Source organism: Mesorhizobium sp. M0195 (assembly GCF_040322115.1).
GTDB lineage: Bacteria > Pseudomonadota > Alphaproteobacteria > Rhizobiales > Rhizobiaceae > Mesorhizobium.
Map to the genome: position 1 here is coordinate 719,713 of NZ_JAMYSV010000001.1, position 56,371 is coordinate 776,083.

The following is a 56,371-nucleotide window of genomic DNA, read 5'->3' on the forward strand; positions in this document are numbered from 1 at the left end:
CCGTGCTGACCCTCGACGGTATCTCGACATCGCATCATTCCGGCATGGCGCTGCGCGATGTTTCGCTGTCGGTTCGTGGCGGCGAGATCCTTGGCATCGCCGGCGTCTCCGGCAATGGCCAGCGCGCGCTTGCCGAGGTCATCTCCGGCGTGCGTGCGCCCGATGCCGGGAAGATGACCATAGCCGGCAAAGCGGTTTCGCGGTTCTCGCCGAGCACAGTCCAGGCGCTCGGCCTCGGCCGCATCCCGGAAGACCGCATGACGACAGGGCTGGTCACCAATCTGCCGCTTGCCGATTCCATGGTGCTGCCGCGCATCGGCTCGGCGGCGTTCAGCCACAACGGCCTGCTCAAGCCGGATGCGATCCGCGCCTTCGCCGAGGCGCAGATCAAGACCTACGACATACGTTGCCCCGGCCCGATGACGCGCGCCGGGGCGCTTTCCGGCGGCAATCTGCAGAAGGCGCTTCTGGCGCGCGAACTCGCCTTCGATCCGAAAGTGCTCATCGTTTCGCAGCCGACTCGCGGCCTCGACATCGGCGCCGCGCGCTTCATCCACGAAAAATTCCTCGACATGCGCGCCAAGGGCTGCGGCATCATCGTCATTGGCGAGGACCTGGAAGAGTTGCTGATGCTCTCGGATCGTATCGCGGTGATGTATGAGGGCCGCATCGTCGGCACGCTCGACAGTGCCGACGCCAGCGTCGCCAGACTCGGGTTGATGATGACCGGAGCGGAGGCGTGATGTTCCGTCTCGAGGCCCGCACCTCAACGCCCGCCTGGTTCAATCTGGCTCTGCCGCTGCTCGCCATCGGGGCGACGCTGATCTTCTGCAGCGGCCTCATCGCACTGGCTGGCGCCGGCGTCGTCGAGGCTTATAGCGTGATGTTTTCGGCGTCGCTGGGCGACAGCTACGCCGTCACCGAAACGCTGGTGCGTGCCACCCCGATGATCTTCACAGGGCTTGCCGTGGCGGTCGCCTTCCGCGCCAAGTTCTGGAACATCGGCGCCGAAGGGCAATTGCTGGCCGGTGCGGTGGCGAGCTGTGCCGTCGGCGCCATCCCGATGCCGGGGCCGCTCGCCATGCTGCTGATGGCGCTGGCGGGTGGGGCCGCCGGCGCTGCCGTCGCGCTGATCCCCGCGACGCTACGGGTGAAATTCAGGGTCGATGACGTGGTCAGCTCGCTGCTGCTCAATTCGGTCATTTTCTACGCACTGATGGCGCTGATCGAGGGGCCATGGAAGGACAGTTTCAGCGGCTACCCGATCTCGCCCCCGATCGAGGATTCAGCGAATTTCCCGGTACTCATCGAAGGCACGCGGCTGCATCTCGGCGTCGTCGCGGCGCTGGTCGCGGCACCCCTGATCTGGTTCGTGGTCGCGCGTACAACGCTCGGCTTTCGCATCAGGGTCACCGGCGAGAACCCGGAAGCCGCGCGCTATGGCGGCATCAATGTCGAGCGGGTGCTGATTTCGACGGCGCTGCTGTCCGGCGCATTGGCCGGCCTTGCAGGCGTCGGCGAGGTCGGCGGCGTGCATTTCCAGGTGATGAGCGACATCTCGCCGGGCTATGGCTATTCCGGCATCGTCGTCGCCATGCTGGCGAGGCTCAATCCGCTCGGCGTGGTGCCGGCGGCGATCTTCCTTGCCGCCGTCATGACCGGCGCCGAGGCGATGTCGCGGGCGACCGGCGTTCCGGCCTTCCTCAGCGAAGTCATCCAGGGAACTGCGCTGCTCGCCATGCTGGTGGCGCTCCTGTTCACCGCCTATCGCATCCGCCGCGTCGGAGCCGCCAGATGAGCGTGGTGCTGGAGCAAATCTTCCAGGTCGGCTTCCTGGCCGCGATCATCCGCATCGCCACGCCGCTTGCCTTCGCAACGCTGGGCGAAATGTTTTCCGAGCGCGCCGGTGTGCTCAATCTCGGCATCGAAGGCATCATGCTTTTGTCGGCAATGACCGGCTTCACCGCGGCGAGCCTCAGCGGCAGCCTGTGGCTCGGCGTGCTTGCGGCGGTGCTGACCGGGGCGCTGATGGGTGCCGTGCATGCGCTGTTCACGGTAGCGCTCGGCCTCAGCCAGCATGTCTGCGGTATCGGCGTGACGCTGTTCTCGTCGGGCCTTGCCTATTTCCTCTACCGGCTGATCTTCGGCCAGCAATCGGTGCCACCGAACATCAAGGGGTTCGAGACGCTGCCGATCCCAATCCTGTCCGACGTACCGGTGCTTGGGCCGGCGGTGTTCAACCAGTTTTCGCTGGTCTACATGGCGATGCTGTCTATTCCCCTGGCCGCCTTCGTGCTCTACCGCACGCCATGGGGCCTGTCTGTTCGCATGGTCGGTGAAAACCCGCGGGCCGCCGATTCGGCCGGCGTCAGCGTCATCGCAACGCGCTTCCAGGCGGTGATCCTCGGCGGTGCCTTGACGGGGCTCGCAGGCGCCTTCCTGTCGATGGCGCAGTTCAACGCGTTCACCTTCGGCGTCGTTTCGGGACGCGGCTGGGTGGCGATCGCGCTCGTCGTCTTCGGCCGCTGGGACCCTTGGCGCACGGCAGGCGCCGCATTGCTGTTTGCCTTCGTCGACGCCTTGCAGTTGCGCATGCAGGCGAGCGGGCTTGGCCATATCCCCTACGAGGCGTTCCTGATGTTGCCGTTCATCTTCACCATCGTCGCCATGGCGGTGATGTCGCGCAATGCGGTGGCGCCCTCGGCGCTGCTCAAGCCGTTCCGGCGCGAAGAACGGTAACGGTGCTCCGCCTTTCACATCGCCGTGAAGCCGTTGTCGACGAACAGATGCGCGCCGTTGACGAAGCTGGCCTCGTCGCTGGCCAGGAACAGGGCTGCCTTCGCCACCTCTTCCGGCTCGCCGATCCGCCCCTGCTGCGCCGCCATTGCCGCGTCGGAGACATCGACGCCGAGTTTGTCGAGATCGGCGACCTCGCGCAGGCCATGCGGCGTCCTGATGAAGCCGGGGCAGACCGCATTGCAGCGGATGTTGCGGTCGCGGAACTCGACGGCGATGGCACGCGCGAACATATGGCAGGCGCCCTTGGTGGTATCGTAGAGCACCTCCATCGGCGTCGCCGCCACCGCCGAGATCGACGAGGTGCAGACGATGGAACCGCCGCCGGCGGCGATCATGCCGGGTAGCACGGCGCGCGTCATCAGGAACATCGAGCGCACATTGACGGCATGCAGCCATTCCCATTCCTGCAGCGTGGTCTCCAGGAAGGGTTTTATGACGATGGTGCCGGCGTGATTGAACAGAACCGTGACCCGGCCGAATTTTTCCATCACGCCCCTCACCGCCGCTTCGACCTGCGCCTCGTCCGAGACGTCGGCGACCCAGTGCTCGGCGACATGGCCGCGTTGCCTGATTGCTGCTGCGGTGGCAGCCGCCGCTTCGCCGTTGCGGTCGATGATCGCCACCTTGGCGCCCTCGGCTGCGAAAAGCTCCGAGGCCGCACCGCCCATGCCGGTCGCGCCGCCCGAAATGATGGCGACCTTGCCGGCCAGTCTTGTGCCCATGGTTTGCTCCCTGCTGCCTTGCCGTGACGTCGTGGCTTCCACTGAAGCAGCGATGCTATCCCTCATCCAATGGATGGCCAAGGAGCCACAGACACGTGGGCCTGCCATTTTCTGCCGTCACCCCGCCTGCCTCAAAAGGCAGCGCGGTAAGCAGCAAAAGTACTAATTTGTCCGCCGTTTGGAGAAAATTGTTCTAAGGATCGCGCGAAAATAGCACTCGACAAAGTCTACTGATTTTATAGATTAAGCGTCGAGACGGAGGTCGATATGTCCTATAGCCAGAACACTCAGACTGCCCGAAGAGGTCAAAGGCTGGGTTCCGACCAGGTATGGCGGCCGGCCTACGCCGGCGCTTTCGCCTATCTCGTCTTTGCCCTTGCGTTTGTATTCACCGGGGCAGTGGTCCTCGGGCTGATTCCCTGATTATTGAGGCCTTGATCGTCGAGGCTTCCTCGGGATAGCGGCCTGCCGTTTGCAGAAATTCCGGAGTTGATGAACCGAATGCCGGTGCGCTTCTGCGCGCCCTGATTCCAACGTGATGGAGGAGATGGCAATGCCGATCGAGTTCACGCATGTTCCCGGTAACATCCACGCTGCCGACGCCAGCTTTTTCTATGACTTTGTCGAGACCGCGACGAAGCTGTCACTGATCGAAGATGCCGGATTCCGGAAGATCGTCATCGACGACGAGGCCGGGCTGCTCACCAATATGGACCTTGCCGCCCAGACGCTGGACCGCACCTCGTCGCTGGAAGTCGTTCTGACCCATTGGGCAGGCGTGATCGAACCAATCGTGGCGGCACGGCAGCTCGCTGCCCTCGACGCGAGAAGCGGTGGCCGGCTGTCGCTCAGGATGCTCAGCGAGCCACTCGGCGACGACGATGCCGAGGCACGTCCAGCCGGCCATACGGTGGTCTGGCAACGCATCGACGAATATCTGGTGCTGCTGAAGCGGTTGTGGTCGAACGACAGACCGTTCGACCATGAAGGCGCTTTCTACAGCATCAAAGGCGGCTATGTGCCGCGCAAAGGGCCGCATGGCGCCGACGTAAACATCCGCATGGGCGCACGGTCCGGCACGGCGCTCAGGGTCGCGGGCAGGCATGCGGACGTGTTCGAGCTGGCGCCGGGCCCGCTTGCAGAAATCCGTCAGTCTATGGAGCGTGTACGCAGCGCCGCCGCCGAACACGGCCGGGCGGGCAAGCTGCGTTTCGCGCTTCCCGTCCAAATCCGTTCGGAAGACAAACCGGCCACTTCCTGCCAGAAGGCGGTCGAACTGGCCGGGCCGCCGGCGCAGGTCGCGCTGTCGCTGCTTTCCTACGCCGCTTTGGGAATCAAGGAGTTCATGATCGTCGGCGTCGACAGGCCACGCGAGATTGCGACGGCCGGCCGCGAAGCGATCGCACTGCTGCGCAACTCGCTGGCACGGCGCGAGGCCGATATCCCTCAGCCGGGGGCGTTTGCGTCACGCGCGACACAGGGCGCGAGAGCCGGCTGCTGAAGAGTCGCCGTCGTCACGCACCTCGCTGAGGGCGCTACCGCCATTCCGGGAAAGTCGCGTGAGCGGCCTTGGCCAAGGTCGGGATTTCCTCATCGGGAACGGAGCTGTAGGGCCAGAGCAATCGCGGCCCGAGCGGCGCCCAGCCGCCGGCCGCCGCCATCGCCTTGTCGAGTGCTGCATCGCCGACATCGTAACGGGTGCGAAACGGTAGAACATGTGCGGCGAGGAAGGCCCGTATGCGGGCCTCGACCTCGGCAGCTGCGACCCTGTCGGTGCGGATCATCTGCCACCACTGCACCGCGCCCTTCGGGTTGAGGCAGGCAACGTTGGAATAGCTGCCGTGAGCCCCTCCGGCATACCCTGTCGCCAGCGTGTGGCCGGGAACGAAGACCGAGAATCCGTCCAGTTTGCGGCGCATATCGGCATACCAGCCGGCGTCGCCGCCCGGCAGCTTGGCACCGACCAGCGATGGCACGGCCGCACGCAGCCTGGCGATGCCGTCGAGCGTCAGGCGGCGCTTAGCGTGCGGCGGGTTGTAGAGCACCAGCGGCGTTTCGGGCGCGGCCTCGCAGAGGCCGCCGACAAAACGCATGATCTCGTCGTCACTGGGCGGCCACCAGTCGGGCAAGGTGAATTGAGCCGCCGTCGGGCGAAGTGCGGAGACCCGCGTCAGCCGCTCCAGCGCGACGCGCGGATTGGACTGGCTGATGCCGATCTGGAAAGGAAGGCGCGCGCGGCCGGCTGTTTCGGCAACCAGCTCACAAAGCCGGTCGAATTCGGGCTCGGTCTGGCAATGGAATTCGCAGGCTGTGCCATTGGAATAGACGCCGTCGACACCCGATGCGCAGAGCCGGGCGATCGTCTTCTTCGTCGCCTGCCAGTCGATCGCTCCGCGATCATCAATGGCCAGCATCACTGCGCCCCAGACGCCGCGCGGCGCGTGTGCGGGCAAGCGGGCCAGGTGGTCGTTAAGATCAGCGTGCACCGGCGATCTCGTGTTCGCGGCGGGTTTCGTTCGACGCGAAGGCAGCCTCGATAATGGCGATCATCTTGCGCCCATAGGCGCCGTCGACCGGCACCGGCGTGTCGTCGGCAATGGCATCGCGCATCGCGCTCCATTCGCGCACCAGCGCGTTATGCATCCAGTTCGGTTCAAAGGAACCGGGCAGCTCGGTCCAGACCGTATCGCGGCCAAGCATCGTGCCGCGGTCCATGTCGATGCGCAGCGTTCCCTGCTCGCAGATAAGGTCCATGGCGTAGGTAGTAGCGCCGGTGCGGTACCCGACGCTCTGCACCTGGCCGATGCCGCCGCCGGCGAAGCGCAGTCCGAGCAAGGCGGTGTCGTCTGCTTCCTGGTCATGGAACTTGGCGCCGAGCATGCCGCTTACCGACACGACATCGTCATCCATCAGCCAGACGAGGCGGTCGAGCGCGTGGATGCCGGCAGTCAACAGCATGCCGCCGCCGCTCGCCTTGCGCAGATGCCAGTCGCGGCGATTGTGCTCCATCCAGAGCTTGATGATCCAGCTCGATCCGATGAGCGGCCGGCCGAGCACTCCTTCCTCCAGCACCTGCTTGGCCGCCATGCAGGGCAGGGCGAAATGCATGAGGTGGGCGACCATCAGCTTGACGCCGGTCTCGGCCACGGCGGCATTGATCGCATCGCAGGCGGCCGCCGTCGGCGCCATCGGCTTTTCGAGCAGGATGTGCTTGCCGGCCTCTGCCGCGCCGATGGCCATTTCGGCGTGGAGGTGATGCGGGCTGGCAATGAGGACCGCGTCGACCTCCTTGTCGTCCAGCAGCCGACGCCAGTCGGTGTAGCCGCTGCCGCCATATTCGGCGGTGAATTGCTGCAGTGCATCGGAATTTCCACGAGAGGCGGCGGCGAGGCGAATGCCTCCAACCTCGCGGATTGCCCGCGCATGGGCTGCGCCGAAATCGCCGGCGCCGATAATTCCTATTCCAATCATGGTCCTGCCTTTTCGTAAGCGGCGTCGATCAGCGACATCGCCGCAACGTAATCCTCGATGGACACCGACGGAGGCGCCTTTCTGGCCAGCCGGTCAAGCGTGTCGCGCATGCACAGACGGTAGCGCGTTGCCGGCAGTTCGACCGGCAGATCGACGATTGCCGCATCATCGAGCGTGGCGCAGATGGCGCGGTCGCCGCGGTCGATCAGGGTCGCATTGGCAGCGACGATGCGCCATTCGAAGTCGCCACCGGGGCGCATCGAGGCAAAAGTGTAGCCGGCCTCGACGATGAACAGCGCGCCGGCCTCGTCTTCCAGCACCAGCAGCGCATTATCCTCGACCGGGCCGGGATGGATGCGGTTCGCGATCGAAACGGTCTTCAGGCCAAGCCTGCCGGTTGCGAGGCTGAGTGCAGCATCCACGCCGTGTATGCCGAGATTCCGCAACGCACCTCCACCACCAACCGCCGGGTCGACGACCCAGGCGACACCGTCGGCGATGTAGCGCCCAGGCGGGCCATTGACCAGCCGGAACTGGCAATGCGCCACCACACCGGCACGGCCCTGGCGGTGCAGCCGCTCAAAGGCGGCAACGGCCGGCCCGAAACGATTGGGCAGGGGCACAGCGACAAAGGCCTGGTGCTGTCGGGCGAGGTCGCGCAGCGCCATCAGTTCCCTCGTATGGCTGGCCGCCGGCTTCTCCAGGATCAGCGGTATCCCTGCCCCGATGATCGCACGTACCCGCGCCGGCACCGTCGAAGGGTGCCCCATCAACAGGATCACGTCCGGCGGGCTGGAGAGTATCTCCGTGAAATCTTCAATAAACGGCAGGTCGTGGTGCGCGGCGAACGCATGCGCTTGGCCAGGATTCTCGTCCCAGATACCGGCGATCTCCGCACCGTAAAAGCGTGCGGCGTCGAGGTGCATTTCGGCGTGCCAGTGGCTCGAGCCGGCGAGGATTATCTTCATTCGGAGCAACATGTTCGCTATGGGCTTGCAGGATATCCTACAAGTAGCTATACGACAAGCAGCGGGCAGGGGTAGTCCAGCGGATGATGAAAGCAGTGGGATGGCGGAACTGAAGTCGATCGAACCGTTGAGCAGGCCGCCGCTCCTTCACGTCACCGTGCAGGAAAGCCTCAGGGCCTATATCGAAAGCAACCAGCTCAAGGCCGGCGATCCCTTGCCGCCGGAGACGTTCCTGGCGCAGCGGCTCGGCGTCGGCCGCAACTCTGTGCGGGAGGCCATCAAGGCGCTGGAATCGATCGGCATCCTGGAGACGCGACGCGGCATCGGCGTGTTCGTCAAGGAGTTCTCGTTCAAGCCGCTGCTGGACAACCTGGCCTACGGTTTGCAGGATTCGCTCCGCGACGTCGAAGAGCTGCGCGAAATCCGTCGCGTGCTGGAAACCGGCCTCATCGCCAAGACAATCGAGATGATCAGCGCCGATGACATCGAGGCGCTGCGCCAGTTGACCGAGCGCATGCGGCAACGTGCCGAGCGCCATGAGAGCTTCGCCGAAGAGGACCAGCAATTCCATCAGCTGCTGTTCCGCTGCCAGAACAATCGCATGCTGAGCGCGCTGATCGACATCTTCTGGATGGCGTTCAACAAGGCCTCGAATTTCGCCAATCTCGATAATCCGACGCCGCTGGCGACATGGCGCGACCATAACGAGATCGTCGAGGCCGTCGCCGCCAAGGATGTCGACCAGGCGCGTCGGCGGCTCGACGACCATTACCGGGGAATCCAGCAGGTTATCGCCAAGAACCGAACACCCTGAACATGCCAAGGGAGGAAACCATGCGCATCAGGACCACCGCATTCTCTATCGCAGGGCTGCTGCTCGCCAGCATTGCCCCAGTGACCAGCGTCCAGGCACAAAACGCCAAAACCATCGCCGGCGGCTTCGACGTCGGTCCCGGCGGCTTTCCCAAGAACTTCAACCCGCTGGTCGCGACCGGCGGCTACACCTGGCTCAGCACCTATTTTGAACCGCTGGTCATCTACAATGCCGGGCTGACCGAGATCGAAGGCGACCTCGCCAAGGACTACAAGATCAGCGACGACCAGCTGAGCTATACGTTCAACCTGGTCAACGAGACTTGGCACGACGGCAAGCCGTTCACCTCGAAGGACGTCAAGTTCACGCTCGAGCTTGCCAAGAACAAGGCCTCCGGCAGCCTGTTTGCAGCCCGTCTCGCCGATATCGCCTCGGTCGATGCGCCGGATGACCACACCGCAGTGGTGAAGCTATCGAAACCGAACGGATCGTTTCTATCGATCCTCTCGCAGCTGATGATCCTGCCGGAGCATGCCCTGGCCACCCTGTCGCCGGAATCGCTGGCGACCAGCACCTGGTGGTCGACCACTCCGGTCGGCACCGGCCCGTTCAAGTTCAAACGCTACGTGAGCGACCAATATGTCGAGCTGGCAGCCGACGACGACTATCGCAGCGGCAAGCCGAAGGTAGACGTGCTCATCAACCGCTATTTCGAGTCACCGGCGGCGGCCGTCGCCGCGCTCCGTGCCGGCGAAATCCAGTTCACCTATGTCGAGCCCGACGATGCGGCCTCCTTCAAAAGCGACAGCAATTTCAAAGTGATCGAAGGTGCCTCCTACGTGGTCAACTATATCGGCCTGAATCAGAAGGTCGACCTGTTCAGGGATATCCGTGTCCGCCAGGCGATCATGTACGCGATCGACCGCAACGCCATCATAAACAGCCTCTATGGCGGTGCCGCCAAGCCGGCCAATTGCGGCTATGTCGCGCCGCATCTCGTTCCCCAGGGTCTCGAACCATATGCCTACGATCCGGCCAAGGCCAAGGCGCTGCTGACCGAGGCGGGCTGGGACAAGATCAACGGCGACAAACCGATCACCCTGCTGACCTATTACGGCTCGCCGCAAGCGGCCAACGTGATGGCCGCCATTCAGTCGATGCTGGCCGAAGTCGGCATTAACGTGGTGCCGCGCGTCGTCGATACGCCGACCTATAACGGCATCGTCTACAAACAAGGCACGCCGGACTGGAATGGCTTTCCGATGGTCTATGCCGGCCTGCAGAACGGCCCCAATCCGGCCAGCCTCAACCCCGGCCTCAACAAGTCGCAGATCCCGCCGGCAGGCTTCAACACCATGCGCATCGAATTCGACGATCTGAGCACTGCGTTGGACACCGCCCTCGGCCAGACCGATCCGGCCAAGATCGATCAATCCTGGCAGGAGGTCTGCAAGGTGATGAACAAGGACCTGCCCTGGGCAACGCTGTGGGTGGCCAACCGCTATGGCGTGGCCTCCAACAAGCTGCGTGACTTCGTCTGGACGCCGGCGCCGGGCGGCGGCCCCTACGCAGCTCACCCGGAGCGCTGGGATATCCAGTAAGAACCCCGCAACGAAGCGAGCAGGCGGACCACTTTGGCGCCGCCTGCCACCGCCACGGATAGCCCATGTTGAGCTTCATTGCCCGCCGCAGCGCGACAGGATTGCTGATGCTGGTCGCGCTCAGCGTCCTCATCTTCATCCTGTTGCGGCTGGCGCCGGGCGATCCGATCGACGCCTATATCAACCCGTCGGTGCCGATGTCCGCCTCCGATCTCGAGGGGCTGCGCGAACGGCTTGGGCTCGACCGGCCGCTTCCCGTGCAATATCTGGCCTGGCTGCGCGCGGCGCTGGGCGGCGACTTCGGCTTTTCGATCCAGCGCAGCGGCGTCGCCGTGCTGCCGCTGGTCATGGAGCGCATCGGCCCGACCGCGCTGCTGATGGGCACGGGCCTGGCGATCGCCATCGTGCTCGGCATTTCCGCCGGCATTTTCAGTGCGGTGCGCCGTAACGAACCGTCCGACATCGCGCTGTCGGTGCTGTCGTTTATCGGTATCTCCAGCCCGGCTTTTCTGACGGCGCTGCTTGGCCTCTATTTTTTCTCGGTGCTGCTGCGCTGGGCGCCGTCCGGCGGCATGCAGACCGCGGGTGCGCCGTTCTCGATGACGGACGTGCTTGCGCACCTCATCCTGCCCGCTTGCCTGCTGTCCATCGGCCATGCCGCGCTGATCATGCGCTACATGCGCGCTTCGCTGCTGGAAGTGCTCAACCAGGATTACGTGCGGACGGCGCGTGCCAAGGGCGTGCGCGAGTTCTGGGTTATCATCAAGCATGCAACCCGCAACGCGCTCTTGCCGGTCATCACGCTGATCGGCTCGACCGTCGGCATCGCCATCGGCGGCGCCATCTTCCTGGAAAGCGTGTTCAATTGGCCGGGCATGGGACTGCTTCTGGTCAATGCCGTTGGCACTCGCGATTACCCGGTGATCATGGGCGCCACGCTGGTGATCGGCGTTTGCGTCATCCTGGTCAACCTGGTGACCGACGTCGTCTATGCCGTCGTCGACCCGCGCATTCAGGTGGCGTGATGGCAATCACTGCGCCGGACCCAACGGTCGACCCGACAGCCTTACCGCAGACCAAGGGGCCGCTCCGCCGCGCGTTCGACCGCTTTTTCGAAAACCGCGCGGCGCGTGCCGGGCTTTTGATCGTCATCCCGATCCTGCTGGCGGTTTCGACCTATCCTTTGTGGTGGCCGTTCGGCCCGAACGCCATCGACCTCAGGGCGATGAACAAGGCGCCGTCGGCCATTCATTGGCTGGGTAGCGACGGCGTCGGGCGTGACGTCATGGCCCGGTTGCTGCAAGGTGGGCGGATCTCATTGCTGGTGGCCGTCTGCTCGGTCGCCATATCGACCGTCATAGGCTTCCTGGTCGGCGCCGTCGCCAGCTTTGGCGGGCGCCTCGTCGACGGCACGGTGATGCGCTTGGTCGATCTGGCGATGACGCTGCCGCCGGTGATCTTCCTGCTGGTGCTGGCATCGATTGCCGGCACCGGCATCGCGCCGACCATACTGGTGATCTCGCTGCTCTCCTGGCCGGTGCTGTCGCGCATGGTGCGCGCCCGGCTGCTCGAACTGCGCGAGCGCGATTTCGTCGTTGCCGCCCGCGGCATGGGCGCGGGGCTGCCGCATCTGCTGTTCCGGCACGGCCTGCCCAATTGCATCGATATCCTGGTCGTCTATGCCACCTTGCAGATCGCCAACGCCATCCTGCTCGAGGCTGGCCTGTCCTTCCTCGGCCTCGGCATCGCGCCGCCCGAAGCCAGCTGGGGCAACATGCTCAATCTCGCCCGCTCCACCGTCGTGCTTGAAAATTATCCGTGGCAATGGATGTTCCCAGGCGCCGCGCTGGTGCTCACGGTGCTCGCCATCAACTTCATCGGCGACGGCCTGCGCGATGCATTCGATCCCCGCTCCGATCTCAACTGACCTCGAAGGTTCATCAAAATGCCCCTGTTTACCGGCGTCGTCCCACCTGTCGTCACCCCGCTCAATGCCGATTTCAGCGTCGATTTCCCGTCGTTCACGCGCACCATCGAGAATCTGCTCGACGGCGGCGTCCACGGGTTGTTCGTGCTGGGCTCGACCAGCGAGGTGGTCTTCCACGACGAGGCAGGCCGCAGGGCCATCCTCGAGCACGCGGTCAAGGTCAATAACGGCCGGGTTCCGATCTTCGCCGGTGTTATCGACCCGACGACCGACCGCGTCATCAACCACGCCCGCATCGCCAGATCGGCCGGTGCCGACGCCATCGTCGTCACCGCGCCGTTTTATACCCGCACCAGCCAGCCCGAGATCGGCGATCACTTCCGCTACATCAAAGATGCGCTCGACATTCCGGTCATCGCCTACGACATCCCGGTCTGCGTGCACGTCAAGCTGGAGCGCAAGACCACGGTCGGTCTCGCCAGGGAAGGAGCCATTGCGGGTATCAAGGATTCCAGCGGCGATGACGGCAATCTGCGTTACGTGCTCAAGGACATGGCCGACGATCCCAGTTTTTTCGGCATGACCGGTTCCGAGATCCTGGTCGACAGCGTGCTGGCGATGGGTGCGCATGGCGTCGTGCCGGGCCTCGCCAATGTCGACCCGCATGGTTATGTCAGGCTGTGGAAGCTGACGCAGGCGGGCCAGCTTGCCGAAGCCCGCCTGGAGCAGGAGCGGTTGTTGAAACTGTTCGAGATCGTCTGGATCTCGCTCGGCAGGACCAGCGCCGGCTCGGCCGGCGTCGGCGCCTTCAAGGCGGCGATGAAGAGCCTCGGCATCATCGCCTCGAACACCATGGCGCGGCCGCAGCGCAGCCTGAACGACGAGGAAACCGCAAAGATCGACATGATCCTTCGCGATGTGGGGCTGCTCCGCTGAGCGCCACGCCGATCCTGTCGATTTCCGGCCTGCGCGCGGTGTTCCGCATTGCGGGGCGCGACATCGCGGCGGTAAGGGATGTCGACCTGACGATCGGCTCCGGCGAGACCGTGGCGCTCGTTGGCGAATCCGGATCGGGCAAGTCCGTCACCAGCCTGTCGATCATCGGATTGCTGCCGACAAGGGTCGGACATATCGCCGAGGGGTCGATCGCGCTGCGGCGCAAGAACGGCACGCTCACCGAACTGACCAGCCTCGATGCCGAGTCGCTGCGCAAGATACGCGGCAACGAGATAGGCATGGTGTTCCAGGAGCCGATGACCAGCCTCAACCCGGTCTACACGATCGGCGAGCAGATCGCCGAACCGATCCGCATCCATCTCGGCAAATCGCACCGCGAGGCAGAAGCAGACGTGGTGCGGCTGCTGGAACAGGTCGGCATTCCCGATCCGAAGCGGCGGGCGCGGCAGTATCCGCACGAGCTGTCGGGCGGGATGCGCCAGCGCGCCACCATCGCCATGGCCCTGTCCTGCGATCCGGGCTTGCTGATCGCCGACGAGCCGACAACGGCATTGGACGTCACGATCCAGGCCCAGATCCTCGATCTTTTGGCCGAGCTGCAGGCGCAGCGCGGCATGGGTATCCTGTTCGTCACCCACAATCTCGGCGTCGTCGCCGAAATCGCCGACCGGGTAGCGGTGATGTATGCCGGGCGTATCGTCGAAACAGGTCCGGTGAGCGAAGTGTTCACCCGTCCGCGTCATCCCTATACCGCCGGGTTGATGCGTTCGGTGCCGCGGCTCGGCCAGGCCACGGCACTGAAGCTGGCGGGCACGCCGCTGCCGACCATTGCCGGGAATGTTCCGTCGCTCACGTTGCTGCCCAAAGGCTGTTCCTTCGCGCCGCGCTGCCCGATGGCTATCGCTGCCTGCCGTGCCGCGGTCCCGCCCTTGTTTGCGGCGACGCCGACCCGGCAAAGCCGCTGCCTGCGTTGGGAGGAGCTCTGATGGCCGACGTTCCCTTCCTTTCGGTCAAAAACCTGACCAAGCATTTTGCGCCGACAGCGTTCTCGCGTGGCCCGCTGGTCAGGGCGCTGGAGGACATTTCCTTCGATGTCAGGCGTGGCGAGGTGGTTGGCCTGGTCGGCGAGTCCGGCTCCGGCAAGACCACGATCGGCCGCTCGGTGCTGCGTCTGATCGAGCCGACATCCGGCCAAATCACCTATGACGGCACCGATATCACCAGGCTGGGTGCCGCCCAGCTGCGCCGCCAGCGTCGCAAGATGCAGTATATTTTCCAGGATCCCTTCGCCAGCCTGTCGCCGCGCATGACGATAGGGCAGATCCTCACCGAAGGCCTTGACATTCAAGCCATTGGCAAGAGGTCCGAGCGGCGGGCGAAGGCCGCGAAGGCACTTGCCGCGGTTGAGTTGCCGTTCGACGCCTATGACCGCTACGCCCATGAATTCTCGGGCGGCCAGCGCCAGCGCATCGGCATCGCCCGGGCGCTGACGCTCGAGCCGGAATTCATCGTCGCCGACGAGCCGGTCTCGGCACTCGACGTCTCGATCCAGGCGCAAATCATCAATTTGTTGCGCGACCTGCAGCTCCGGCTCGGCCTGACCATGCTGTTCATTTCGCACGATCTGGCCGTCGTCGAGTACATCTGCGACACGGTCATCGTGCTCTATCTCGGGCGCATCATGGAGGTTGCGCCGGCGGCCGAGCTTTATGCCCGACCGCAGCATCCCTACACGCGTGCGCTGCTGTCAGCCATTCCATCGCTCGATCCGCTGGCGAGGCAAGGCCGGCAGGTGCTCAAAGGCGATATTCCCAGTCCGGCGAACCCGCCGTCGGGCTGTGTTTTCCGAACCCGTTGCCCGTTCGCGTTGGAGGCTTGCGCCGCGGCCGTGCCGCCACTGAGGGCGACAGCCGACGGCCATCTGAAGGCCTGCATTCGCGACGACATCGCTTAGGAATAATTGCCCAGACAACGGTCAAACAGGTCCCCAATCCCAGGCGTTCATCGACATCCACCGCCCGGTTTCACGAAGCTGTTATTGTCGTTCCCGTCATTGAAACGTCAGCGATGCCGACCCATATGCACGCTGCGCCGGATGTTTCCTCCCATTCGTCCGGCGCGTTCCCCTCTGAAGGTTTTCGACCTTCACATCTGGCCGGGCTTTGCAGCCCGGCCTTTTTTCTACGGGGTTGGTGAGCGAGCCGAGATCATGGCGCAGGCGTGCCCAGCGTATCGATGCGTTTCGCCAGCGCCGCGGGATCGCCAAGCACACGGACCGTCTTCAGCCGAGCGGTGCCGCCGGCGACGATCGAGACGGCCGAAGCGGCCACGCCAAGCGCCTTGGCGACCAGCCTTTCCAGCGCTCGATTGGCGGCCCCGTTTTCCGGCACGGCGCGAACGCGAGCCTTCAGATGGCTTCGCCCATCCGCGGTCGTTTCGGCCCCCTCGAGCCTGTCCATCGCTGATTTCGGCGTCAGCCGGACGAACAGGTCGATACCGTCGGCGCGCGTCCGGAACGGCGCGCGCATGGGACGCCTGCACTCAGACGACCAGCGAAAGCACGGTGGTGAGCAGGAACTGCCGGATGAAGAACAGGATCAGCAGCAGGATGATCGGCGAGATGTCGATGCCGCCGAGATCGGGCATGAAGCGGCGGATCGGCCGCAGCGCCGGTTCGGTCAGCCGATAGAGCATGTTGCTGATGGTATCGACGAACTGGTTGCGGGAGTTGACGACGTTGAAGGTGTAGAGCCAGGAAAATATCGCCGAGGCGATGATGATCCACCAGTAAAGGTCAAGCGCCATGACAATGGTCTGAATGAGGGCGATCATGCCGGTCTCCGATTGTTGCCGACATGTAGCCACTGTAGCTGAAAGCGGCAAGAGCCGCGTTCCGACGCGTGGGCGAGGCGCACGAACGGCCGAACGGCATTTCGGCAGCAAGGGCAGCCTTGACAGGAAACCGCAGCGGCCGATAAAAGCCCAATCCGCTGGACGGGGCTGTAGCTCAGCTGGGAGAGCGCGTCGTTCGCAATGACGAGGTCAGGAGTTCGATCCTCCTCAGCTCCACCAGCGGATTTTTCGAACCCCCCCGTGAATGCTGAGGAAACCTTTCTCGGATTCCATGGGTTTTCAGATCAAGCAACCGAATGCATCGCGGGCCTCTGCCGGCTTGGCACTGTCGTCGCCGGGTGGATTCACATCGGCGACGTAAAGGCCCTCTACACCAATAGCGTATGCGGCCTATTGCCACTGCGCCTCCTCCTTGCCAGACTTGGCCCGTCTTCAAAACCGAGGGGAATTCACCATGACCGGCACGACAAGACGTGATTTTGTAGGTCTTACAGGAGTGGCAGCGACTGCCCTGGCCGGTGCTGTTGCAACACGAGCTACCGCTGCCGAAAGTGACGTATCGCCATCGTTCGATGAGGTTCTTCAAGAGTACAATCTAAACAACACAGAAAGGACTAGATCAAAGCTGGCGATCTATGTCGTCCTTTCTCATCTGCACGCCAGCCTCGAGAAGGAATTTAGTGACCTTGGGCTAGAGCTGCCTCTAGGAAAAAAGGCCTTGCCATCGAATCTGCCGGCCAATTTCGAAGACGCGCAGGTTGCACCCCTTCCGTGGCTCTTCAAGCCCTCGGAAGTTACCGACCACGAACGAAACGGCTATGCGACGATTGCAATGCGAATGAACGCAGTGATGGCAAGACACACCGCTGACGTGAGTGTCGGGGTTTCGCATATCATGTCGCACAAGGGATAACCGCGACCTTGCCGGCGAGCACGGCACGTCAGGCGAGCACAACGCCGGCCGGCGATTTGTTGTTGCGGGCGAACCGATTACCTGTTTTCGCGAGGCGACTGCGCTGCGAGAGTCCTCACAATGGATAAATCCTTCCGGGACGCGCCGCGCGAGATAGCAAAGCTCTCGGCACCCCGGCCAGTGGGAATTGTCAGCCGTCCGCGCGTAGTGGCGCTGCTTTCGCAGGCCCTCGACAGCGGTGCATGCTGGCTGGCTGCGCCTGGTGGATACGGCAAGACCACCGCGGTGATCGACTTTCTGGAACACGGCGGGCTGGAACAAGGCGGGCTGAAGCAGGGCGAATCGGCGTACAACTGGTATCGGGTCGACACCGAGGACCAGGACGTTGCGCGGCTTTTCCATTATCTGACGCTGTCGCTCGACGGCAGGCATGCCGGCATGCCGGTCTTTGGTCCGGAATATGCCGACAATTCCGACGATTTCGCGCGGCTGTTCTTCCGCACCTATTTCTCGCGGCTTGATCCGGGCACGATCCTGGTCCTCGACGATCTGCATCGTGCCGATGCACCAGGCTTTCGCCGGTCGCTGGCGATCCTGTTACGCGAACGCCCCAATACCGTCCGCTGCATCTGCACATCGCGGATGCTGCCCGAGGGCGATGTCGCCGACCTCGTGCTGTCCGGACAGTTGCCGGTCCTCAACCAAACGCTGCTGGAGTTTTCGCCTGCGGAGGCTCGCAACCTCGTCACCGCCCGCTCGCAATCGCCGTCCGAGGTCGGCGACATTTCGGAGGCGCGCGGCTGGGCGGTGGGCCTTCTCCTGCTGGCCAACGCCGGAATGTACTACCCGCTTTCGCAGACCGGCCTTGCCGGAGGCGCCGGCCTTCGGGAGATTGTCGGACGTTATTTCCTGCGCGACATCGCGCCGGAGGACCAGGATCTGCTGATCAGGCTCAACCTTCTGCCGGAGATCAGCACGGACCTTGCCGATGCGTTCCTGGGTTCGCCGCAGGCTGCCCGCCTGCTGGTGCGGCTGCAGCATCGCCAGCTGCTGATCACGCGCGACGGTCCGGGCGGCGCCGCCTTCCAGCTGCATGACTTGTTGCGCGAATACCTTGCCGGCCTACTGGACCGGCGCGTGACGGAAGCGGACCGTTCCAGGCTGCGCGAGCAGGCAGCAAAGGTCCTGCACGAGGCCGGCAAAACCGACGCGGCAATCGTGCTGGCGTTGCAGGCGGGCGCCTGGCCGCTGGCACGCCAGCTCATTCTGGAGTGCGCTAACGGCGTTCTCTCGCAAGGGCGCAGGGCCAGCTTCGTCGAATGGTGCAACGGGCTGCCCCCCGACGAGATGGACGGGTGGGTCCATTATTGGCTGGGCGTCGCCTTCGCGTCGGACGATGCGAAGGCCGAGCCGCACTTCTCCAAGGCATGGCAAGCATTCGAGAACACCGACATGCGCGGCCAATGCCTGACGGTCGCGCGGGCGGTCGTAGTCAAGACCGCCAGCTGGCGTACGCATGAGGGGCTGGCGGATTGGACGCGCCGAGCCTCACAGGTTCTTGCCAAGGGGTTGCCGGAATTGGATCCGGAGGAACTCATGATGGTCAGGCTCGGCATCCTGCGGGCCGTCGATTTCGCCGAACCTGGCGAATTCGACGCCCATGACGCGAAGCGCCTCGTGAATGATATCCAGCAGCGCCTGACACATCTGCCGATCGAGGATTCGGCCGAGTTGCGCCTGCTGGCAAGCGAAGCGCTCATCGACTACGCGACCTCGTCGGGGCAGCGCGACATTTTTGCCAATGCCGTGGACAGCGTTGCCGCCGATCTCGAACATCCGGATATCCCACCGCTGGTGCTCGGCATGTGGCTGGTGTCCTTTGGCTCGGCCAGCGGCCGTTACTTCCCCTATTCGCGGCGCGGTTTTGTCTATGCCTCGGCCGAGGATGCGTTGCGACGCGCAACGGCGATAGGCGAGCAGCACGCCTTACGGGGCGTCGAGTTCAGCGCCCTCTACCAGCTCCAATTGCTGATGAAGCTTCACAACAGGTTCTCGGAGTTCAATGCGCTGGTCTCCCGACTGGGCGAGATCGCGGACAGCAGGTTCACCACCCAGGTCGCGGTCGTCGCAGACTGCCATGCGGCGATGCACACGCGCAACGGCGACTTCGCCAAGGCCTATCTCGACTGCGATGTCTTCATGGATGCGATCGAGCGGGCGAACGAGCCGATGATCGAGCGCTGGCCGCATTACGTCACCAAATACCAGGTCCTGCTGGCCGACCGGCGTCCGGCGGAGGCGATTGCGCTACTTCAGGGGATCGCCGAAAGGCTGAGCGGCGGCCCTCGCCAGCGTGTCGAACTCAGCATTCTAGCCGCGCGGGCCCTGGAGCAGAAGTGGAACGGCGGCGCGTCCTATGGCACTCGTCTGGCTGAATTCATGGCGGCATTGCGCGAGGTCAATCCCTCGGCGATCTTGCTCAACCTGCCGGACTTGCTAGCCGAGCTGATCGCCGATGCGCTGGAGCGAAAGATCGATGTCGATCTCTGCCGCCGCGTCGTTCGGGCGCGATATCTGGTCCCGCCCGCTGGTCGCCCCGCCCAGTGGCCTTGGCCGCTCAGGATACACTTGATGGGAGGCTTCCGCCTCGAGATCGATGGCGCCGAGGTCGCGCCCGGTGCCAAACCTACCCGCGCTCTCGACATATTGCGCATTATCTGCCTGTCGAGGGATCAGGTCTGTTCGGTGGAAACCCTGCAGGATTGGCTCTGGCCCGACCTCGACGGCGACCAGGCCAAAGCGGCCTTGGAGCAGGCGCTGCATCGTCTGCGCAAATTGCTCGGGCAAGGCGAACTCGTAACGCTGAGAGAAGGCCGTTTGCGGCTCGCTGCCGACAAGGTCTGGATCGATCTGCAGGATTGGGAAGACCGGCTGAAACCCGTTCTGTCGGGCCAAAGAGACAGCGCAATCGAGGAGCAGGAGATGCTGCTGGAAGGCTTTGTCGGCCCGCTTTTCTCGAATGGCCCGACGCCCGCCTGGTCGAACGCCGCGGCCGACCGGGTGCGGGACGGGTTGGTGGAGCTTGCCGTGCGGATCGCCAAACACTGGCAGAGCCGAGGCAACGCAGATCGGGCACGCCAAGCGTGCCGGCGTGCGCTCGATTTCTACCCGGAATCGGCCAAACTCCATGGCACGCTCATCCAGGAGAGCCTCTCCAGAAACGACCACGCCGGCGCCATCGAGGATTACCGGCGCTATGAACGCGCGCTCGCTTCGACCGGCGATGACGAGCCCTCGCCTTTGCTGCGTTCGCTCGTGCGCCCGTTTCTCTAGACCGGTTCATCGTTTCACGGAAACGCCGAACCGCTCTATCTCTTTATTTTTTCGCAGTTCCGGACGGAAAACCGTTCCACACTTTTCCTGGAATTGCTCTGGCGCAGCTCGGAACTCTGTAAGCCGTCCGTAAGTCGCGGTCTGGGAACCTCGGCCCGTCGATCAAAACCGATCGCCGGAGGCCTGAAGCCCCCGATACCAACACTCACAGGAAGGAAAAGGTCATGCCGTATACTGCCAGAGCAACTTCGAGAGTGCGTGCCGGCACCATCCGCGCTGGAGCCACAAGACTTTCCGACCAGCTCAGGATCGGGCCTTGGTCGCTCCTCTCGCCCGAAGCTGTCATACAGCAAAAGTACAACTCCCTTGGAGGCGCCGGCTTCGCCGAGATCGACAGGAAGGAGACTGGAAAAGCCTGGTATCTCAAGAACGGCTCATGCATTTGTTACAACGATGCCATGCACGACGCCTTTGAGATCCACGGCGACATCTACAGGAAATGGATTGCGCTTGGCGGTCTCGCGTGGGGCATTCCCTGCACCGACGAAACCGGAACTCCCGACGGCGTCGGGCGATACAATCACTTCAACAACAATACCGCTTCGATCTACTGGACACCGAATACCGGTGCTCAAGCGATTTGGGGGGCAATTCGCAGCAAATGGGCAGCAATGGGCTGGGAGCGCTCGGTTCTCGGCTATCCGGTCACCGACGAAACCGGAACTCCCGACGGCGTCGGGCGCTACAACCATTTTGCCAATGCCGGCTCGATCTACTGGACACCGAACACCGGAGCCAACGTGGTGTACGGTGACATCCGCAAGAAGTGGGAAAGCCTGGGCTGGGAACAGTCATATCTGGGGTACCCAACCACCGACGAGACCGAATTTGCCGACGGTGGCCGTGCCAATCTGTTTGAAAACGGCGGCATATACTGGTGGCCCGACACCGGCGCGATCGACCTTCGAGATGTCGTCGTCCACTATACCGGCCTCCATTGCTTCGGCGAGACCGACTGGGATCAGGGGTCGAGTGCGGACGAGCCCTATGTCATCGTCAGCGTGACAACGCCGCAGATGGCCGACACCAAGCGCAGCCAGGTCTATGGCGACGTCGATGCGGGAGATACGAGACCCGACCTGATGGAGGTCTATCGAGGCAAGCCCTACGGCATCAATATCGGTACGGTGCTGATGGAAAACGATTTCGGCGATCCAAACAAGTACAAGGACGAAGTGCAGAAGGTCGTGATGGGCGTCCATACGGCGGGTACGCTGGCTTTGGGCCTCATTCCGGTGGCAGGACCTATCATTGCCGCAATAGCCGGCCCGGCCCTGGGATCCTTGATGCCATCGATCGGCGGCGCCATCAGCGATCTCTTCGATTGGGGCGATGACAGGATCGGGAGCGCGACAGTGACCATCTCCGCAAAGCAGATGGTGTTGCTCGCGGCACGTACGAACAATACCACCTTCAGCGGGATTGGGTTCAAAGTGGAAACGCCCCTGATTTCCGGCGAAGGGGCGTCCTACAAAGCCTATTTTGGCTTTGTGCCTGCCTAGTCTAGGCCAATCGCCCCGGCAAAAAAGCTTGCCGGGACAATCAACTTACCAGCCCCGCCTTCCGTTGGCGGGGCTGACGTTCGCGACTGAGAGATTTATTTCCGTAGCGGTCGTCACAAGGCGGTCCGGATGCGCCAGCGGCCGATCAGCATAGCGGGCAGTCACCTCAACGACACTGCCGCAGCCAGCGAGGCCGAGCCGGGACCGACAGAACCGGATCAGGCGGCGCGCAACCCGACGCCATGACGGCCGACATCAATCAGGATAGAAGAGAACCGTGACAAGAGCGGGCACGCATCACACCAGTCCGCGCTTGGCCATCATTGCTTCCGGTGAAGGCATCTTGCCGCGGAAGGCGGTGTAGAGTTCTTCGGGATCCTTCGAGCCGCCGGCGGCGTAGATGTTCTTGCGCAGCCGCTCGGCCAGCGCCGGATTGAACGGATCGCCCGTCTCCTCGAAGGCGGCGAAGGCGTCGGCATCGAGCACTTCCGACCACATGTAGGAATAATAGCCGGCCGAATAGCCGTCGCCGGCAAAGATGTGGCCGAAATGCGGGGTGCGGTGACGCATGGCGATGGTATCGGGCATGTTAAGCCCTTCCAGCGTTTCGGCTTCGAAACGAAGCGGCTGGTCCGGTGCATCCGGCCGGGCGTGGTAAGCCATGTCGACCAACGCCGAGGCAGTGAACTCGACCGTGGCGAAGCCCGCGCCGAAGGTGCGCGCCGCCAGCATCTTGTCGACCAGCGTCTTTGGCATCGGCTTGCCGGTCTTGACATGCAGCGCATGTTTTTCCAGCACCGCCGGTACCGTCAGCCAGTGTTCGTAAAGCTGCGAAGGCAGTTCGACGAAATCGCGGCTGACCGAGGTGCCAGCGACCGACGGCCAAGTGACGTCGGTCAGCATGCCGTGCAGAGCATGACCGAATTCGTGGAACAGCGTCTTGGCTTCGTCGACCGACAGCAAGGCGGCCTCGCCGGCCGGCGGCTTGGCAAAATTCATGATGTTGTAGATGACCGGCTTGGAGCCATCGCCAAGCCTGTAACCGGATTTCAGCGCGCTCATCCAGGCGCCGGAGCGCTTCGAGAGTCGCGCGAAATAGTCGGCGAGGAACAGGCCGCGCTCGCTGCCGTCGACATTCTTCACCACGAAAACACGTGCGTCGGGATGCCAGGTGGCAATGCCCTTCTTTTCTTCGAAAGAAATGCCGAACAATCGTGTTGCCACATCGAAACAGGCGTCGATGATGCGGTCTAGCTGCAGGTACGGCTTCAGCTCGGCCTCGTCGAAGGCGAATTTCTCTGCGCGCAGCTTCTCCTGATAGAAGCGCCAGTCCCAGGCAGCGAATTTTTCGTTGCTGCCGGCCTCGGCCGCCAGCCGCTGCAATTCGGCTTGGTCGCTTGCGGCCTTTTCCACCGCCTTTTCCCAGACCGGATCGAGCAGCGCGTGCACCGCCTCCGGCGTCTTGGCCATGGTATCGTCGAGCTTCAATGCGGCGTAGGAAGCATAGCCGAGCAGCTTCGCCTTCTCGGCGCGCAGGCGCAGCATGTCGCGCACCACTTCCGTGTTGTCGGTAGCGCCGCCATTCTGACCACGCATGATGAAGGCGCGGAACGCTGTCTCGCGCAGATCGCGGCGTTCTGAGAAGGTCGAGAACGGCTCGTAGATCGAACGCGACAGAGTGACGGCGTAGCGGCCCTTCTGGCCGCGCATCTCGGCGGCTTCCGCCATCGAGCTTTTCAGGAATTCCGGCAGGCCGGCAAGGTCGGCCTCGTCGAGGAACAACGCCCAGTCGCGCTCGTCGGCAAGCACGTTCTGGCCGAAATTGGTGCCGAGCGACGACAATTCCTCGTTGATCGAGGCCAGCCGCTTCTTGCCTTCGGCGTCGAGCCTGGCGCCGGAGCGAACGAAGTTTTTCCAGGTCTTTTCCAAGACCCGCATCGTTTCGGCATCGAGCTTCAAAGCATCGCGGCGCTGATAGAGATGGTCGATGCGGGCGAACAGGCGTTCGTTCATCGAGATTGCCGAGAAATGCCGCGACATCTTTGGCGAGATGTCGCGCTCCAGTGCCTGGATCGTCTCATTGGTGTGGGCGCCGGCTCGGCACCAGAAGATCGACGAGACATGGTCGAGCGCCTCGCCGGCAAGCTCGAGCGCGGCAAGCGTGTTTTCGATGGTCGGCGTCCCGGCGTTGCCGGCAATCGCCTCGATCTCGGCCTCATGCGCCTTCAGGGCCGCGTCGAAGACCGGAGAAAAATCGCCATCGCCGATGCGCGTGAAATCGGGCAGGCCGAGCGGCCCTTGCCATGCGGTCAGCGGATGGGCAGCGAGGTCGACGGTGGACGGCATGGGCAAACTTTCGCTGAGTGGCGGGAGAAAATGAATCGTCACCGATGTAAGGCGCCGGCCGGTTGCGCGCAACAGCGGGTCCCGTTCATGGTTCCGTCAGTAACCGTCGCAATTTTCGGCGATCGCGGCTTGCGAACTGGCGCTGATCTGGTCGTTGGCGACCGCGAAAGTCTCCTGCATCAGCATGTCGTTGCTGGGAAAATCATAGCAGGCGATCACAGTGGTGACGCCGCCCTCCGTCTTCTCGATCCGGTGGCGGATTTCGGCCCCGGCGACGGCGCCCTGCCACTCGGCGATCGAGGCGATGAATTCCTGCTTGCTTTGCACGACGCCGAGGTCGTCGAGCTTGATGCGGACGTTGTCGGCGAGCAGGTCCGACAATTCGGTGCGGTCGGCGACCAGCAGTGCCGAATACCAGCGGTCTATGATCGCGCTATCGTCGGCGCTGGCAACATTTGCTGAGCACAGTAGTGCCGCCGCCGCGAACGCGAACCGAGCTCGCATCATGCCCCTCGTCTCCTACTCCGTCTCCGGCCGCTCGAAATCGCCTGTGTCCTTGTTCATCACCCAAAGCTCGCCGGTCGAAATATCGAACCAGGCACCGTGCAGCGACAGCCGCCCCTTGCCTTCGAGGATCGAAACACAAGGGAAGGTGCGCAGATTGGCTATGGAATAGCGGATCGAGATGCGCTCCAGCGCCGTCTGGCGCTCGGTCGCGGTCATGAAGGTGCTGGACGATACGGTCTCGGCCGCAGGCGCGATCAGGCTCATCCACTTGCCGATGAAATCGCCCGGCGACAGGGGTGCGGCCGTGGTGTCGAGTGCCGCGCGGATGCCGCCGCAGCGGCCGTGGCCCATCACCACGATGTTCTTGACCTTGAGGCTCTGCACGGCAAATTCGAGCGCTGCCGATGTCGAGTGGAACTGATCGTCGGGCGCATAGGGCGGCACCAGATTGCCGACATTGCGCAGCACGAACAGCTCGCCGGGCCCGGCGTCGAAGATCGCTTCGGGCGCGGCCCGCGAATCGCAGCAGGCGACGATCATCGTTTCGGGTGCCTGGCCCTCCCGCGCCAGCGAGCGATAACGGCCGCTTTCGGTGAGATAGCGGCCGCTCATGAAACTGCGGTAGCCGGTGAGAAGATGCTCGGGAAGATGGGGCATGGGCAGCGGTGGGAGCCTTTCCGGGTTGAAGGCAGCTCGGGTCAATCCCGAAAGGCTCTAGCGCATCGGCCCGAAAATCGGAACCGATTTTCGGAAAGCGTGGAGCGTAGGTCCAAAGCGTGGAGCTCACTCTGCCCCAAGTGGACGGCACCTCGCTCCAGCCACATCCCGACAGTCGAAGCAATTGAACCCGGCCGGCGTATTCCTAGACTATTCCGCGATCTCCAGCAGGGTCGATATCAGCAGCCGGCGCTCGTCGGCGGAAAGAATATCCGAACCGAACAGATTCATGCTGCGAAGTCCCTCGATGGCGAGATAGCAGACCAGTAGCGCCTTGAGGTTCGGCGTCTCCTTCTTCAGCCGTTCGAACACCTGCCGCCTGAACGATTTTATCGGCGTCAGGAAGTCGGGATCCTCGGCGATAGCCGAAAATATCCAGGATGCCGATGGCTTCGTCTCCTCGGCATGCTCGGCCGAAAGCCTGATATAGGCGGCGAGCGGGCTCTCGCCGCTGCCGCTGTTCTTGCGGGCGGCCTCCAGCGCCTGTTGGAATGCGCTGAGATAATCCTCCACCAGCGCCTGCATCAATTTCGCCTTGGTCGGGAAATTGTAGAGAAGACCACCCTTCGACACGCCGGCACGGCTGGCAACAGCGTCCAGCGACAGGCTGCCAGGACCCGTCTCGCGTGCCACCGCGGCGGCAGCAGCGAGAATTTTTTCGCGCGAATTTGCTCTGCGGACCTTCATCAATCGTTCCCCATTCATTAGCTTAGGCGGAATTGACAAGACCGTCCAGACGGTACAGTAAGATTGCCGTCATTTGAAATTGGGACCAGTCACAGGTATGTGTTCCGGTCGTCCGACCGTTATGCTGGGCCATGGCCGAGGGGACTGTTCGTGATCAAGCGCTTCATCATCGCCTTCATTCTGCTCGTGCTGGTGTGCGGCGGCATCGTCGGCTTCAACCTGTTTCGCGACAATGCGATCAAACAGTTCTTCGCCACCATGAAGCCGCCGGCCACGACCGTGTCGACAGTCATTGTCAAACCGATGTCCTGGACCCCCGGCATCGAGGCGATCGGCACTGTCAGTGCCGTACGCGGCGTCGACCTGACGGTCGAAACTGCTGGCATCGTCAAGGACATCCTGTTCCATGCCAATCAGAAGGTCGCCGCCAACGCCGTCCTGCTGCAGCTTGACGATGCCGTCGAGCGAGCCGACCTCGTCGCGTCGAAGGCGCAAGCCACCTCCGACCAGACGACGCTGATGCGCGCTCTCGAGCTGCAGAAGCGCGGGGTCGGCACCGATGCTACGCTCGACACGGCGCAGGCAGCAGCATCGGTCTCCGCCGCGCAGGTAAACAAGCTGCAAGCGGTGCTCGACCAAAAGCAGTTGACCGCCCCCTTCAAGGGTACTGTCGGTATTCCGAAAATCGACCTTGGCCAGTATCTCACACCCGGCACCGCCGTAGTGACCTTGCAGGACATGGATACGATGCGTGTCGATTTCACCGTGCCGGAGCAGCAGCTTCCGCAGCTGAAGATCGGACAGAGGGTGCGGTTGGGCGTCGGCGGCGGCGACATGCCGTTCACCGGCAGCATCCGCGGCATCGATCCGAAGATCGACCCGACCAGCCGGCTGGTGACGGTAAGGGCGGAGGTCGGCAATCCCGAAGGCAAGCTGACGCCGGGCCAGTTCGTCCAGGTGCGCGTCGAACTGCCCGAGGAGAACGACGTGCTGGCGCTGCCGCAGACGGCGCTGACCTCCAGCCTGTACGGCGACTTCGTCTTCGTGGTGCGCCCGGCCAAATCCGCCGAAGCCAACGGCGCGGCTCCCGAGGCAAAGCCGGAAGAGAAGCCGGCTGCAGATGCTGCCAAGCCGGCGGCCGAAGCACCCGTGGCAAAACCCGACGAAAAGCCGGCTGCTACCCCAGCCAAACCGGCAGCGGAAGCCAAGCCGGCAGCGGAAGAACAGAAACCGCAGCTCGTGCTCGCCCAGGTGTTCGTCAAGCCAGGCCGCCACAACGCCGGCCTGGTCGAGATCCTGGAAGGCATCCAGCCCGGCGACGAAGTCGTTACGGCCGGCCAGAACCGGCTCTCCAACGGCATGTCCGTTGCCGTCGACAACACGATCGATCCGAGCAAGCCGGGGAACCAGCAGGCAGCCCAGCAATGAGCTTTTCCGATCTCTTCATCCGCCGCCCGGTTCTCTCGACCGTGCTTGCCTGCATGATCCTGCTTCTGGGTTTTCAGGGCATCTTCAACCTTTCGATTCGGCAGTATCCAGAGGTTGAAGAAACGGCCATCACCATCACCACGGCCTATCCCGGCGCCAGCGCCGACCTGATCCAGGGGTTCATTTCCGCGCCGATCGCGCGTGCCGTCGCTTCGACCGAAAACATCGATTATGTCACGTCGTCGAGCCGGCCGTCCTCCAGCACCGTGACGGTGCAGATGAAGCTCGGCTCCGACCCCGACGTCGCGCTGAACGAAGTCTTGTCGAAGGTTCAGAGTGTTCGCGGCGATCTGCCGGACGAAACCAAAGACCCGGTGATCGTCAAGGGCACCGGCCAGCAGTTCGCGATGATGTACATCTCGATGCAGAATCCGAACATGACACCGGAACAGCTCACCGAATATATCGAGCGTGTCGTGCGGCCGCGTATCTCGACGGTCGAAGGTGTCGCCGACGTGCAGATTTTCGGCGCCGCCGAATATTCGATGCGTGTCTGGATCGACCCGATCAAACTGGCGGCGCGCGGCGTGACGGCGGCGGAAGTGCTGACCGCCATCAACGAATCGAATTTCCTCTCCGCGCCCGGCGATACCGAAAACGAATATGTGGCTTCCTCGATCACGGTTCGCTCGACCCTGCAGACGCCGGAGGCTTTCGCTGCCCTTCCGCTCCGCTCGAAAGACGGCAATGTGGTGAGGCTGCGCGACGTGGCCCGCGTCGAGCTCGCCGCGGCGAGCACCGACACCAGGGTCACGTTCAACGGCAAGCCCGGCATCTTTCTCGCCATCTTTCCGACGCCGGCCGCCAATCCACTGACCACCGCGGCGGCGATCCACAAGATTGTGCCGACGATCCAGGAGACGCTGCCGCTCGGCATGACGATCGAGATCGTCTACGACTCGACCGAGCAGATCAGCGCGTCGATCGAGGAGGTGTTCAAGACCATCGGCGAGGCGGTCGCCATCGTCATCGTCGTCATCCTGCTCTTCCTCGGCTCGTTCCGCTCGGTGCTGATGCCGATCGTGACCATTCCGCTGTCGCTGATCGGCGTCTGTTTCCTGCTGTTTTCTTTGGGTTATTCGATCAACCTTTTATCGTTGCTGGCCATGGTGCTGGCGATCGGACTGGTTGTTGACGATGCCATCGTGGTGGTGGAAAACATCCACCGCCACATGGAGGAAGACGGCTTGTCGCCGATGCAGGCGGCCTTCAACGGCATGCGGGAGATCTCGTCCGCCGTCGTCGCCATGACGATAACGCTGGCCGCGGTGTTCGCGCCGCTGGCCTTCACCGGCGGCCTGACAGGCGCACTGTTTCGCGAATTCGCGGTGACGCTTGCCGGCTCGGTGGTGCTTTCGGGTGTCGTCGCCCTAACCGTCACGCCGATGATGTCGGCACGCATCCTGAGGGCCGGGTCGCACAGCCGCTTCCAGCGCATTGTCGACAACACGTTCGGGCGCGTCGAACACGTCTACGAGCGGCTGGTCAGCGGCTCGCTGAAATATCGCCCGGTGACGCTGATGATCGTCATCGCACTGGTCGCCACGACCGGCTTCATGTTCACAAAGACCGCGAGCGAACTGGCGCCGGAAGAAGACCAGGGCTTCTTGCTGTCTATTGTGAACGCGCCGCGTTACGCGACGTCGGACTACACCGAGACCTATGTGAACCAGATTCTCGGGCTGGTGAATGATATCCCCGAAACCAGGGCACGGTTCTCCGCCGTCGCGTTCCAAGGCCCGACCAACAGCGCTTTCGTCGGCTTTGCGTTCAAGGACTGGGCCGAGCGCGCGCGCAGCTCGAAGGAACTTCAGGAAGACATCACTGCCCGCCTTGCCAAGGTGGCAGGCGTCGAGGCTTTCGTCTTCGCACCACCGACGCTGCCCGGCTCCGGCGGCGGCCTGCCAATCACGATGGTGGTGCGCTCGACCGGGGAGGCCTCCCAGGTGTACGAGGCCGCCGAGAATATCAAGAACAAGGCGCAGGCCTCCGGTCGCTTCCTCGCCGTGCAGAATTCCATGTCCTACGATGCGCCGCAAGTGACAGTGACGATCGACCGCGACCGCGCCGCGGCACTCAACCTGCCGATCGCCGAAATCGGCCGGACGCTGACCCTCTTGGTCGGTGGCGCCGAGGTGGCGCAATTCGACCGCGAATCCAACAGCTACGACATCATCCCGCAGGTGCCGCAGCAATTCCGCGACAATCCCGAAAAACTTGGGGAGTATTTCGTGCGCAGCGTCTCGGGTGAGATGGTGCCGCTCTCTGCGGTGGTGAAGATCTCGACCAACGCGTCGCCGGCGGCGATCGAGCAATTCAACCAGTTGAATTCCGCAACGATTTCCGCCTTGCCGCTGCCTGGCGTCACCACCGGCGACGGTTTGAAAGCGATCGAGGATATCGCCAAGGAGAGCCTGCCGGACACTTTCTTCATCGACTATACCGGTCAATCGCGGCAGGAGAAGGAACAGGGCTACACGATCATCATCGCCTTCGCGGCGGCAGTGCTCGTCATCTACCTGGTGCTGGCGGCGCAGTTCGAAAGCTTCCGCGATCCGTTGATCATCATGATGGCGGTGCCACTCTCGATCTTCGGCGCGATCGTGCCGCTTAATATCGGGCTCGGCACCCTCAACATCTACACCCAGGTCGGCTTGATCACCTTGATCGGCCTGATCACCAAGCACGGCATCCTTCTGGTCGAGTTCGCCAACCAGCAGCGTGAAATGCACGGCATGCGGCGGCGCGATGCGATCATCGCCTCGGCCAGGGTGCGGCTGCGGCCGATCCTGATGACGACGGCGGCGATGGCGCTAGGCGTGGTGCCGCTGATCATCTCCAGCGGCGCCGGTGCCGCGGCACGCTATTCGATGGGCCTGGTGATCTTCACCGGCATCCTGGTCGGAACCATGTTCACGCTGTTCGTGGTGCCGATGTTCTACACCTTTATCGCCAGCAAGGACCTGCCGCATCACGCCGAAAAGCCGGATCCGAAGCTGATGCCGGCGATGCCGGATTAGATTGTACTGATATTGTACAATAAAAAGGCCGGATTTCCGGCCTTTTTGAGAGCGACGAGAGCAGCATCGCTCACTTGACGATGACGATGCTGGTGTTGGCCGGGCCGAAGACCTCGACGAGCTGGTAGAAATCGGCGGCGTTGTCCGGATGCAGACGCACGCAGCCATGCGAGGCCGGCTGGCCGAGGCGCTTGATGGCGCTTGTCGCATGTACGGCGTAGCCGCCGTTGAAGAACACCGAATGCGGCATCGGGGCGTTGTCGTATTTCTTCGAATACCAAATTTCATGCATGCGGGTCGGCTTGAACGAACCGGTCGGTGTGACGTGCGTCCTGTCGCCCGTCGAAACCTTCCAGGCGAATGTCGGCCGGCCGTCGACCAGAATTTCCATGGTCTGCTGCGATAGCGACACACGCGCGACGATCTTGTTGGCGGCGGCGTGGGCTGCGCCGTTGCCGGCACTGACAAGCAAGGCAGTACCGGTGATGACGGCGGCGGCGATGTTGATGAGCTTGGCGGAAATGGCAGTGTACATGATGTCTCCCCTATTCTGCCGGTCGGGGCCGGCCCAATTCATGACCGGCTTATCGGGGCGTCATGTTTCAAGCCGATTTCGCAAGATGCTCGTTTGTGTTTCGATTCTGCTTCCCCTGGTTAACAGAAAAGGTCCGTGCAAAGCAGCTTGCAGTCGCACGACGTCGTCATGACGGGTGGCGTGTTTGCCTAGGCGGATCGGCCAAACCGCGGCGCCAATACGCGATTGCCTTTCGTTTGATAGGAATTCACCTGACTCCGAAACCGAGCTGCAACAAAGCGCAGCGTCGGCGGCATGATCCGGATACAGCGAACAGGCAAAGTTGACCTAACGAAAACAGCGGGCAACGAACGATCGGAAGCCAACACTGTTTCGCTACGGCCTGGATTGATCTGGACACTTTCCAGCCTGCGCGTCGACCGGCTCAAGCCCCTCTGGCGGGGGCGGCTTAGGGCCGTTGAGGATGCGCGGCGCCTCCGGCAACTTGCAGCCGAGAGGACCGAAGGCCCGCGCCGCAACGGGGGGCTCCGCTGGCGGCGCGGGCGCTTCGGGGGTTCCCCTGAAGTGCCCGTAAATTCCAATTTTGAGGAACGAACAGGATGAAAACGAAATTCGCCGCTTCCGTGCTTTCCGCCCCGCTTTACGTGCAGGGGCTGCTCGGCATTGCCGGCCTCGCCACCGTGCTGCTGAAGGAACGTGCCCATGCCGGCGAGGTCAGCACGAACGGTGACATGCTGTCCGGCCCGTCGCTTCTCGTGGTGCGCTGAAGAGCATCGGACCCCAAGGTGGAAACCGGTTTTGGGAAAATCCGATGCTCTAGACAAGAGGGTGGCCGTCCTGCCTTCAATCGGCGAATTGCGTCGGCGGATCGAACCGGTAACCCGCACCCCGTATGGTGGTGATGGTTTCGGTATCGAGCTTGCGGCGCAGCCGCACGATGCGCGAATCGATCGACCGGTCGAAGGCTTCGGCATTTTCGGCGGGCGCGGCGGCGATGATGTCGTCCCGCGTCAGCACCTTGCGCGGGCTGGCCAGGAACAGCCTGAGCAGCGCCACCTGCCCGGGGGACAGCTGTTCTTCCGTGCCCGAGCGGTGCATGACGATGGCCGATCGGAGATCGACGGTCGCGTTCTCCAGCACGATCAGTTCCCCGGCGCTCCTGCCGCGCCGAGCCAGAAGGCCGCCGACGCGAGCAGCAAGCTCCCTGACATTGAGCGGGCTTTCGACGACGTCGGCGGCGCCGAGTTCGAGCGCCAGAACCTTGTCGACCAGATCGGCCGGGCGGCAGATCAGGATGAAATCCGGTCCACCTTCGCCGCCATGTCGCCTGAGCAGGTCGCGCCCCTCCGCCTGGCTGACGCTGTCGCCGACAACCACGACATCGATACCCTTTTCCGAAAGCAGCGATTCGGCCTCCCACGGCTGTCGCGCCGCGCGGACGTCATGACCGCGCCGCTCGAGATGATCGGCGAGATCGGTCGCAATTACTTCAGCGACGGAAACAAGCGCGATAACGGATCGTGCAGCCATGTTTTTCTACCCCGCATACGGCAACCCAAGAAGAGTGCTGGACATCATGTTTATACCCAATCTACTTTCCACTGAAAGCGGGAGCGAAAGCATCGTGCGGGCACGAATTGTCATCGTCGAGGACGAGCCCGATCTGAGGGATGCGGTCGCCGAGTATCTCGGCGCCAGCGGCTATGATGTGGCCACGGCCGAAAGTGCGGCGGCGGCGCGCGACCTTTTGGAAACCCAGTCCTTCCATCTGGCCATTCTCGACATCGCCATGCCGGGCGAGGACGGCCTGTCGCTCGGCCGCTGGATGCGGTCGAAAATGCCGATCGGCATCATCTATGCAACGGCCGCCGGTACCGCGCTCGACCGCATCGTCGGACTGGAGCTCGGCGCTGACGATTACATCGTCAAGCCTTACGAATTGCGCGAAGTGCTGGCCAGGGTGCGCAGCGTACTGCGTCGCGTTCCTGAGCCGACCGAGCCACAAAAGGCCAAGCCTGAGACATCCGGCGGCCGCCGGTCCGTGAGCTTCGGACCCTTTCACGCCGATCTCGACGGCAGGCTCGTCACCGGCGCCAACGGTGCGGTCATCGACATGGCCAAGAGCGAGTTCGACGTCCTGGAGGTGTTCCTGACGCGCGCCAACCGGCTGTTGACGCGGGCAGCGATCTCCGAGGCGATCGGTTTCGTCGAGGACCCGGAATCGTCCCGCGCGGTCGACATCCGCATCATGCGGCTGAGAAAGAAGATCGAAGCGGACCCGGCCAACCCGAAATTCCTGCGCACGGTGCGCGGCGAAGGCTATATCTTCTCGCTGCCGGCCGGTGAAAATAACTGAGGCCTGGCGGCTTGAGCAAGCCAAGGCCAGGAAATGACCATGACGGCTGAAACAGCACGCGCGGACACGCAGGGCGCCAGGCAGGGCGCGGCGATGGTGGCCGTGCATGTGGTTCGCCGGCTGCGCGAAGCCGGCGATTGGCAGCGCGAGATGGAAGGTATCCTCCAGACGCTTTGCGAAGCCATGGATTGTCACCGCGGCATCCTGTTTCGCCTGCGCGAACTGCCCGGCCAGGGTTTCGCCCAGTCGGTCGCCGCTTATTGGATCGCCCCCCGGTTTGGCGGTGAGCTGGCGTCACCTACCGTCATCGTGCAGTCGGTCGTCGATTCGGACCCATTGCTGGAACGGCTGGCGGAGGACGAGCGTCAAGGCAAGATCTTCGCCGGGCACACACGCGATCTCGAAGGCTTTCTGCGGACCGATTTCGAAAAGCAGAACATCAAGTCGTTCCTGTCGGTGTCGGTCTTTTCGCACGGCAATTTGTGGGGCACGCTGGCGGTCAACGATTGCGTCAACGAACGCGAATGGACCGACCAGGAAGAGGCGGCGCTGCACATGGTGGCACTCGCCATCGGCGATGCCATCGAACGATCGCCCTCCGACGCGCATGCCAGCGACGTCATTCGCCGCACCATGCTGCAGGCCTCGCTCGACGCCATCATCGTCATCGACGAGACCGGCTCGATCATCGAATTCAATCCGGCCGCCGAGAAGATGTTCGGCTATCGGCGCAGCGATATCCTCGGCAAGGACCTGCTCGATACGGTCGTGCCGGAATATTACCGCAAGGGCTATGCGTCGGGTGCCGAATACATGTCGGGCCGCGGCGCGCCGATGGTCGGCCAACGGCTTGAAACGGTCACCCAGAATGCCGCCGGCGAGGTTTTTCCGATCGAGCTGACGGCAACCGAGATGCGGGTCGCCGATCGCCAGCTGATCTTCGGCTCGATCCGCGACCTGCGCGACAAGTTGCGGGCTGAGGAGGAAATCAACCGCCAGCGCGAAAAACTGCACCAGAACGAGAAGATGGCGGCGATGGGCTCGCTGCTTGCCGGCGTTTCGCACGAGCTCAACAACCCGCTGGCCGTGGTCGTCGCCCAGTCGACGCTGCTGCATGAATTCGCCGCCGATCCGCAGACCAAGGTGCGCGCCGAAAAGGTGCGCGCCGCTGCCGAGCGCTGCGGCCGTATCGTCAAGAGCTTCCTGTCGATGGTCCGCCTGCACCCGGCCGCACAGGCCGAAACCGACCTCAACCAGGTGATCCGCGCCGCACTCGAAGTGACCGCCTATGGCGCACGGTCGAGCGGCATCATCATCGACACCGATTTCGCCAGCGGCCCGTTGCTGGCCATGGCAGATGCCGACCACGTGACGCAAGTGGCCGCCAACTTCCTCATCAACAGCCAGCACGCCTTGGCCGGCGTTGCCGGCGACCGCCGGATCAAGGTCCGGACGTTTCGCAGCGACCGCGGCAATCCCGGATTCTCGGTCGAGGACAACGGACCAGGCGTGCCGGAAGCGATACGCTCACGCATATTCGAATCCTATTTCACCACCAAGCCGGTCGGTGTCGGTACCGGCATCGGTCTGTCGATCTCGAAATCGATCATCGAGCGGCACAATGGCAATATCTGGTTCGAGGAGGTTTCGCCGAGAGGTGTGCGTTTTGTCGTGCAGCTGCCGGCGATCGCGGCCGGCGCGGCCGCCGCCGGCGAAGCTCCGTCGCGGTCGAGCGGCTTGCGTCACGCGCTGATCATAGACGATGAGCCGGATGTCGCCGCGTCGCTGTCCGACATTCTGGAGTTGATGGGCATCAAGTCGCGGATCGTGCCGGCCTGGGTCTCGGCCGCCGCGACGCTGAGTGGCCATGTCCCGCCGGACATCGTGTTTTCCGATTTGCGCATGCCCGGTACCAGCGGCATAGCCGCCTATCGCGAGCTACTCGCCGAATTGCCGGGTCTGGCGCAGCGCTTCGTGCTTGTCACCGGCGATCTGATCGGCGCGAAAGGCGAGATCGAGGCGCTGCCGGCGCCGCAGCGGCCGCCAATCCTCGAAAAGCCGTTCAGCACGCTGGATGTGCGCGGCGTGCTCTCGGCCATTGCCGAGCAGGCGGCTCTGGGCGGCTAGACTCCGAGATCTCTCCCGGAAGAAAAAGGCTCCCGGCCGACATTGCGGCGGGAGCCTGACTGGAGTGCTGGAGGGCGCTCGCAAAAAATCAAAAAACGTTCGGCGTATCGGCCAGTGGTGCGGCGTTGGCGATCATGCGGACCGGCCGTGCCTTGCCCGACTGGGCGGCGATGACGCGCAGGCAGTCCAGGCTCTCGGCGCCCCAGGCCTGCCCCTTGCAGGCAAAATCGATCTCCGGCGCCGGCAGGCGCGCCGTCTTGGTGGTGGTCGTCGCGCCGTCGATGAGGTTGGCCGGCGGGTTCAGTGAGGCGAAGGCCGGACCGACGGTAGGCGTCAACGCCATGCCGGCAAATGCGGCAGCCGCCAGCAGCATGAACATCGCCATCGGATGATCACTGGCGCGCTGGCGCAGCGCCAGCTTCGGGCGCCGGTCGTTACGCTGGGGACCCTGCTGGCGAAGGTCGGTATCGGTGATCTTCTTTTCTCTGTTGAAACGAACCTAATCGCACCTTGTAACCGGCCAACGATGATGAATTAACGATTGTGTAACCGGCATGAAACCAAGCCCGCGGCCATTCCTGGGCAAACCGATCCGGCGTAGCTGGCAGCACCGGTGGCATTCTCTGCTCGTTTTCCGCTACCCACGGCACCAGATCCGCGTCGCCTTTCCAGGCCCACGGAGCGTCGGGCGCTCAACAAGTGTAAGGGGATTAACGTCTGGAATTCCCGGGATTTTCCCGGCTTCGATCGTTCGGACTGGGCTCTCGAATCCCGTTCGATTTCCCGTCAAGACTTATCCCCATTTTTCCAAACCATTGCATTTCAATGGAAAATATGCTTTTATTGAACGACCATTCAATAAATAAAGAGCCTTTATGAACCCGCATCTACGTGACGTGGCAATCCCCAACGATTGGGATCGGCGGGGGCTGCCGGGCTGGAGCTATCATTCCGACGCCTTGCTCGAACTCGAGAAAGAGCACGTCTTCCGCAACCATTGGCAGATCGCCGGCCATGTCTGCGACGTGCCGAACGCCGGCGACTATCTGACGATGGATGTGGTCGGCGAGCGGGCGCTGATCGTGCGCGGCAAGGATGGCGTTGTGCGCGCCTTCAACAATATGTGCCGCCACCGCGGCAGTCGCGTCGTTGCCGACAGCCAGGGCACTTGCAAGAATGCGCTGGTCTGCCCCTTTCATGGCTGGGTCTACAATCTCGACGGCACGCTGCGCGGTGCTGCCCGCCCCCGTTCATTCCCCGACCTCGACAAGACCGATTTCGGCCTGATGCCGCTCGAGCTCGAAATCTGGATGGGCTTCATCTTCATCCGTTTCCGCAAGGGTGGGCCGCAGCCATCGGTGGCCGAGCTGTTGAAGCCGATCGAAGCCGAGATTGCCCATTACGGCGTCGCCGAGATGGTGCCATCCTGGGGCATCTGGACCCAAAGGACGCCGGTCAACTGGAAGTCGGTGCGCGATGTCGACAATGAAGGCTACCACGTCGCCATGGCGCATCCGGCGCTGCAGGACCTTTACGGTGCGACCTATTTCGACGAGCCGTTCGTCAACGGCGTGTCGCGCTCGTTCGCCACCTACAATCCGCATGCCGGACGGCGCTGGAGCGTCGCGCAGTACATCAAGCTCGCACCCGAGGCGAAGCACCTGCCGGAACACCTGCGCAAGGCCTGGATCTACTACGGCATCTTCCCGAACAACGTGCTGTCGATCATGCCGGAATCGGTGCAGTTCTATCAGGAATTTCCGCTGTCGACGGGTGAGACGCTGCTGCGCGGCGCCATCTACCGCTATCGCGACGAGACCAGGGAACAGGCGGCAGCCCGCTACCTATCCTACCGCATCGACCGCGACACGCTGGCCGAGGACGTGCAGCTTTCGATATGGTCCAACGAATCCATGCTGTCCGAAGCCTTCGGAGGTTTTTACCTCTCCGATCTCGAATATGGCGTGCGCACCCACCACGACCATTTGCGTAAGCAAGTTCCCGTGCTCGGATTGGAGACCGCGCCCGAGGAGAAGGATATGTGGGCACTCAACGAGGCGCTCAGATCACGCTCGTGACGCCCCGGTCCTCAGGCCCAAATGGCGACCGGAATGCCGAAACGATCGGCGAGCGGCGGATCCGGAAACGGCATTGCTTCGCCTCTGACGATGCGTCCGGCAACCACCATCATCGCCGCGGCGTCGAGGAAATCGTCGGCGGCCGCGCCGCGCGGCGGCGTCTGGTCGAGAAAATCCTGGCTATAACCATGTTGGGCAAGCAGCGCCTTGCGTTCGGCCATGCCGGCCGGATTGATGTTGCCCCTGATCTTCTTCGGCAGGCGCATAGCGCGGTCGCCGTTCAGTTTGCAGAAGGCAACTTCCGGATGCGATTCGAAGACGCGGCTGCGCAGTTCGGGCCGCGCGATCAGCAGCGAATCGATCTCGCGGATCTTGGCGAAGATGCCGAAGGCCTGGATCGAGACACCGCGCGGCGGATCTGAGGTTGTCCTGGCCACCTCGCTTGCCTTGCGATGTGCGGCGTACCAGGCATCGACCGTGGTGAAGGCTTCGACCTCGGCGTAAAGCGCGGCGCGGGAGGGGATGGCAAAGACACTGGACTGCCGGGCCCCGAGCAGCGGCCGCACCAGCGCCTCCGGGCCGCGACCGCCTCGTTGCGAGAAATCGGGCAGGCCGATTGGCATATCGACCGCTACCAACGAGTCGGCGGGCAGTCGGTCGAGCAACGCCGCGAAGCTCGGGAAAACGGCTGTCGACGGTGCCGCACCGGGATCGCGGCGGACGGCTATCCAGCCGGCCTTGCAACCGTCGACGCCGACAAGCACAACACCCCAGGGCATAACATCGTCGGGCGCAACATCCTCGGGCGCATCATCCTGGGGCACGGCGTCTTCGGCCTGCGTCACGCCCGGCGGTCCCGTTCCGGATGCAGCAGATGGCGAAGCTGCACCATCGCCATCGGGTGCGACAGGCTCTGGGCATCGGTCTCGAGCTGCAACTCGTCGCCGCCGCGCTTGGCGGTCCGCGCCAGGATCTCGTAGACCGCCGCCGTGGTCGATTGCAGCGCCTTGGCGGCCGGCTGGCCGGACAGGATCCGCGCCAGGTAGACGGCAGCCGTCAGGTCGCCGAGCCCATTCGGCGGCTTGTCGATGAGCCGGTGTTCGGCAAGCAGTGCCTCTCTGCCGGCGAGCAGCAAATTGCCGGTGCCGCCGGCCATCATCGCCGGCGCCGATGTGACCAGCATGGCCGGTGGGCCGGCCTGCAGGGCTGCAGCCATTGCCGATTTCAAGTCGGGCAGCGGCGCTCCGGCCATCCATTCCAGCTCGTAGCGGTTGGGCGTGGCGATATCGGCGATCGGCATCAGCCGGTCGCGCATGGCGATTGCGGTCGGCTCAGGTACGTAGAGCCCGCCCGAATCGCCCATCACCGGATCGCAGATATAGAGGGCGTCCGGCGTCTTCGCCTTGACCGCGCCGACCAGCGAAGCGACGGCTTCGGCCTGGCCAGCCTCGCCGAGATAGCCGGACAGCACGGCGCCGACCTCGCCCAGCCACGGCGCGCGCTCGAGGTCGGCCATCAGCGCCTTGAACTGGTCCAGCGGCGGCACAATGCGGGTGGCCCGGCCATGGCCCGGATGCCAGGGCAGGATGACGGTCGGTACCGCCCAAACCGGAAAGCCGAGCGTCTCCAGCGCAAAGACAGCGGCACGGTTGCCGACCGAGCCACGGGCGACATGACTGGAGACGACGATGACCGCGCGCGGCGCGTCGGTTTTTTCGGCACTCATTGATTTTTCCTAACTGCCCCTGGTGACGAAAAGCACGAGCCAGATCAACAGGCCGATGGCAATAAGCAAGCCCGCTGCCCGACCGATGCGGGTGCCCCAATATTCGATCGGGTCCGACCGGTCGGCATCGGCCGCAGTGACGTGGTCGCGCGCGCCTTTAGTCGTTCGTGCAAGGAACGAGGTGCCCCCCGGCTCGGTCTCGCGCGCCACCCGTTCGATGATGCGGCGCGATTCCGCGTCGCTGTCGTGGCGTTTCGCCATGGTGATGTCCCGTTTTATGCCGAGCTTAACCCGTTCGCCTCGTCTGTCACAGGGCCCGACGGCGAATGGCAGAAACCAGTAACACTTCTCGGCCGAAGTCATTTTCTTACGCAAGGATTGTGCTAATGCTTCGCCTGCCAATGCTATCGAGGGGACTTATCATGCTTGCCCAGCGCCTTTCTTCGCCGCCAATCTTCCGTAATTTAGCTGCGTTCCTGGTTATGGCCGTCATGCTGCCGCTGCTTGCCGGCTGCGGCTACAACACCATTCCAACAGCTGAGGAAAACGCCAAGGCCGCATGGAGCGAGGTGTTGAATCAATACCAGCGCCGCGCCGATCTCATCCCCAATCTGGTCAACACGGTCAAGGGCTACGCGGCGCACGAGAAGGACACGCTCGATGCCGTGGTCGAAGCGCGCGCCAAGGCGACGCAGGTGACCGTGACGCCGGAAACGCTGAACAATCCGGAAGCCTTCAAGAAATTCCAGGACAGCCAGGCCGGCCTGACCAGCGCGCTGTCGCGCCTGCTGGCGGTGGTGGAGAACTATCCCGATCTCAAGGCCAACCAGAACTTTCTGGCGCTGCAAGCACAACTCGAAGGCACCGAGAACCGGATCACGGTCGCCCGCCGCGACTATATCCAGGCAGTGAGAGAGTACAATCTGACGCTGAGGACCTTCCCGTCGGTGATCTGGGCGACCTTGTGGTTCCGCGGCAACCAGCCGTTTGCGAATTTCACCATCGAGGAGGACAAGATGCAGCCGCCGAAGGTCGATTTCGGCACCAACACCACGCAAGGCGGGTGAACGGCGCCTGTTGAGCCTGGGCCTGTTGGCCTTGTATTCCGTCGCGCCCCCCTCTGTCCTGCCGGACATCTCCCCCACTTGGGGGGAGATTGGCAGCTCTTGCCAAGGCGGCCAATCACCGACCTTGGGAGTTGGCGAAAGCGGTCGCGATAGTCGATCTTCCCCCAAGTGGGGGAGATGTCCGGGAGGACAGAGGGGGGCGCGACGAAGTGCAAACCTGACGCTTCTGAGCGTCACTTTGCTTCTTCTTTGCCTTGGTCTGTTCCTCCCGCTCACCGCCCTTGCCGCCGCACTGCCGGCACTGACCGGACGGGTCGTCGACAATGCCGGCATCATCGATGCCGCGACCGAGGCGGCGCTGACGCGGAAGCTTGCCGAGTTCGAGACCAAAGGGTCCGACCAGATCGTCGTCGCGACCATCCCCAGCCTCGACGGCGAGGAGATCGAGCCTTACGCCAACCGGCTGTTCCGCGCCTGGAAACTGGGCCAGGCGAAGGAGAACAACGGCGTCCTGCTTCTGGTGGCGCCGAACGACCGCAAGATGCGCATCGAAGTCGGCTATGGGCTGGAAGGCACGCTGACCGACCTGCACACCAAGCTGATCATCGAAAACGACATGGTGCCGGCCTTCCGTGCCGGCGATTTCTCAGGCGGCATCAGCAAGGCCGTCGACGACATGATCATGGTGCTGGAAGGCAATCCCGAAGAGCTGGAGGCGCGCGGCGAACGCAACCAGCAGCCGCCGTTCAACAGCGACGATCTGTTCTTCACGATCTTCATAGCCATCTGGGCAATCATCTTTTTCGGCGGCCTCGCAGCCTCCATCCTGCCGCCGATCTTCGGCCGGAAGATCGGTCCCGGCCGCTATCGCTGGCTGGGCATGACCTTCGAGCCAAACCGGCGGTCGTCCGGCGGCTGGTCGGGAGGTTCCGGCGGGGGATGGTCGTCGGGTTCAAGCGGTGGCGGGTTTTCCGGCGGCGGCGGTTCGTCCGGCGGCGGCGGCTCCTCGGGAAGTTGGTGACGAGATGACAAGACACGCCGTCAGCCCGGTGGAATCCGGCCGTTTCACCAAAACGATCGGCACCGCGCTGTTGGCCATGGCGGTGCTGCTGGTCGGCTTCGCGGCCTTCGCCGCCGCACTGCCGGCGCTGACCGGACGGGTCGTCGACAATGCCGGCATCATCGATGCCGCAACCGAGGCGGCGCTGACGCAGAAGCTTGCCGAGTTCGAGACCAAAGGGTCCGACCAGATCGTCGTCGCGACCATCCCCAGCCTCGACGGCGAGGAGATCGAGCCTTACGCCAACCGGCTGTTCCGCGCCTGGAAACTGGGCCAGGCGAAGGAGAACAACGGCGTCCTGCTTCTGGTGGCGCCGAACGACCGCAAGATGCGCATCGAAGTCGGCTATGGGCTGGAAGGCACGCTGACCGACCTGCACACCAAGCTGATCATCGAAAACGACATGGTGCCGGCCTTCCGTGCCGGCGATTTCTCAGGCGGCATCAGCAAGGCCGTCGACGACATGATCATGGTGCTGGAAGGCAATCCCGAAGAACTGGAGGCGCGCGGCAAGCGCAATCCGGCGAATGACAATCCTGTCGATCCCATCTTCATGCTGTTCATCGTCCTGTGGGCGACGATGTTCTTCGGCGGCTTGGCAATGGCGTTCCTGCCGCCGATCTTCGGCACGAAACTGTCGCCGGGCGTGTACAAGTGGCTGGGCATGACGTTCCGCTACGGCCGCGGGCCAGCTTCGTCATCCTCCGGTGGCGGTGCCTGGACGTCGGGGACCTCGTCCGGCAGTGGCTGGTCGTCTGGAAGTTCCGGCAGCGGTTGGTCGTCCGGAAGTTCGGGCGGCGGGTTTTCAGGCGGCGGCGGCTCGTCCGGCGGCGGCGGTTCTTCAGGAAGCTGGTGAGACATCAATCATGGCAACACGACCGATCAGTCCCGAGGATCATGAGCGCATCGCCGATGCGATCCGCGCTGCCGAATCAAAGACCGACGGCGAGATCTACTGCGTCGTGGCGCATGCCAGCGACGGCTATTTCTTCCCGGCCGCTTTCATGGCGATGCTCGGCATGCTCGTCGTCAGCCTCGCCGTCGGTTATGGGCTGGAAGCCTGGTGGCTGTCGATCCGCTTGCCGCATTTCGTCATCGCCGAGCTTCTGGCGCTTGCCAGTGTGCTCATCCTGTTGTGGGCATTGCCGGCATTGCGCATCCATTTGGTGCCGAGGCGGCTGCGCTACCAGGCCGCCCACGTCAATGCGATGAAGCAGTTCCTCGCCCGCAACGTCCACCGCACCACGGCGCGCACCGGCGTGCTGGTGTTCGTCTCGATTGCCGAGCGCTATGCCGAGGTGGTCGCCGACAGCGGCATCGATTCTCGTGTCGGCCAGCATGTCTGGGACGGTGTCGTCCGCGACCTTACGGCGCATGCCGGCGACGATCGGCTTGCCGACGGGTTCGTCAAGGCGATCGAAGCAGTCGGTGCGGTACTGGCCGAGCATTTTCCGGTCTCGACTGGCGACAGCAACGAACTGGACGACCATCTGGTCGAGATTTGATCTCGCCAAAAGCGGTTTCGCAGCGTCTCAAGGACGCACCGTCCGGCTGTGTGAAAGCATCGCGGCGGTTGACCGGACTCTTGCAATCGGGCGCGGCGGGTTTATGGTTAACCAATCATGAATACGCTGAGCATCGACATCAGGAAAGCCGAACCGCGCGATGCAGCCGCCATCGCCGACGTGCATCTCGAGGCCTGGCGCGGCGCCTATTCGGGCATCATCCCGCACCGCACGCTGACATCGATGATCAACCGCCGCGGCGCCGACTGGTGGGCGAATGCCATTCGCCGCGCTGCCACCGTCCTGGTCGTCGAAATCGGCGGCAAAATTGCCGGCTATGCGACGATCGGCAAGAACCGCGCCCGCGAACTCAGGCAGCAGGGCGAGATCTACGAACTTTACCTGCGGCCGGAATATCAAGGCATCGGGCTCGGCAGCCGGCTGTTCTCGGCCGCGCGGGCACGGCTGGCCGACCATGGCCTGAAAGGCATGGTGGTCTGGGCGCTTGAAGACAACCAGAACGCACTTGCCTTCTATGCCGGCGCCGGTGGCCGCGATGTTGCCGAAGGCGTCGAGATCTTCGAGCAGAAGGCGCTGAAGAAGGTCGCTTTCGTCTGGGAATGACGGCCAGCGCATGATCCGGCCGGTTTTCGGTTCGGACGATCTCCCCGTACCATTCGCCGCATTGCACCATTCGCCGTCGCCCGCTATCGATCTCCAATCGAGAGAGGGATAAAGCGATGCGTATCGAAGCGATTGCCAGCGGAAAGAACCCGCCCGAGGACGTCAACGTCATTATCGAGGTGCCGATCGGCGGCGAGCCGATCAAATACGAGATGGATAAGGAGGCCGGCACGCTGTTCGTCGACCGCTTCCTTCACACTTCGATGCGCTATCCCGGCAATTACGGTTTCGTACCACACACGCTATCGGGCGACGGCGACCCGATCGACGTGCTGGTCTGCAACACGCGCGCGCTGGTGCCAGGCTGCGTCATCAATGTGCGGCCGATCGGCGTGCTGGTGATGGAGGACAATGCCGGCCAGGACGAGAAGGTCATCGCTGTGCCTTCGCCCAAGCTGACCTTACGCTACGAGGACGTCCACGAATACACGCAATTGCCTGACATTACCCGCCAGCAAGTGCAGCATTTCTTCGAGCACTACAAGGATCTCGAACCCGGCAAATGGGTTAAGATCGAAGGCTGGTACGATGCGGCCTATGCCAAGAAGATGATCGTCGAGGCAATCGAGCGGGCCAAGCGCAAGTAATTATCGGGCGCAAATAATCAGTTGTCGACGCGGCCGAAAGCGGGCGCGTCGCCGATCACTACGCGCTTGTCCTTGCCGCAGGCGAAGGTGCGTGCCTTCTCGTCGGCAAGCTTGCGCGCCTGATCGTTGGCGGCGGGATTGCCGGTGGCGAGCACAAGGCCGATCGTGCAGCCTTCGTGGGCGTCAGGCTGGGCAACCTTGGCGACGATCAACACTTCCGTCGACTTGTTCTCGCCCTCGGTATCGCTGATCGAGCGACGATGAATGACGGCGAACGGAATGGTAGTTTTGCCGTTGGTTTCGATCCGCCACTCGACTTTAGGTCCAGCCGAGTTGAGGCCGGAAAAGCTTTCCCAGACCGTGGTCATATCGCCGGGTGGAAAGCCGTAGAACAGCGATTCCCGCGCGTCGTCGTAGGAAACCATCACCGGGTAGCCGCCATAACCCGAACAGGCGAGGTCGGCCCAGTCGCCGTCGCCTTCCTCCGCCTGGGCATAAGTCACGCAGTCCTTCTCCCAGACGAGATCGGTATAGACGCTGGATATGTCGCCAGCCCGGGCGGCGTTGCAGAAGCCGGCGAAGGCAAGCGGGATCAAAAGAGCGCGCATGGCGGACAACTCCGTTCGGGCTGCCGCAGCGTACCGTCAAATCTAGCAGCAGCCTAGACGAACTCAGGCTGCTCACAGTGATCTGGTAAACGGAACGCTATTTCTTCAAGCTTGCCTCGATCAGAAGGTCGGCGTTGCGGGCGACCGACTGCGCCGGCCCGCCGACACCGAACAGCTGGCCGCTGATATAGGCGCCCTCGATCAGGAGCAGCAGCCCGTCGCCTAGCGTGTCGGCGTCGCCGGCGCCCATCTCTGCCGCCATGGCACGCAGGCGCCGGCGCAATTCCCGCTTGTTGGCTTCGCTCACGACGCGGGCTGGATGGCCATGTTCGGGATATTCGACCGCGGCATTGGTCATGCCGCAGCCGCGATAATCGGGCCTTTGCGTACGCTTGCCGACACGCGTCAGGAAGGCGAGGATCTGCGCGCGCGGATCGCCGGGATGGGCATTCACCGCCTCGTCGAAGCGCTCCCAAAATTCGAGGTCATAGTGCCGGAGATAGGATGCGGCCAACTCATCCTTGGACGGAAAGCTGCGGTAGAGGCTGGGCTTGGTGACGCCGGCACGCCGCACGATCTCGTCGACGCCGATCGCCCTGATGCCTTGCCGGTAAAACAGGTCGCGCGCCACCTGGAGAATCCGTTCGGCGGCGCGAGGCGGCGGTGCGTCATTCGCCTTGATCGTTGGTTCAATGCTTTTCATGTCTGGTGTACCGATTAGCTGGTTGACAATGTTACCGGTCGGTACGTATGTTTCGCGCTCCTGCAACGTACCGGTCAGTAACATGATAGCTCAATCCCGCCCGTTTGGCCAGCGCTACGCTTTCGTCGTGGTCGCCGTCATCTTCCTTTGCCTGCTGATCGCAGCGGGCCTGCGTTCGGCGCCGGCAGTCATGATGCTGCCGCTGGAGAACAGTTTCGGCTGGCGGCGCGACGTCGTCTCACTGGCCGCTGCCACTGGCATCTTCCTCTATGGCCTGACCGGGCCGTTTGCCGCGGCGCTGATGGAGCGGATCGGGCTGCGCCGCACCTTGCTTGCCGCGCTGCTTTTGATGTCGGGATCGACCGCGCTCAGCCTGTTGATGACCAAGCCGTGGCATCTGCTCCTCACCTGGGGCGTGTTTTCCGGCGTCAGCTCGGGCGCCGTCGCCACCGTGCTCGGCGCAACCATCGTCAACCGCTGGTTCAAGACCAATCGCGGCCTGGTGATGGGACTGATGTCGGCGTCCAGCGCCACCGGGCTGCTGGTCTTCCTGCCGTTGCTCGCCTCGCTCGCCCAGTCAGGCGGCTGGAAGCCGGTCGCCATCGCCATTGCCGTGGCCACCGCCTGCCTGGTGCCGCTGGTCTATATGCTGGTGCCGGAGCGCCCGGCCTCGATCGGCATGGTCCGCTATGGCGCTGATGCCGACGACGTGCCGCCGGCGCCGCCGGCCGCGCAGGGCAATTTCCTTTCGCATACGCTGAGCACGCTGCGCCGCGCCGCCGGCACGCGCGTGTTCTGGTATCTGTTCGCCACTTTCTTCGTCTGCGGCTTCACCACCAACGGGCTGGTCGGCACGCACCTGATCGCCTTTTGCGGCGACATGGGCATAGGCGAAGTGCAAGCCGCCGGCCTGCTGTCGATGATGGGCATTTTCGACCTGATCGGCACGACGCTATCGGGCTGGCTCACCGACCGTTTCGATCCGCGCAAGCTGCTCGGCGTCTATTACGGCATCCGCGGCCTGTCGTTGATCTATCTGCCCTATTCCGGCTTTTCGGCCACCAGCTTGATCATCTTCGCCGTGTTTTACGGACTGGACTGGATCGCCACGGTGCCGCCGACGCTGAGGCTTTCCAACGAGGCGTTCGGCGACCGCAGCGGACCGATCGTCTTCGGCTGGATCGTCGCCGGCCATCAGGTTGGCGCCGCGACAGCGGCCTTCTTCGGCGGCACCATGCGCGAGCTGCAAGGCAATTACGAGCTTGCCTTCCTGATCGCCGGTATGACGGCAATAGCCGCCGCCTGCATCTCGCTGCTGATCAACACCAGCCGCCCGGCCTTCGAGCCGGAACCGCAGGCGGCTTAGGGTGCGACAGTTGAGTGCTAATCTCCCCCGTTGAGGGGGAGATGGCCGCGAAGCGGCCAGAGGGGGTCGGTCCGACCGGGCTCGGCCCCTTATCGCAGGCGCAAGAGGTCGGTGCTCCATGCGAGACGACCCCCTCTGTCGCCTCCGGCGACATCTCCCCCTCAAGGAGGGAGATTCGCCATCCTGTTGATGTCAGAAAACCTTCATCGTTTCGAAATGTGCCTGAAACATTGAAGCTGGAGCTTGGCGGCGACGTTCAACGCCATCCAGGAGACAGCCATGAACAAGATTTCGATGACGCGGCGCGCTTTCGTCACGTCGGCCAGCGCCGTTGGCCTGGTCGGCGCGTCGGGCCTCGCGCTTCCCTATTACTCGCGCGCCAATCAGCGCCCGGCCTTTACCCACGGGATCCAATCCGGCGACGTCGATGCGACCAGCGGCATGGTCTGGGCGCGCACGGACCGGCCGTCGCGCGTCATGTTCGAAGTGTCGCCGACGGAGAGCTTCGCCAATGCCGTCCGCCTGGCGCCGCTCGATAGCTCGCCGGCCAGCGACTATACGGTGAAGCGGCTGCTTACCGATCTCGCCTCCGACCAGGACATCTTCTACCGCATGGTCGCGGCCGATCTTTCCGATATTAACGCCGTTTCCGAGCCGATCGTCGGCCGCTTCCGCACGGCACCTGCCTCGAAGCGCGACATTCGTTTCGCTTGGTCGGGCGACACCGCTGGCCAGGGCTGGGGCATCGACGACACCGGCATGAAGACCTACGCCACTATCGCCAAGCACACGCCGGACTTCTTCCTGCATTCGGGCGATACGATCTATGCCGATGGCGCGATGAAGGACGAGGTCGACCTGCCCGGCGGCGGCAAGTGGAAGAACACCGTGCTGATCGACGAAAAACGCAAGGTTGCCGAGACGCTGGACGAATACCGGGGTCAGTGGAAATACAATTTGATGGACAGGAACGTGCTGGCGCTGAACGCCATCTGCCCGACGTTCTACCAGTGGGACGACCACGAGGTGGTGAACAACTGGTCGGATTCGAAGGATCTGAGCGCCGACGACCGCTACACCGAAAAATCCATCCATGTACTGGCGGCACGCGCGGCGCGCGCCTTCCACGAAATGACGACGATCCGCTACGAGCCATCGGAGCCCGGCCGTGTCTACCGCAAAATCGCCTATGGGCCGTTGCTCGACGTGTTCTTCCTCGACATGCGTTCCTATCGCGGCCCCAACGGTCAGAATATGCAGGAGACGATGACGCCGCAATCGCGCATCCTCGGCGAACAACAGACGAAATGGCTGAAGCGCGAGCTGGCGAATTCCAATGCAACCTGGAAAATCATCGCCGCCGACATGCCGCTCGGCCTCGTCGTCTGGAACGACGGCACCAAGAAGGTCGGGGCCGAGGCAATCAGCAATGGCGACAATGGCCCGGCCAAGGGGCGCGAGCTGGAAATTGCCGACCTCCTTCGCTATATAAAGAACGCGGGGATCAGCAATACCGTCTGGCTAACCGCAGACGTGCATTACACAGCCGCGCATTATTACAATCCGGACAAGGCGCAGTTCCAGGACTTCAATCCGTTCTGGGAATTCGTTTCGGGTCCGATCCACGCCGGCACATTCGGACCGAATGCTTTCGACATGACTTTCGGCCCGGAGCTGAGGTTCATCAAGGCACCGACCGCCGAACAGGGTCAGAACCTGCCGCCGTCGGCCGGCCTGCAGTTCTTCGGGCTCGTCGACATCGATGGAGCCACCGAGCAGTTGACGGTGCGGCTGATGGATTGCGACGACAGCGAACTCTATAAGGTCACGCTCGATCCGGTGCGGTCGGCGTGAGATTGCCTTTTAGGACCACCCCGAAGGTGGATGTGCATCAATCGGGATAGCAGACGACGGGAATCTTGGGCCAGACGGCGCTGTCGCATCCGGCGTTTTTTTGCCTTTGCTTGAAGGCGGTGCTGACCGGTCCGGTCACCACCGGGTCGACGCCGTCCGGAGCATCGGCAAAAAGCTGCTCTGCCGAGCGCTTGTCGGACAGCAGAGCAGACCGCGTCTCCTTGGACGGCGCGGCCGATTGCGCCGCGCTTGCCGCGAGGAGGACGGCGAGCGCGGTACATGCCAAAATCGGCCGGAGTTTGATGCCTGTCTCGATCATGAAATTCGAACTGTCCGGACCACGAAAGGTTCCGCCTTGGTTAATAATTCCACTTCACACCAAGATATTTAAGATTTGGTGACTTTATTTGGTGGCTCGCCTCCTCTTTCGCAAATGCGAAAAACCCTGTATGAGCCGCCCAACCGAAAGAGGCAGCGCCTTTTGGCCTGCTGCCTGCAACGCTCCCGAGACCGAAACATGAAAATCCGCAATATCGCGATCATCGCGCACGTCGACCATGGAAAAACCACCCTCGTCGACCAACTCCTGAAACAGTCCGGCTCGTTCCGCGACAACCAGCGCGTCGCCGAGCGCGCCATGGATTCAAACGATCTTGAAAAGGAACGCGGCATCACCATCCTGGCCAAGGCGACCTCGGTCGACTGGAAGGATACCCGCATCAACATCGTCGACACGCCCGGCCACGCCGACTTCGGCGGCGAGGTCGAGCGCATTCTGTCGATGGTGGATTCGGCCATCGTGCTGGTCGACGCCGCCGAGGGGCCGATGCCGCAGACCAAATTCGTGGTCGGCAAGGCACTCAAGGTTGGGCTGAAGCCGATCGTCGTCATCAACAAGATCGACCGGCCAGATGCCCGCCACGTCGAAGTGGTCAACGAGGTGTTCGATCTTTTTGCAGCACTTGACGCTACCGACGAGCAGCTCGACTTTCCTATCCTTTACGGTTCAGGCCGCGACGGCTGGGTCTCGGAAAACCCCGAAGGTCCGAAGGACCAGGCTCTGGCGCCGCTGTTCGACCTCGTCATCAAGCACGTGCCGGCGCCGACCGTTCATCCCGGCCCGTTCCGCATGATCGGCACCATCCTGGAAGCCAATCCGTTCCTCGGCCGCATCATCACCGGCCGTATCGAATCCGGCACGCTGAAATCCAACCAGGCGGTCAAGGTGCTGCACCATGACGGCACCCAGGTCGAAACCGGCCGAATCTCGAAGATCCTCGCTTTCCGCGGGCTCGAGCGCCAGCCCATCGACGAGGCGCAGGCGGGCGACATCGTCGCTATTGCCGGCCTGTCGAAGGGCACCGTCGCCGACACGTTCTGCGACCCGTCGGTGACCGAACCGCTGCATGCGCAGCCGATCGATCCGCCGACCGTGACGATGTCGTTCCTGGTCAATGATTCCCCGCTGGCCGGCACCGAAGGCGACAAGGTGACCAGCCGCGTCATCCGCGACCGCCTGCTGCGCGAGGCTGAAGGCAATGTCGCGCTGAAGATCGAGGAATCGCCGGACAAGGATTCGTTCTTCGTCTCCGGCCGTGGCGAATTGCAGTTGGCCGTGCTGATCGAGACGATGCGCCGCGAAGGTTTTGAGATCGCCGTGTCGCGGCCGCGCGTCGTCATGCAGAAGGGCGACAGCGGCGAATTACTGGAGCCGGTCGAGGAAGTCGTCATCGACGTCGACGAGGAGCATGCCGGCGTCGTCGTGCAGAAGATGTCGGAGCGCAAGGCCGAGATGGTCGAGCTTCGCCCTTCGGGCGGCAATCGCCAGCGCATCGTCTTCCACGCACCGACGCGCGGGTTGATCGGCTACCAGTCGGAACTGTTGACCGACACGCGCGGCACCGCTGTGATGAACCGGCTGTTCCATGCCTATGAACCTTACAAGGGTGAGCTGCCGGGCCGTACCAACGGCGTGCTGATCTCTAATGAACAGGGTGAATCGGTGGCGTACGCCATGTGGAACCTGGAAGATCGCGGCCCGATGGTCATCGACCCCGGCGTCAAGGTCTATCAGGGCATGATCATCGGCATCCATTCCAGGGACAACGACCTCGAAGTCAACGTGCTCAAGGGCAAGAAGCTGACCAACATCCGCGCCGCCGGCAAGGACGAGGCGGTGAAGCTGACACCGCCGATCCGCATGACGCTGGAACGCGCGCTGGCCTGGATCCAGGACGACGAGCTGGTCGAAGTGACGCCGAAGACCATCCGCCTGCGCAAGCTCTATCTCGATCCGAACGAGCGCAAGCGTTTTGAGAAGTCGGCGAAAGTGGTCGGCGCGGCATAAAGGGCAATACCGCGCAATGAGCGGTAAACTCGTCACGGCTGTCATATACGACAATCGACCCGAGGCCGAAGTTTGCGTGTCGATGCTCGACGCGTATGGAATTTATGCTCTCGCGAATTATCTTCTCGACACGGGCAGGCTTGGCTTGATCCATGTGCAAGTCGCCGACAGCGATCTCGATGCGGCCAAGGGTTTGATTGGCTCGGCCTCCAAAGAGGGCGACTGACCCCTGGCCGTAACTGTCTCTGATTACGGATTCCCTTGCCGTCGCCTCATCCACCTGCAGCCGAAATGATTTCGTCCCGGTCTGGTTCGCCAGACAGGTGGATCCGGATCGCCGATCCCGCCCGCGCCGGCCGGCGCAAGGCTTTGGCCCCGTCCGGACCAACTACCAGCAATCGCTTCTCTTCCCAAACCTGTAGCCGCGATCGCGGGACACCGAGTTCGCTGGCCAGCAACCGGTCGAGCCGCAGCGTTGTCGGCATTTCGAGCCAGAGCTGAAGTTCGAGAGCGCTGGTATTTTCCGGCCTGTCCCCGAGCACCTGCTTATGAACGATGGCTTCAGGAAACTCCTCGACGCGCCCGATCCTGCTTCGCAATGCGGCAACATCGAAAGCATGGCGCCGCGCCAGGACCGGATCGTTGCTTTCGAGCGCCTGCAATATTGCCGGTTCGATATCGCGGCGGCTGCAGCGCTCCAGAATGCCGAAATTCCAGGAATTGTCGCAGTCGATGCAGCGGTAGATCAACCAGGCATCAATGCGCTTGCCGTTGGCATTGACCCGGAATTTGCCGCTGCAGCGATAGGCTTTCAGGCCGCCGCAGCGATTGCAGTTGAGGTGAGGTCGAGGTGCGGTCTTGGGTGTGATCGCCCAGCGGATACGCAGTATCGAAGGCATGCCGAAAAGCCCTTCCCGTCGGGAAGTTCGTCAGATCGGCGATATCGAGAACCCTTGCGGGCACGGCGTGGCGAGAGACTGCGGCAGTTGGAAATCAGGTGTCGCGGGTGGTTATGCGCGACAGCGGTTCAGCAGTGCCAAACCGGTCTCGAACCGCCACCCGAGGAACACATGATGTGAAAACAGGCATCGCGACTGCGACGCCCTGCTCTGTATTGGGGGAGTTGACGAGACCGGCGGTTACGTAGGCAAAGTGAAGCTCGGAAAGGATTTCGGAACGACATCTCTAGCCGTGAGGTGCCTGGCCGACAAGCCTTCTTTCGGTAGACGCTACCGTCGCCGGAACAGTTGGGTTATGTTGAACGACCCAAACATTTCAAGCGAGACCGCGTCATGCATTTCACGTCGCTGCTGATTTTTGCCGGCGCCCTGCTTGTTGCAGCCGGCTCGCCCGGCCCATCGATCGCCGCTCTTGTGGCGCGGGTCATCTCGAAAGGGTTTCGCGACGTGTTTCCGTTCCTGCTTGCCATGTGGATCGGCGAAGCGATCTGGCTGTCCCTGGCGGTGTTTGGCCTCGCCGTGGTGGCGCAGACGTTCCATTTTGCCTTTGTCGTCGTGAAATGGGTTGGCGTTGCTTATCTCGCCTGGCTGGCCTGGAAGATGTGGACGGCGCCGGTCGAGGCAAAAGAAGGTTCGCTGCCGCGCGAAGATTCGCCCGTCAAGCTGTTCTTTGCCGGCATGGCGGTGACGCTCGGCAACCCGAAGATCATGATGTTCTACCTGGCGCTGCTGCCGACCATCATCGACCTCGGTTCGGTCAGCATGGTCGGCTGGGTCGAGCTGACGGCGACCATGGCAGTGGTCCTGGTCGCCATCGATTTGACCTGGGTGCTCGCCGCATCGCAGGCGCGCAAGCTCTTGAGAAGCAAGCGGGCGATGAAGATCGCCAACCGCATCAGCGCCGGCACCATGGCCGGCGCTGCGGCGGCGATCGCGGCGCGGTCTTGAGCCGGCGCGTCAACCCATTTCGATGATCGGCGCGATCTCGATACTAAAGGCTGGGTCGGTCAAGATAGGACAATCCTTGGCTTTGCCGACGGCATCGTCGATGTCTTTTGCTTCGATGATGGTGTAACCAGCGGTCGGATTGCTGCCGCCGTTGTTCTCGACCTTGCCGCCAGGCAGTACGGTCTTCGACATGCCGACTGGATTGCCACCGTCGACCACCGCTGAGCCAAGCTTGCCATACCAGCCGTTCCAGGCATCCATCGCTGCCTTCCGTTCGGCCTCCTCGGTCGGCATCTTGCCTGAGCCATGATAGACGTAGAGAAATTTCGCCATGTTCTCCTCCTCTGATCGGCGGCATCGAACCGGCATGCGGTCATGCCGCATGCCGATCATCTGACCAAACCGGCAAACAAGCAACGAGAATGCGAAGTAGCTAATATAATGTGCGGTTGGCCCGCAACGGCGGCGCCCTATCGAGCCATCGCGTGGTATTCATCGTTCGGCCGCATATCGATTGCCGATGCCAACCGGTTCGACATGTTGAAGAATGCCGCGGTCGAGGCGACATCCCATATGTCGCGGTCGGAAAAGCCGACTTGCCGCAGCGCCGCCCGGTCCGCTTCGACGATCTTTGCCGGCTGCTCAGTCAGCTTCACCGCGAATTCGAGCATGGCGCGTTGCCTGTCCGACAGCTTGGCGGCGCGAAAATTCATCACCATCATCTCGCCGAAGGCGGGGTCGCCGGAAAGCTGGCGCACCGCCGCGCCATGCGCGGCCAGGCAATAGTAGCAATGGTTGACCGAAGAGACGGCGACCGCGATCATCTCGCGCTCGAGTTTCGACAGGCCGGATTCACCCAGCATCAAATCATTGTACATGTCGGTGAAAGCGCGCAGCTTCTTCTCGTCGAAGGCATAGGCGAGTAGCACATTGGGAACGAGGCCGAGTTTCTCCCGGCATTTGGCGAAATAGGCCTTGGTCGCGTCGCTCAGCTCCGCCGGTGCCAGGTCAAGCGCTGTGATTTTGTCCGTCATGGCGGATTTCTCCTCGTTTTTCGCCAGGCTGCCGGTGAATTCCGACATTTCGTCGCAAGCCGTCAAACCTTTGTCGCCAAATACCCGTCATCTGTTAGCATAGCCGCAAAAACATGCGACGGGAGGGACTCATGGCCAGTGTAAAGTCAGCGAGCCGGTTGAAAAAAGCCGGCCTGACGAGGGGTGAAGCCGCGGGTGGCGAAAAGCCCGGCAGGCTTGCCGACTACCTGCTGGCCCGAGCTCCGGCCGAAGATGTCGCCGCCTACGACGTCATCGATCTCGAACGCGCTGCCGAACTCGCCGGCCGCGCAGTGGCCAGGCACAAGAAGGACGACTGCGTCGTTGCCATAGACGTCGAATCCGGTGTCGTCCGCCAGGGCCGGCCGATGACGGTGATCACCGTCGTCAACGACAACATGCCGTTCCTGTTTGATTCCGTCCTCGGCGAAATCACCGAGAGCGCGGGCGAGCCGCTGCTGGTTACCCACCCGGTCATAGTCGTCAGGCACGGCAAAAACGGCGTCGAGGAAATCCTCGGCGACGGGGGTTATGCCAAGGGCGACCACAGCCATGACCGGCTGAGCGTCATCCATGTCCATATCGGCCGCCTTTCGGCCGAGCAGGCTGAAGGTCTGGCCGCGCGCCTGACCAAGCTGCTCGGCCAAGTGCGCGCCGCCGTCACCGACTGGAAGCCGATGCTCGCCCGCCTCGACCAAGCGATCTCGGAATTCCGCTACTCGCCAGTGCCGCTCGACAAGGCCCATGTCACCGAGGCGATCGCCTTCCTCGAATGGCTGCGCGACGACAATTTCACCTTTCTCGGCATGCGCGAATTCAACTACACCGGCGGCGAGACGAGCGGCATGCTCGAGCGCGCCGAAAAGCCCGGCTTGGGCATCCTTTCCGATCCCGACGTGCTGGTGCTCAGGCGCGGCACCGAAGCGGTAAGCACGACGCCGGAAATCCGCGCCTTCCTGCATGGGCCGGAACCGCTGATCGTCACCAAGGCCAACGCCAAGTCATCGGTGCACCGCCGCATCTACCTCGACTACATCGGCGTCAAGACCTACACCGGCAAAGGCGTGCTTTCGGGCGAGCTCCGCATCGTCGGCCTGTTCACGTCGACTGCCTATACGCGCTCGGTGATGAAAATCCCCTATCTGCGCTCGAAGGCGGAAACCGTCATCGCCAAATCCGGCTTCAATCCAAGCGACCATTCCGGCAAGGCATTGATCAACGTGCTGGAGAGCTATCCGCGCGACGAGCTGTTCCAGGTTCCGGTGCCGATCCTGCGCAAGCATGCCGAAGCCATCCTTGGCTTGATCGAGCGGCCGCGCGTCAGGGCATTGGTGCGTGTCGACCAGTTCGACCGCTTCGTCTCCGTGCTCGTCTTCGTGCCGCGCGACCGCTACGACAGCGTCGTGCGCGAGAAGATCGGCACGTATCTGAAGACCGTCTTCGAAGGCCGGCTGTCGGCCTATTATCCGGCGTTCCCGGAAGGCGGGCTGGCGCGTGTCCATTTCATCATCGGCCGCTCCGGCGGCAAGACGCCGAAGGTCGAGCAGGCGACGATCGAGGCGGCGATCCGCGACATCGTACGGACCTGGGACGATGCACTGCGCGAGACCGCGACAGAGACCGGCGCCGATGCGAGACTCACGGCCATCGCCTCGCGTTTTTCGGAAAGTTATCGCGACAGTTTTCCGCCGGCCGTGGCGCTGGCCGACGCCGGGCGCATCGCCAAGCTCGATGCGTCAAATCCGATCGCCATCGACTATTACCGTCACGCCGTCCAGAAGCCGCATCAGGCGGCACTGAAGATCTATCACCACGGCAGCCCGGTGGCGCTGTCGCGGCGTGTGCCGGTGTTGGAAAACATCGGTTTCCGCGTCATCAGCGAGCGCACTTTCGAGGTCGGCGACAATCAATCCGGCATGGTCTTCATCCACGACATGGAACTCGAGAACAGCTACGGCAGGCCGATCGACCTCGGCAATGGCGGCGCGCTGTTCGAGGATGCGTTCCTTTCCGTCTGGCGCGGCGATGTCGACAATGACGGCTATAACGGCCTTGCCCAGACCGCCGGCCTGTGGTCGGGCGAGATCACCGTCCTGCGCGCCTATGGCCGCTATCTGCAGCAGG

General features: G+C 63.0%; 54 protein-coding genes and 1 tRNA gene (2 of these 55 running past the window's edge). 33 read left to right on the top strand and 22 right to left on the bottom strand.

Annotated features, from left to right (window positions below):
* The 3 genes in view from NKJ12_RS03625 to NKJ12_RS03635 are tightly spaced (each overlapping or abutting the next) and all read left to right on the top strand, a layout consistent with a single transcriptional unit that may run on beyond the window.
* On the top strand, positions 1–743 hold the 3' portion of the coding sequence (locus tag NKJ12_RS03625; RefSeq protein WP_502905691.1) for an ABC transporter ATP-binding protein. It extends 742 nt beyond the left edge of the window; the window shows 743 of its 1,485 coding nt (coding positions 743–1,485); its start codon lies off the left edge, out of view; it ends in the stop codon at positions 741–743.
* Positions 743–1,798, top strand: a complete 1,056-nt coding sequence (locus NKJ12_RS03630) for an ABC transporter permease (protein ID WP_352701274.1) — start codon at positions 743–745, stop codon at positions 1,796–1,798. The genes NKJ12_RS03625 and NKJ12_RS03630 overlap by 1 nt, the downstream gene beginning before the upstream one ends.
* Positions 1,795–2,739 (top strand): ABC transporter permease, encoded by a 945-nt coding sequence (locus tag NKJ12_RS03635; RefSeq protein WP_352701275.1) that lies wholly within the window; start codon positions 1,795–1,797, stop codon positions 2,737–2,739. Before NKJ12_RS03630 ends, NKJ12_RS03635 begins: the two co-directional genes overlap by 4 nt.
* Positions 2,740–2,753: 14 nt before the next feature.
* On the opposite strand, the gene NKJ12_RS03640 is transcribed toward NKJ12_RS03635, so the two are convergent.
* Entirely contained in the window at positions 2,754–3,521 is a 768-nt protein-coding gene (locus tag NKJ12_RS03640; RefSeq protein ID WP_352701276.1) for an SDR family NAD(P)-dependent oxidoreductase, read from the bottom strand.
* Positions 3,522–4,074: 553 nt separating this feature from the next.
* Between NKJ12_RS03640 and NKJ12_RS03645 the strand changes: the two genes are divergently transcribed.
* Entirely contained in the window at positions 4,075–5,022 is a 948-nt protein-coding gene (locus NKJ12_RS03645) for an LLM class flavin-dependent oxidoreductase (RefSeq protein WP_352701277.1), read from the top strand.
* A 34-nt stretch (positions 5,023–5,056) separates the two neighbouring features.
* On the opposite strand, the gene NKJ12_RS03650 is transcribed toward NKJ12_RS03645, so the two are convergent.
* Genes NKJ12_RS03650 through NKJ12_RS03660 form a run of 3 tightly spaced genes read right to left on the bottom strand, consistent with a single transcriptional unit; the run spans position 5,057 to position 7,960 of the window.
* Complete coding sequence (locus NKJ12_RS03650; protein ID WP_352701278.1) at positions 5,057–6,007, bottom strand: dihydrodipicolinate synthase family protein; 951 nt, start codon at positions 6,005–6,007, stop codon at positions 5,057–5,059.
* The gene (locus NKJ12_RS03655; protein ID WP_352701280.1) at positions 5,997–6,992 is read right to left on the bottom strand and encodes a Gfo/Idh/MocA family protein; all 996 of its coding nucleotides are present in this window, start codon (positions 6,990–6,992) and stop codon (positions 5,997–5,999) included. The genes NKJ12_RS03650 and NKJ12_RS03655 overlap by 11 nt, the downstream gene beginning before the upstream one ends.
* Positions 6,989–7,960, bottom strand: a complete 972-nt coding sequence (locus NKJ12_RS03660; protein WP_352701281.1) for a Gfo/Idh/MocA family protein — start codon at positions 7,958–7,960, stop codon at positions 6,989–6,991. Before NKJ12_RS03660 ends, NKJ12_RS03655 begins: the two co-directional genes overlap by 4 nt.
* A gap of 100 nt (positions 7,961–8,060) precedes the next feature.
* On the opposite strand from NKJ12_RS03660, the gene NKJ12_RS03665 reads away from it, so the two are divergent.
* The 7 genes from NKJ12_RS03665 to NKJ12_RS03695 all read left to right on the top strand — a co-directional run bounded on the left by NKJ12_RS03665 (position 8,061) and on the right by NKJ12_RS03695 (position 15,213).
* Positions 8,061–8,774 carry a FadR/GntR family transcriptional regulator gene (locus NKJ12_RS03665; protein WP_352701282.1) on the top strand — a complete coding sequence of 238 codons (714 nt, stop codon included), beginning with the start codon at positions 8,061–8,063 and terminating at the stop codon, positions 8,772–8,774.
* A gap of 20 nt (positions 8,775–8,794) precedes the next feature.
* Entirely contained in the window at positions 8,795–10,375 is a 1,581-nt protein-coding gene (locus NKJ12_RS03670) for an ABC transporter substrate-binding protein (RefSeq protein ID WP_352701283.1), read from the top strand.
* Between the two features lie 65 nt (positions 10,376–10,440).
* Entirely contained in the window at positions 10,441–11,400 is a 960-nt protein-coding gene (locus NKJ12_RS03675) for an ABC transporter permease (protein WP_352701284.1), read from the top strand.
* On the top strand, positions 11,400–12,302 hold the full coding sequence (locus NKJ12_RS03680) for an ABC transporter permease (protein WP_352701285.1): 903 nt from the start codon (positions 11,400–11,402) through the stop codon (positions 12,300–12,302). The genes NKJ12_RS03675 and NKJ12_RS03680 overlap by 1 nt, the downstream gene beginning before the upstream one ends.
* Positions 12,303–12,320: 18 nt before the next feature.
* Positions 12,321–13,238 carry a dihydrodipicolinate synthase family protein gene (locus NKJ12_RS03685; RefSeq protein WP_352701286.1) on the top strand — a complete coding sequence of 306 codons (918 nt, stop codon included), beginning with the start codon at positions 12,321–12,323 and terminating at the stop codon, positions 13,236–13,238.
* Positions 13,235–14,245 (top strand): ABC transporter ATP-binding protein, encoded by a 1,011-nt coding sequence (locus NKJ12_RS03690; protein ID WP_352701423.1) that lies wholly within the window; start codon positions 13,235–13,237, stop codon positions 14,243–14,245. Before NKJ12_RS03685 ends, NKJ12_RS03690 begins: the two co-directional genes overlap by 4 nt.
* Positions 14,245–15,213 (top strand): ABC transporter ATP-binding protein, encoded by a 969-nt coding sequence (locus tag NKJ12_RS03695; RefSeq protein ID WP_352509086.1) that lies wholly within the window; start codon positions 14,245–14,247, stop codon positions 15,211–15,213. The genes NKJ12_RS03690 and NKJ12_RS03695 overlap by 1 nt, the downstream gene beginning before the upstream one ends.
* A 253-nt stretch (positions 15,214–15,466) precedes the next feature.
* On the opposite strand, the gene NKJ12_RS03700 is transcribed toward NKJ12_RS03695, so the two are convergent.
* On the bottom strand, positions 15,467–15,787 hold the full coding sequence (locus NKJ12_RS03700; protein WP_352509085.1) for a DUF167 family protein: 321 nt from the start codon (positions 15,785–15,787) through the stop codon (positions 15,467–15,469).
* A 13-nt stretch (positions 15,788–15,800) separates the two neighbouring features.
* Positions 15,801–16,091, bottom strand: coding sequence for a YggT family protein (locus NKJ12_RS03705; RefSeq protein WP_352701287.1), 291 nt, complete (start codon positions 16,089–16,091; stop codon positions 15,801–15,803).
* A 164-nt stretch (positions 16,092–16,255) separates the two neighbouring features.
* Here NKJ12_RS03705 and NKJ12_RS03710 point away from each other — a divergent pair.
* From NKJ12_RS03710 to NKJ12_RS03725, 4 genes are all read left to right on the top strand, one after another.
* Positions 16,256–16,331, top strand: a tRNA-Ala gene (locus tag NKJ12_RS03710).
* Between the two features lie 235 nt (positions 16,332–16,566).
* Positions 16,567–17,025: a hypothetical protein gene (locus NKJ12_RS03715; protein WP_352649423.1), complete on the top strand. Its 459-nt coding sequence runs from the start codon at positions 16,567–16,569 to the stop codon at positions 17,023–17,025.
* A gap of 120 nt (positions 17,026–17,145) precedes the next feature.
* Entirely contained in the window at positions 17,146–20,358 is a 3,213-nt protein-coding gene (locus tag NKJ12_RS03720; protein ID WP_352701288.1) for an AfsR/SARP family transcriptional regulator, read from the top strand.
* 224 nt (positions 20,359–20,582) lie between these two features.
* Positions 20,583–21,920, top strand: a complete 1,338-nt coding sequence (locus tag NKJ12_RS03725) for an LGFP repeat-containing protein (RefSeq protein WP_352690254.1) — start codon at positions 20,583–20,585, stop codon at positions 21,918–21,920.
* A gap of 297 nt (positions 21,921–22,217) precedes the next feature.
* Here NKJ12_RS03725 and NKJ12_RS03730 read toward each other — a convergent pair whose 3' ends face one another.
* The 4 genes from NKJ12_RS03730 to NKJ12_RS03745 form a co-directional block, all read right to left on the bottom strand.
* A complete protein-coding gene (locus NKJ12_RS03730; protein WP_352701289.1) occupies positions 22,218–24,272 on the bottom strand; it encodes a M3 family metallopeptidase in 2,055 nt (684 codons plus the stop codon).
* A 90-nt stretch (positions 24,273–24,362) separates the two neighbouring features.
* On the bottom strand, positions 24,363–24,770 hold the full coding sequence (locus NKJ12_RS03735; RefSeq protein WP_352509095.1) for a nuclear transport factor 2 family protein: 408 nt from the start codon (positions 24,768–24,770) through the stop codon (positions 24,363–24,365).
* Between the two features lie 15 nt (positions 24,771–24,785).
* Complete coding sequence (locus tag NKJ12_RS03740) at positions 24,786–25,430, bottom strand: carbonic anhydrase (protein ID WP_352480025.1); 645 nt, start codon at positions 25,428–25,430, stop codon at positions 24,786–24,788.
* Between the two features lie 210 nt (positions 25,431–25,640).
* Complete coding sequence (locus NKJ12_RS03745; protein ID WP_352701290.1) at positions 25,641–26,177, bottom strand: TetR/AcrR family transcriptional regulator; 537 nt, start codon at positions 26,175–26,177, stop codon at positions 25,641–25,643.
* Positions 26,178–26,327: 150 nt separating this feature from the next.
* Here NKJ12_RS03745 and NKJ12_RS03750 point away from each other — a divergent pair, with 150 nt between their 5' ends.
* Both NKJ12_RS03750 and NKJ12_RS03755 read left to right on the top strand, forming a co-directional pair.
* A complete protein-coding gene (locus NKJ12_RS03750; RefSeq protein ID WP_502900986.1) occupies positions 26,328–27,605 on the top strand; it encodes an efflux RND transporter periplasmic adaptor subunit in 1,278 nt (425 codons plus the stop codon).
* Positions 27,602–30,685, top strand: a complete 3,084-nt coding sequence (locus tag NKJ12_RS03755; protein WP_352690248.1) for an efflux RND transporter permease subunit — start codon at positions 27,602–27,604, stop codon at positions 30,683–30,685. Before NKJ12_RS03750 ends, NKJ12_RS03755 begins: the two co-directional genes overlap by 4 nt.
* Before the next feature lie 70 nt (positions 30,686–30,755).
* Here the strand turns inward: NKJ12_RS03755 and NKJ12_RS03760 are convergent, their stop codons facing one another.
* Complete coding sequence (locus tag NKJ12_RS03760; RefSeq protein ID WP_254817760.1) at positions 30,756–31,220, bottom strand: L,D-transpeptidase; 465 nt, start codon at positions 31,218–31,220, stop codon at positions 30,756–30,758.
* A 599-nt stretch (positions 31,221–31,819) separates the two neighbouring features.
* Here NKJ12_RS03760 and NKJ12_RS03765 point away from each other — a divergent pair.
* A complete protein-coding gene (locus NKJ12_RS03765) occupies positions 31,820–31,987 on the top strand; it encodes a hypothetical protein (protein WP_352701291.1) in 168 nt (55 codons plus the stop codon).
* Positions 31,988–32,063: 76 nt separating this feature from the next.
* Here the strand turns inward: NKJ12_RS03765 and NKJ12_RS03770 are convergent, their stop codons facing one another.
* Positions 32,064–32,750 carry a response regulator transcription factor gene (locus tag NKJ12_RS03770; RefSeq protein ID WP_292663715.1) on the bottom strand — a complete coding sequence of 229 codons (687 nt, stop codon included), beginning with the start codon at positions 32,748–32,750 and terminating at the stop codon, positions 32,064–32,066.
* Between the two features lie 46 nt (positions 32,751–32,796).
* Between NKJ12_RS03770 and NKJ12_RS03775 the strand changes: the two genes are divergently transcribed.
* Both NKJ12_RS03775 and NKJ12_RS03780 read left to right on the top strand, forming a co-directional pair.
* A complete protein-coding gene (locus tag NKJ12_RS03775; protein WP_352701293.1) occupies positions 32,797–33,576 on the top strand; it encodes a response regulator in 780 nt (259 codons plus the stop codon).
* A gap of 39 nt (positions 33,577–33,615) precedes the next feature.
* Complete coding sequence (locus NKJ12_RS03780) at positions 33,616–35,703, top strand: PAS domain S-box protein (protein WP_352701294.1); 2,088 nt, start codon at positions 33,616–33,618, stop codon at positions 35,701–35,703.
* Positions 35,704–35,791: 88 nt separating this feature from the next.
* Here the strand turns inward: NKJ12_RS03780 and NKJ12_RS03785 are convergent, their stop codons facing one another.
* The gene (locus tag NKJ12_RS03785; RefSeq protein WP_352701425.1) at positions 35,792–36,178 is read right to left on the bottom strand and encodes a hypothetical protein; all 387 of its coding nucleotides are present in this window, start codon (positions 36,176–36,178) and stop codon (positions 35,792–35,794) included.
* A gap of 400 nt (positions 36,179–36,578) precedes the next feature.
* On the opposite strand from NKJ12_RS03785, the gene NKJ12_RS03790 reads away from it, so the two are divergent.
* Positions 36,579–37,781 carry an aromatic ring-hydroxylating oxygenase subunit alpha gene (locus tag NKJ12_RS03790; RefSeq protein ID WP_352470716.1) on the top strand — a complete coding sequence of 401 codons (1,203 nt, stop codon included), beginning with the start codon at positions 36,579–36,581 and terminating at the stop codon, positions 37,779–37,781.
* A gap of 11 nt (positions 37,782–37,792) precedes the next feature.
* Here NKJ12_RS03790 and NKJ12_RS03795 read toward each other — a convergent pair whose 3' ends face one another.
* The 3 genes from NKJ12_RS03795 to NKJ12_RS03805 form a co-directional block, all read right to left on the bottom strand.
* Positions 37,793–38,560, bottom strand: a complete 768-nt coding sequence (locus tag NKJ12_RS03795) for a DUF429 domain-containing protein (RefSeq protein WP_352683763.1) — start codon at positions 38,558–38,560, stop codon at positions 37,793–37,795.
* A 62-nt stretch (positions 38,561–38,622) separates the two neighbouring features.
* Positions 38,623–39,507 (bottom strand): pyridoxal kinase PdxY, encoded by an 885-nt coding sequence (gene pdxY / locus NKJ12_RS03800; protein ID WP_352470715.1) that lies wholly within the window; start codon positions 39,505–39,507, stop codon positions 38,623–38,625.
* Between the two features lie 9 nt (positions 39,508–39,516).
* Positions 39,517–39,768 (bottom strand): hypothetical protein, encoded by a 252-nt coding sequence (locus NKJ12_RS03805; protein ID WP_352701295.1) that lies wholly within the window; start codon positions 39,766–39,768, stop codon positions 39,517–39,519.
* A gap of 161 nt (positions 39,769–39,929) precedes the next feature.
* Between NKJ12_RS03805 and NKJ12_RS03810 the strand changes: the two genes are divergently transcribed.
* The 6 genes from NKJ12_RS03810 (at position 39,930) to ppa (ending at position 44,410) form a co-directional block, all read left to right on the top strand.
* On the top strand, positions 39,930–40,574 hold the full coding sequence (locus NKJ12_RS03810) for a LemA family protein (protein ID WP_352470713.1): 645 nt from the start codon (positions 39,930–39,932) through the stop codon (positions 40,572–40,574).
* 217 nt (positions 40,575–40,791) lie between these two features.
* Complete coding sequence (locus NKJ12_RS03815) at positions 40,792–41,595, top strand: TPM domain-containing protein (protein WP_352701426.1); 804 nt, start codon at positions 40,792–40,794, stop codon at positions 41,593–41,595.
* 4 nt (positions 41,596–41,599) lie between these two features.
* Positions 41,600–42,490: a TPM domain-containing protein gene (locus NKJ12_RS03820; protein ID WP_502898801.1), complete on the top strand. Its 891-nt coding sequence runs from the start codon at positions 41,600–41,602 to the stop codon at positions 42,488–42,490.
* A 10-nt stretch (positions 42,491–42,500) separates the two neighbouring features.
* Positions 42,501–43,139, top strand: coding sequence for a TPM domain-containing protein (locus NKJ12_RS03825; RefSeq protein ID WP_352701297.1), 639 nt, complete (start codon positions 42,501–42,503; stop codon positions 43,137–43,139).
* Between the two features lie 117 nt (positions 43,140–43,256).
* Entirely contained in the window at positions 43,257–43,763 is a 507-nt protein-coding gene (locus NKJ12_RS03830; protein WP_023678138.1) for a GNAT family N-acetyltransferase, read from the top strand.
* A gap of 116 nt (positions 43,764–43,879) precedes the next feature.
* Complete coding sequence (gene ppa, locus NKJ12_RS03835; RefSeq protein ID WP_023721304.1) at positions 43,880–44,410, top strand: inorganic diphosphatase; 531 nt, start codon at positions 43,880–43,882, stop codon at positions 44,408–44,410.
* Between the two features lie 17 nt (positions 44,411–44,427).
* On the opposite strand, the gene NKJ12_RS03840 is transcribed toward ppa, so the two are convergent.
* Positions 44,428–45,018, bottom strand: a complete 591-nt coding sequence (locus NKJ12_RS03840; protein ID WP_352509070.1) for a hypothetical protein — start codon at positions 45,016–45,018, stop codon at positions 44,428–44,430.
* 97 nt (positions 45,019–45,115) lie between these two features.
* Positions 45,116–45,721 carry a TetR/AcrR family transcriptional regulator gene (locus NKJ12_RS03845; protein WP_352509069.1) on the bottom strand — a complete coding sequence of 202 codons (606 nt, stop codon included), beginning with the start codon at positions 45,719–45,721 and terminating at the stop codon, positions 45,116–45,118.
* Between the two features lie 82 nt (positions 45,722–45,803).
* Between NKJ12_RS03845 and NKJ12_RS03850 the strand changes: the two genes are divergently transcribed.
* Both NKJ12_RS03850 and NKJ12_RS03855 read left to right on the top strand, forming a co-directional pair.
* Positions 45,804–47,087 carry an MFS transporter gene (locus tag NKJ12_RS03850; RefSeq protein WP_254817746.1) on the top strand — a complete coding sequence of 428 codons (1,284 nt, stop codon included), beginning with the start codon at positions 45,804–45,806 and terminating at the stop codon, positions 47,085–47,087.
* Between the two features lie 279 nt (positions 47,088–47,366).
* A complete protein-coding gene (locus tag NKJ12_RS03855; RefSeq protein ID WP_352701298.1) occupies positions 47,367–48,941 on the top strand; it encodes an alkaline phosphatase D family protein in 1,575 nt (524 codons plus the stop codon).
* Positions 48,942–48,978: 37 nt separating this feature from the next.
* On the opposite strand, the gene NKJ12_RS03860 is transcribed toward NKJ12_RS03855, so the two are convergent.
* Complete coding sequence (locus NKJ12_RS03860) at positions 48,979–49,260, bottom strand: hypothetical protein (protein ID WP_352701299.1); 282 nt, start codon at positions 49,258–49,260, stop codon at positions 48,979–48,981.
* A gap of 198 nt (positions 49,261–49,458) precedes the next feature.
* Here NKJ12_RS03860 and typA point away from each other — a divergent pair, with 198 nt between their 5' ends.
* The gene (gene typA / locus NKJ12_RS03865; protein ID WP_023678130.1) at positions 49,459–51,288 is read left to right on the top strand and encodes a translational GTPase TypA; all 1,830 of its coding nucleotides are present in this window, start codon (positions 49,459–49,461) and stop codon (positions 51,286–51,288) included.
* A gap of 16 nt (positions 51,289–51,304) precedes the next feature.
* Positions 51,305–51,514: a hypothetical protein gene (locus tag NKJ12_RS03870; RefSeq protein ID WP_352474675.1), complete on the top strand. Its 210-nt coding sequence runs from the start codon at positions 51,305–51,307 to the stop codon at positions 51,512–51,514.
* A 46-nt stretch (positions 51,515–51,560) separates the two neighbouring features.
* Here NKJ12_RS03870 and NKJ12_RS03875 read toward each other — a convergent pair whose 3' ends face one another.
* Complete coding sequence (locus NKJ12_RS03875) at positions 51,561–52,187, bottom strand: DUF1062 domain-containing protein (RefSeq protein WP_352701300.1); 627 nt, start codon at positions 52,185–52,187, stop codon at positions 51,561–51,563.
* A 393-nt stretch (positions 52,188–52,580) separates the two neighbouring features.
* On the opposite strand from NKJ12_RS03875, the gene NKJ12_RS03880 reads away from it, so the two are divergent.
* On the top strand, positions 52,581–53,195 hold the full coding sequence (locus NKJ12_RS03880; protein WP_352701301.1) for a LysE family translocator: 615 nt from the start codon (positions 52,581–52,583) through the stop codon (positions 53,193–53,195).
* 9 nt (positions 53,196–53,204) lie between these two features.
* On the opposite strand, the gene NKJ12_RS03885 is transcribed toward NKJ12_RS03880, so the two are convergent.
* Both NKJ12_RS03885 and NKJ12_RS03890 read right to left on the bottom strand, forming a co-directional pair.
* Positions 53,205–53,528 (bottom strand): YciI family protein, encoded by a 324-nt coding sequence (locus tag NKJ12_RS03885; protein WP_352479555.1) that lies wholly within the window; start codon positions 53,526–53,528, stop codon positions 53,205–53,207.
* A gap of 137 nt (positions 53,529–53,665) precedes the next feature.
* Entirely contained in the window at positions 53,666–54,229 is a 564-nt protein-coding gene (locus NKJ12_RS03890) for a peroxidase-related enzyme (RefSeq protein WP_254817739.1), read from the bottom strand.
* 131 nt (positions 54,230–54,360) lie between these two features.
* Between NKJ12_RS03890 and NKJ12_RS03895 the strand changes: the two genes are divergently transcribed.
* A protein-coding gene (locus tag NKJ12_RS03895; RefSeq protein WP_352701302.1) for an NAD-glutamate dehydrogenase crosses the window boundary here: on the top strand, positions 54,361–56,371 show its 5' portion. It continues 2,786 nt past the right edge of the window; the window shows 2,011 of its 4,797 coding nt (coding positions 1–2,011); the start codon lies at positions 54,361–54,363; the stop codon falls past the right edge of the window.

Bases quoted from the DNA above. Each gene is read 5' to 3' on its own strand.
- NKJ12_RS03630 (WP_352701274.1), top strand. From the start codon at position 743: ATGTTCCGTCTCGAGGCCCGCACCTCAACGCCCGCCTGGTTCAATCTG.
- NKJ12_RS03635 (WP_352701275.1), top strand. From the start codon at position 1,795: ATGAGCGTGGTGCTGGAGCAAATCTTCCAGGTCGGCTTCCTGGCCGCG.
- NKJ12_RS03640 (WP_352701276.1), bottom strand. From the start codon at position 3,521: ATGGGCACAAGACTGGCCGGCAAGGTCGCCATCATTTCGGGCGGCGCG.
- NKJ12_RS03645 (WP_352701277.1), top strand. From the start codon at position 4,075: ATGCCGATCGAGTTCACGCATGTTCCCGGTAACATCCACGCTGCCGAC.
- NKJ12_RS03655 (WP_352701280.1), bottom strand. From the start codon at position 6,992: ATGATTGGAATAGGAATTATCGGCGCCGGCGATTTCGGCGCAGCCCAT.
- NKJ12_RS03660 (WP_352701281.1), bottom strand. From the start codon at position 7,960: ATGAAGATAATCCTCGCCGGCTCGAGCCACTGGCACGCCGAAATGCAC.
- NKJ12_RS03665 (WP_352701282.1), top strand. From the start codon at position 8,061: ATGGCGGAACTGAAGTCGATCGAACCGTTGAGCAGGCCGCCGCTCCTT.
- NKJ12_RS03670 (WP_352701283.1), top strand. From the start codon at position 8,795: ATGCGCATCAGGACCACCGCATTCTCTATCGCAGGGCTGCTGCTCGCC.
- NKJ12_RS03675 (WP_352701284.1), top strand. From the start codon at position 10,441: ATGTTGAGCTTCATTGCCCGCCGCAGCGCGACAGGATTGCTGATGCTG.
- NKJ12_RS03680 (WP_352701285.1), top strand. From the start codon at position 11,400: ATGGCAATCACTGCGCCGGACCCAACGGTCGACCCGACAGCCTTACCG.
- NKJ12_RS03685 (WP_352701286.1), top strand. From the start codon at position 12,321: ATGCCCCTGTTTACCGGCGTCGTCCCACCTGTCGTCACCCCGCTCAAT.
- NKJ12_RS03695 (WP_352509086.1), top strand. From the start codon at position 14,245: ATGGCCGACGTTCCCTTCCTTTCGGTCAAAAACCTGACCAAGCATTTT.
- NKJ12_RS03700 (WP_352509085.1), bottom strand. From the start codon at position 15,787: ATGCGCGCGCCGTTCCGGACGCGCGCCGACGGTATCGACCTGTTCGTC.
- NKJ12_RS03705 (WP_352701287.1), bottom strand. From the start codon at position 16,091: ATGATCGCCCTCATTCAGACCATTGTCATGGCGCTTGACCTTTACTGG.
- NKJ12_RS03715 (WP_352649423.1), top strand. From the start codon at position 16,567: ATGACCGGCACGACAAGACGTGATTTTGTAGGTCTTACAGGAGTGGCA.
- NKJ12_RS03720 (WP_352701288.1), top strand. From the start codon at position 17,146: ATGGATAAATCCTTCCGGGACGCGCCGCGCGAGATAGCAAAGCTCTCG.
- NKJ12_RS03725 (WP_352690254.1), top strand. From the start codon at position 20,583: ATGCCGTATACTGCCAGAGCAACTTCGAGAGTGCGTGCCGGCACCATC.
- NKJ12_RS03735 (WP_352509095.1), bottom strand. From the start codon at position 24,770: ATGCGAGCTCGGTTCGCGTTCGCGGCGGCGGCACTACTGTGCTCAGCA.
- NKJ12_RS03740 (WP_352480025.1), bottom strand. From the start codon at position 25,430: ATGCCCCATCTTCCCGAGCATCTTCTCACCGGCTACCGCAGTTTCATG.
- NKJ12_RS03745 (WP_352701290.1), bottom strand. From the start codon at position 26,177: ATGAAGGTCCGCAGAGCAAATTCGCGCGAAAAAATTCTCGCTGCTGCC.
- NKJ12_RS03755 (WP_352690248.1), top strand. From the start codon at position 27,602: ATGAGCTTTTCCGATCTCTTCATCCGCCGCCCGGTTCTCTCGACCGTG.
- NKJ12_RS03760 (WP_254817760.1), bottom strand. From the start codon at position 31,220: ATGTACACTGCCATTTCCGCCAAGCTCATCAACATCGCCGCCGCCGTC.
- NKJ12_RS03765 (WP_352701291.1), top strand. From the start codon at position 31,820: ATGAAAACGAAATTCGCCGCTTCCGTGCTTTCCGCCCCGCTTTACGTG.
- NKJ12_RS03770 (WP_292663715.1), bottom strand. From the start codon at position 32,750: ATGGCTGCACGATCCGTTATCGCGCTTGTTTCCGTCGCTGAAGTAATT.
- NKJ12_RS03775 (WP_352701293.1), top strand. From the start codon at position 32,797: ATGTTTATACCCAATCTACTTTCCACTGAAAGCGGGAGCGAAAGCATC.
- NKJ12_RS03780 (WP_352701294.1), top strand. From the start codon at position 33,616: ATGACGGCTGAAACAGCACGCGCGGACACGCAGGGCGCCAGGCAGGGC.
- NKJ12_RS03790 (WP_352470716.1), top strand. From the start codon at position 36,579: ATGAACCCGCATCTACGTGACGTGGCAATCCCCAACGATTGGGATCGG.
- NKJ12_RS03795 (WP_352683763.1), bottom strand. From the start codon at position 38,560: ATGCCCTGGGGTGTTGTGCTTGTCGGCGTCGACGGTTGCAAGGCCGGC.
- pdxY (WP_352470715.1), bottom strand. From the start codon at position 39,507: ATGAGTGCCGAAAAAACCGACGCGCCGCGCGCGGTCATCGTCGTCTCC.
- NKJ12_RS03805 (WP_352701295.1), bottom strand. From the start codon at position 39,768: ATGGCGAAACGCCACGACAGCGACGCGGAATCGCGCCGCATCATCGAA.
- NKJ12_RS03810 (WP_352470713.1), top strand. From the start codon at position 39,930: ATGCTTGCCCAGCGCCTTTCTTCGCCGCCAATCTTCCGTAATTTAGCT.
- NKJ12_RS03820 (WP_502898801.1), top strand. From the start codon at position 41,600: ATGACAAGACACGCCGTCAGCCCGGTGGAATCCGGCCGTTTCACCAAA.
- NKJ12_RS03825 (WP_352701297.1), top strand. From the start codon at position 42,501: ATGGCAACACGACCGATCAGTCCCGAGGATCATGAGCGCATCGCCGAT.
- NKJ12_RS03830 (WP_023678138.1), top strand. From the start codon at position 43,257: ATGAATACGCTGAGCATCGACATCAGGAAAGCCGAACCGCGCGATGCA.
- ppa (WP_023721304.1), top strand. From the start codon at position 43,880: ATGCGTATCGAAGCGATTGCCAGCGGAAAGAACCCGCCCGAGGACGTC.
- NKJ12_RS03840 (WP_352509070.1), bottom strand. From the start codon at position 45,018: ATGCGCGCTCTTTTGATCCCGCTTGCCTTCGCCGGCTTCTGCAACGCC.
- NKJ12_RS03845 (WP_352509069.1), bottom strand. From the start codon at position 45,721: ATGAAAAGCATTGAACCAACGATCAAGGCGAATGACGCACCGCCGCCT.
- NKJ12_RS03850 (WP_254817746.1), top strand. From the start codon at position 45,804: ATGATAGCTCAATCCCGCCCGTTTGGCCAGCGCTACGCTTTCGTCGTG.
- NKJ12_RS03855 (WP_352701298.1), top strand. From the start codon at position 47,367: ATGAACAAGATTTCGATGACGCGGCGCGCTTTCGTCACGTCGGCCAGC.
- NKJ12_RS03860 (WP_352701299.1), bottom strand. From the start codon at position 49,260: ATGATCGAGACAGGCATCAAACTCCGGCCGATTTTGGCATGTACCGCG.
- typA (WP_023678130.1), top strand. From the start codon at position 49,459: ATGAAAATCCGCAATATCGCGATCATCGCGCACGTCGACCATGGAAAA.
- NKJ12_RS03870 (WP_352474675.1), top strand. From the start codon at position 51,305: ATGAGCGGTAAACTCGTCACGGCTGTCATATACGACAATCGACCCGAG.
- NKJ12_RS03875 (WP_352701300.1), bottom strand. From the start codon at position 52,187: ATGCCTTCGATACTGCGTATCCGCTGGGCGATCACACCCAAGACCGCA.
- NKJ12_RS03880 (WP_352701301.1), top strand. From the start codon at position 52,581: ATGCATTTCACGTCGCTGCTGATTTTTGCCGGCGCCCTGCTTGTTGCA.
- NKJ12_RS03885 (WP_352479555.1), bottom strand. From the start codon at position 53,528: ATGGCGAAATTTCTCTACGTCTATCATGGCTCAGGCAAGATGCCGACC.
- NKJ12_RS03890 (WP_254817739.1), bottom strand. From the start codon at position 54,229: ATGACGGACAAAATCACAGCGCTTGACCTGGCACCGGCGGAGCTGAGC.